The following is a 54,160-nucleotide window of genomic DNA, read 5'->3' on the forward strand; positions in this document are numbered from 1 at the left end:
GTCAGCGCACAGGCGGACTGCGCAGCGTTGAACTTCTGGGCGACTTCGTTGATGACTTCGCCATTGCGGCCGGCCATGCCGTGCCACCAGGTGATGTTGGTGGCGGCCATCGAGGCCGAGGCGGAAACGGCGAGTGCGAAACCTGCGAGGGAAAGCGGCTTGAACATGGGTTGCTCCTCTTCACCGGATTTGGTGTGAGGGGTGCACTAATGAGCGAGCGTGACGGGCGCGTTACGGTTTCGTGTCAGTTTCGTTACATTTTCCTTTTGCTCAGAACGCATCCACAAGGTGTTTGGGGAAACGCCAGGGCTGCACGGCGACGATGTCATAGCGCAGGGAGAGGCGGTGGCCGTCCGGCTGGCGGGAAAGCCAGACTTCGCTCGCCGCGCGGATGCGGTTCTGGGTGGTTGCAGTGACGGCGAAGACGGCGCTGTCGACATCGCGCCGGGCTTTCACTTCGACGCAGACGACAAGATCGCCGCGCTGCGCGATGATGTCGATCTCGCCGAGCTTGGTGCGATAGCGGATGGCGCGGATGCGATAGCCCTTTGCCATCAGGTAGAGCGCGGCAATATATTCGGAGACATGTCCGCGGCGGAAGGCTTTGAGCCGGTTCGGATCGGCCGCCCTATTCCCCATCGCCACCCTTCAGGTCGATGAGGCGCTGGTAGAGATCGCGGCGCGGCAGGCCGGTCTGGCGCGCCGCCTCGGTCGCCGCCTTGCCAGCCGACATGTCCTTCACGAGCGCCGTAAGCAGCCGGTCGACATCCGCCGCCTCGGGTGCGGCCGCCTCGCCCGGCGGGGCGATGACGAAGACGATCTCGCCCTTGACGGTGTGGCCGTCGCCATAGAAGGCGGCGAGGTCGCCGAGCGGGCCGCGGCGGAATTCCTCGAAAGTCTTGGTGAGTTCGCGGCAGACGCATGCCGCCCGTCCCTCGCCCAGCACGTCGGCTGCGGCAGCGACGGTCGCCGCAATACGGTGCGGTGATTCAAAGAAGAGCAGCGTTGCCGGCACACTTGCCAGCTCGGCGAGACGATCGCGCCGCGCTTTGTCCTTGGAGGGCAGGAATCCGGCGAAGAAAAAGGCATCGTTCGGCAGGCCGGAGCCGACGAGGGCGGCGAGCGGTGCGGAGGCGCCGGGGATCGGCACCACACGGTGCCCGGCTTCGATCGCCATGAGCGCCAGGCGATAACCGGGATCAGAGACGAGCGGCGTGCCGGCGTCGGAGACCAGTGCCACGGATTTTCCCGCTTCGAGCGCCGCGATGAGGCGTGGGCCGGCCTCGTCCGCATTGTGCTCGTGATAGGCATAGGGCCGGTTGACGATGCCGTAGCGGTCGAGCAGCACGCGGGTGATGCGGGTGTCCTCGCAGGCGAGCACATCCGCACCGGCGAGCGTTTCCAGGGCGCGCAGCGTGATGTCGGAGAGATTGCCGATGGGGGTGGCGACCAGATAGAGCGCGGGCTCCTGCGGCCGGGCGGGGATCACGGCATTGTGCAGGCGAAAGGTTTTCGCACTTGCACCCGCCCCGCTTGCCGCACCTTCATCCCGCATCGTCCGTCACCTTTCCAGCCGCTGGACGGCCGCATTTCCCCTCCTTATGGGCGAGCGCCGATGCCCTCGCAAGGTCCGGCGGTTGACTATCCTGTGTCCGGCGCCGTTAGCACTTGCAATCGTCCGCCTGTTTCTGCCATTTTGCCCGTCCACATCCATCCGGCGCCTGCCGGAATTCCAAGGCAATGCCGCGCCGGTCTCCGGCGTGCAAGCGGTCGAAAGCGATACATCCATGCGCATTACTCTCGAGCGGTCCAATCTCCTGAAGTCGCTGAACCACGTTCACCGCGTGGTCGAGCGCCGCAACACGATCCCGATCCTCTCGAACGTGCTCCTGCGCTCGGACGGCGCCAGCCTCGACATGAAGGCGACCGACCTCGACCTGGAAATCACCGAGGCGACGCCGGCGCAGGTCGAGCAGGCGGGTGCCACGACCGTTCCCGCGCATCTGCTCTACGACATCGTGCGCAAACTCTCCGACGGTTCGGAAGTGGCGCTCGCCACCAATGCCGACGGCTCCTCGATGACGGTCACCTCCGGCCGCTCGAAATTCTCGCTGCAATGCCTGCCGCAGTCCGACTTCCCGGACCTTACCGCCGGCAGCTTTTCCCACACGTTCCGCCTCAAGGCGACGGATCTCAAGATGTTGATCGATCGCACGCAGTTCGCGATCTCGACGGAAGAGACCCGCTATTACCTGAACGGCATCTTCATCCACACGATCGAGAGCAACGGCGCGCTGAAGCTGCGCGCCGTCGCCACCGACGGTCACCGCCTCGCCCGCGCCGATGTCGAAGCCCCGTCGGGCTCGGAGGGCATGCCGGGCATCATCATCCCGCGCAAGACGGTCGGCGAACTCCAGAAGCTGGTCGATAACCCGGAACTCGTCGTCACGGTGGAAGTGTCCGATGCGAAGATCCGCTTCACCATCGGCTCGATCGTGCTGACCTCGAAGCTTATCGACGGCACCTTCCCGGATTACCAGCGCGTGATCCCGACCAACAACGACAAGGAACTGAAGATCGACTGCCAGTCCTTCGCGCAGGCGGTCGACCGCGTTTCCACCATATCTTCCGAGCGCGGCCGCGCCGTGAAGCTGGCGCTTGGCGAAGGCCAGCTGACGCTCACCGTCAACAACCCGGATTCTGGCAGTGCGACGGAAGAACTGGCCGTCGGCTACGACAACGATCCGCTCGAAATCGGCTTCAACGCCAAGTACCTGCTCGACATCACCTCGCAGCTTTCCGGCACGGAAGCCGTGTTCATGCTGGCCGATCCGGGCTCGCCGACGCTGGTGCGCGATCTCGCCGGCGACGATGCGCTCTACGTGCTCATGCCGATGCGCGTGTAGGCCGCCGGCAGCATCGGGAAACCGTTCACGGAACCCGCCGGCTATCCGGCGGGTTCTTTTTTACTTGGCAACGCCGCCCCCTTTGTTTTTACGCAATTCCGGACGCAAAACCGCTACGCACCTTTGCTGGAATTGCTTTAGAAATTTGCGGGCGACGGCGCAATCAGACTTGTTTTTGACGCAAACCGCGTCACATATTCGCCATGGTCGAATGCGCGGACGGGAATGACGCCCGCCGCCGACCGGAAAGCGATACCATGAAGGGGGACGGCATGACGCTGCGTGTGAAGGTCAAGGAACGGCTCGGCAAGAAATTCGACGACGAGATTCGCTTCTTCAAGGGCTGGATGAGCAATACGCGGGCGGTCGGCTCGATCATCCCCACCTCCTCCATCACCGCGCGCCGCATGGCGAGCGTCGTCAACCCCGCCTCCGGCCTTCCCGTGCTGGAACTCGGTCCCGGCACAGGCGTCATCACCAAGGCGATCCTCGGCACCGGCCTTGCCCCGGAAAAGCTGACCTCGGTCGAATTCTCCACGGATTTCTACAATCATCTCGTCGAGCGCTTCCATGGCGTCAACTTCATCAACGGCGATGCCTTCGATCTCGACAAGACGCTCGGCGACCTGCGGGAGACGACCTTCGACAGCGTTGTTTCCGCCGTGCCGCTGCTGAATTTCCCGATGCACAAGCGCGTCTCGATGATCGAGGACCTGCTGACGCGCATTCCCGTCGGCCGCCCCGTCGTGCAGATCTCCTACGGTCCGCTCTCCCCCGTCATCGCCATGCCGGACCGCTACCAGATCAGCCATCTCGACTTCGTCGTGCGCAACATCCCGCCGGCACAGCTGTGGACCTATCGCCGCACGCACTGAGCGGCGGCGATGTTCGCGCTCTATATTACCCATCCGCAAGTGCTGATCGACCCGGCCGTGCCCGTGCCCGACTGGGGGCTTTCGGAGCGCGGCCGCGAGCGGGCCTTGCTTGCGGCTGAGGCCGGCTGGGCGCGGCAGATCGGCCGCTTCGTCGCGAGCACCGAGCGCAAGGCGATCGAAACGGCGGACATTCTTGCCGGCGGCCGCGTCCCGGTCGAGACCGACCATGCCATGGGCGAGAACGACCGCTCCACCACGGGTTTTCTGCCGCCTCCTGCCTTCGAGGCAGCCGCGGATGAATTCTTCGCCCATCCGGAGACGAGTTTTCGCGGCTGGGAGCGGGCGGTGGATGCGCAGGCGCGCATCGTTGCCGCCGTCGAGCAGGTGCTGGCCAGCCACGACCGGACCGTCCCTATCGCCTTCGTTGGCCATGGCGGGGTCGGCACGCTGCTGAAGTGCTACCTGAACGGCACGCCGATCCGTCGTGACGGCGACCAGCCGGGCGGGGGCGGCAATCTTTTCGCTTTCCGGCTTGCAGACCGCGCTGTCACATGCGACTGGACGCCAATCGAATCTTGGAAAGGGTTTTGACCATGTCCGCGCGCGACCGCCTGATCGTTGGCCTCGATGTTCCAACCATCGCGGAGGCGGAAAAGGTGGTTCGTACCCTTGGCAACACCGCCCTCTTCTACAAGATCGGCTACCAGCTGGTCTTCGCCGGCGGCCTCGAATTCGCCCGCGACCTTGCCAAGGACGGCAAGAAGGTCTTTCTCGACATGAAGCTGCTCGACATCGACAACACGGTGGCCAAGGGCGTGGAAAACATCGTCAAGATGGGCATGTCCATGCTCACCCTGCATGCCTATCCGAAGGCCATGGCCGCCGCGGTTTCCGCCGCCAGGGGATCCGACCTCTGCCTGCTCGGCGTCACCGTGCTCACCTCCATGGATGCCAAGGACGTCATCGACGCCGGCTATGAATATGATCCGCACACGCTGGTGCTGCGCCGCGCCGAACAGGCGCGCATCGCCGGCATGGGCGGGGTCGTCTGCTCGGCCGAGGAGGCAAACGCCGTGCGCAAAATCGTCGGCGCCGACATGGCGATCGTCACGCCCGGCATCCGCCCGGCGGGCGCGGAGCTCGGCGACCAGAAGCGCGTGATGACGCCGGCCGATGCGCTGAAGGCCGGCTCCAGCCACCTCGTCGTCGCCCGGCCCATCGTCAACGCCGCAGACCCGCTTGCCGCCACGAAGGCGATCCTCGCCGAGATGGACGGCGCGCTGAAAGCCTGAAACCAAGGGAGAGAGACATGCCGAAGGGCTACTGGATTGCACGGGTCGATGTGCGCGATACCGAGCGCTACAAGGACTATGTCGCCGCCGCCAAGCCGGCCTTCGAAAAATACGGCGCGAATTTCATCGCCCGCGGCGGTGCGTTCGAGCGTCTCGAAGGCGATGTTCGCGCCCGCAACGTGATCATCGAGTTCCCCTCGCTGCAAGCCGCCGTCGACTGTTACAACTCGCCGGAATACCAGATCGCCGCCGCCATCCGCCAGGAAGTGGCGGATGCGGAAATGGTGGTCGTCGAAGGCATCTGAGTTACCGCGAAAACCCCGGCAGGAGAGACGCTTCGCCGCGCTTCACCTTGCCGGCGCTTTGGGCTATGTAGGCCCTACCCACCTTTCCTACTCTTCAGGAGCTGCCCGCATGACCTTGTCCAACCTTCCGCCGCTCGTCACCGTCTTCGGCGGCTCGGGCTTCGTCGGGCGTCATGTGGTGCGCGCGCTGGCGCGCCGCGGCTACCGCATCCGCGTGGCGGTCCGCCGCCCGGACCTCGCCGGCTTCCTGCAGCCGATCGGCGGCGTCGGCCAGATCTCCTTCGTCCAGGCGAACCTGCGCTACCGCCAGTCCGTCGACCGCGCCGTCGAAGGCTCCGACCACGTCATCAACTGTGTCGGCGTGCTCTTCGAGGCCGGCCGCAACACCTTCGACGCCGTCCAGGATTTTGGTGCCCGCGCCGTGGCCGAGGCCGCCCGGGCCGCCGGTGCCAAGCTCACCCACATTTCCGCGATCGGCGCCAACGAGAAGTCGGAATCCTCCTACGGTCGCACCAAGGGCCGCGGTGAAGCGGCCGTGCTGCGCACGGTGCCGGATGCGGTCATCCTGCGCCCTTCCATCATCTTCGGGCCGGAGGACGGCTTCTTCAACAAGTTCGCCACCATGGCGCGTTATGCGCCGGTCCTGCCGCTGATCGGCGGCGGCCACACGAAGTTCCAGCCGGTCTATGTCGCCGACGTCGCCGAAGCCGTCGCCCGCTCGGTGGACGGCACGATCGAACGCGGCCGCATCTACGAACTCGGCGGCCCGGAAGTGCTGACCTTCCGCCAGTGTCTTGAGCTGATGCTGCGCGTGGTCGACCGCAAGAACCCGCTCGTGTCGCTGCCCTTCGGCATCGCCTCGCTGATCGGCTCCGTCGCCTCGCTGGTGCCCTTCATCGCGCCGCCGCTGACGTCCGACCAGGTGACGCTGCTGCGCTCCGACACCATCGTCTCCGAAGCGGCCCGCAGCGAAGGCCGCACCCTTGAGGCCATCGGCATCCAGCCGACCCTCGTCGAGGCGATCCTGCCGAGCTATCTCGTGCGCTACCGCCAGCAGGGCCAGTTCACCAAGATCGACAAGACGGCCTGACGCATCCATCGCCGCAATGAAAACCGGCCGCCGCGAGGGAAAACCCCGCGGCGGCCGGTTCTTTTTCGAAAGCGCTTTGAGCACTCTGTTGCACTTATGCAGCGGTTAAAAAAAGCTGCGTGGCATTTACCCGTGATTCAGCATGACGCGATATTGATTGTCGTCGGACCAGCGAATAAACACCGCCCCCGTCGCGTCGTACTGATGACAGTTCTGCGGCGTATTTTCAGGACTTTGAGAGGCTCCCGGCCCATGGGCAAGGCAATTGCAATCTTCTTCGGATTTTCGGCTCTGATCATCGTGGCCGGATCCTTTGCCGCGCCGGGAACGGTGTCTGCCGGCAAGCACGGCTGTTCGCCGGCCTACGGCGTCGACCCCTGCACGACCGCATCGGTCAAGTAAGCTTCGGCCGATCGAAGGACCGGCCGAAACCCACATCTTCAGCCGAAGACCAGAAGGCCGATCAGGCCAAGCGTGCCCACGACTATGCGCCAGATGGCGAACAGCGTGAAGCCGCGGCGAGAGACGAAGTCGAGCAGCTTGCGCACGACGAAGAGGCCCGCGACGAAAGCGGCCGCGAAGCCCACCCCGATCACCACGAGGTCATCCGAGGACAGCGCATCGCGGTTCTTGTAGAGATCGAGCGTGAAGGCACCGACCATGGTCGGCATGGCGAGGAAGAACGAGAACTCCGCCGCCGAGCGCTTGTCGGTGCCGAGCAGCAGGGCGCCGGCGATCGTCGCGCCCGAGCGCGAGGTGCCGGGGATCATCGCCAGGCACTGGCACAGGCCGATCTTGAAGGCGAGCGACGGCGGGTAGGTCATTGCATCCGTATAACGGGGCGTCAGCGGCAGGCGATCGACCACATAGAGGATGACGCCGCCGATAATCAGCACGATGCAGATCAGCATCGGCGTCTCGAAAAGCACCGTCTTGATGAAATCATGCGCGATGGCGCCGATGACGGCCGCCGGCAGGAAGGCCAACAGCACGCTGAGGACGAAGCGGCGCGCCTCCGGGCGCGATGGCAGATCGAAGGCGATGCGCAACAGCTTGGCCGCATAGACGGACAGGATCGCCAGGATGGCGCCGAGCTGGATGAGGACGGCAAAACTGTTGCCCGGCGACTTGAAGCCGAGGAAGTGCCCGGCAAGCAGGATATGGGCGGTGGAGGACACCGGGATGAATTCGGTCAGGCCCTCGATGAGACCGAGAATGAGGGCGCTGACAATCGATTGGTCTGCCATGAAAGTTCCTTGATGCTGGGAAAGGAAAGCATGAAAACGAAGCGGCCTTACGGCAAAAAGCCCGATTCGCTTGTGTTTGTACCACCAAATTTCTATAGGTTCGTCAAATCAGCCGTCGCCAAATCAGGTCCGCGTGAAGCGGCAGGCCCGGCATCGCCCCTTCCGCAAGACGAGTAAAAGCAGCGTTCATGCCCACACTCTATCATCACCCGATGTCTTCCGCCTCGCGCTTCGTCCGCCTGATTCTGGCCGAATACGGCTTCCAGACGGAGCTTGCCGAAGAGGCGCCGTGGGAAAACCGACGCGATTTCCTGGCCCTCAACCCGGCCGGAACGCTGCCCGTCTACGTCGACGACAGCATGCGGGCGCTCTGTGGCGCGAGCATCATTTCCGAATATCTCGACGAGACCCACGGCGTGCTGAAGCGCGATCGCCGGCTGCTCGCCGAAGACCCTTTTCAGCGCGCTGAAATCCGCCGGCTGACCGAATGGTTCCTGCAGAAGATGGAGCAGGACGTGACGCGCCCGCTGGTGCGAGAGCGTGTCTTCAAACTGCAGATGACGCCGGACCAGGGCGGTGGCCCGCCGGACAGCAAGATCCTGCGCAATTCGCGCGCCAATATTCGCCAGCACATGAAGTATCTCTCCTGGCTTGCCGGCTCGCGCACCTATCTCGCCGGCGACCGCCTCAGCTATGCCGACATCGCCGCCGCCGCGATGATCTCGGTGCTCGACTATATGGGGGAGATCAACTGGGCGGATGCACCGCAGGCCAAGGACTGGTATCAGCGGCTGAAATCCCGCCCCTCCTTCCGCCCGCTGCTGGCCGAGCGCGTGCGCGGCGTCACGCCGGTCTCGCACTACGCGGACCTGGATTTCTGAGGACGGACACATGTCGGGCGACGAGAGGATCCGGCGCCGCCTGACCGATTTCGTCAAGGCGGAGGCCGCCGCCAAGGGCTTCGATCTCTGTCGCATCACCGGCCCGGATTCCATTCCGCAGGCGCCGGCCCGGCTCGCCGATTTTCTCGCCGCCGGCTATCACGGTACCATGGAGTGGATGGCAGAGACGGAAGCCCGCCGCGCCGATCCGCGTGTGCTGTGGAGCGACGTGCGCTCCGTCATCCTCTTCGGCATGAATTACGGCCCGGAGCACGATCCGCGCGACGTGCTCGCCATGCCGGACCGGGCGGCGATCTCCGTCTATGCGCAGAACCGCGACTATCACGACATCATCAAAGGCAAGCTCAAGGAAGTGGCGACGCGGTTTGCCGCGCGCGGCGGGGCGGATGTCAAGGTCTTCGTCGATACGGCGCCGGTGATGGAAAAGCCTCTGGCCGCCGCTGCCGGGCTTGGCTGGCAGGGCAAGCACACCAACCTCGTCAGCCGCACGCACGGCTCCTGGCTCTTCCTCGGCAGTCTGTTCACCACCGCCGACCTCTTCCGCGACGAGCCGGAGCGCGACCATTGCGGCTCCTGCCGCGCCTGCCTCGACGCCTGCCCGACGGATGCCTTTCCGGCCCCCTACAAGATCGATGCGCGGCGCTGCATTTCCTACCTCACCATCGAACACAAAGGCCCGATCGAGCCCGAATTCCGCGAAAAAATCGGTAACCGCATCTATGGCTGCGACGATTGCCTGGCCGCCTGCCCCTGGAACAAGTTCGCCGCCAGCTCCTCCGAAATGAAGCTCAAGGCGCGCGAGGAGCTGAAGGCGCCGGCGATTGCCGACCTGCTGACGCTCGATGATCCCGGCTTTCGCACGCATTTCTCCGGCTCGCCCGTCAAGCGCATCGGCCGCGACCGCTTCGTGCGCAACGTGCTGATCGCCGCCGGCAATTCCGGCGACCGCGGCCTGATCGACCGATGTATCCTGCTTGCCGACGATGCCGCACCCGTGGTGCGCGGCATGGCCGCATGGGCGCTCTCCAGGCTGATGACCGCTGGCGAATTCGAAGAATTTGCGGCAGGAAGGGCGGACGACGCGGACGCGGATGTGCGCGCGGAATATGAAAGAGCGAAGGCGGACTGTCGATGACGCATCTCCTGATCCTCGGCGCCGGTTTTTCCGGCAAGGCCATCGGCGACGTTTTTCGCGATGCCGGCTTTTCCGTTTCCGGCACGACGCGCTCCTCCGAAAAAGCGGAGAGCCTGCGCGCGCTCGGGATCGAGCCTCTTCTTTATGATGGCGGTACGATCTCGGAAGCGCTTGCTGCGGACATGTCGCGCGCCACCCATGTCGTGCAGTCGATTGCGCCCGGCAAGGATGGCGATCCGCTGTTTCGCGCCGGAAGCCCCGCGCTGTCTGTCCTGATGCCGAAGCTCGAATGGGCCGGCTATCTTTCCACCGTCGGCGTCTACGGCGACCACAAGGGCGCCTGGGTGGACGAGGAGACGGTGCTGAACCCGGTATCCGCTCGTTCGGTGGAACGGGTCGAGGCGGAGAACCACTGGCTCGACTTCGGCAAGGCCTCCGGCCTGCCCGTCGCCGTGCTTCGTCTTTCCGGCATCTACGGGCCGGGACGCAATGCGCTGCGCAACATGGAAGACGGCACCGCCCGCCGCCTCATCAAGCCGGACCAGGTGTTCAATCGCATTCGTGTGGAAGACATCGGCCGCTCGGCGCTGTTCCTTGCGGAGAAGCGCCTGGGCGGTGTCTGGAACATCACCGACCACGAGCCCGGCCCGCCGCAGGACGTGGTTGCCGAGGCCGCCCGGCTGATGGGCCTGCCGGTGCCGCCGGATATTCCGTTCGAGACGGCGGAACTTTCCCCCATGGCACGGTCTTTCTACGGAGAGAACAAGCGCGTTTCGAACGCAAAGCTGCGTGCTGCCGGCTTCGAATTCCGCTTCCCGAACTACCGTCAATCGCTCGCCGACCTGTGGTCTTCCGGGCGCTGGCGGGGCTGAGGGCGGCGTGCCGGTAGCCTTGGCTTTTGCGCTTTTATACAACCATAAATTTATCTGCCCCAATTTCGCCGCCAGATTCATGCGCAGCGATTGCTAATATTGAAAGTTTTTTCCGAAAATTTGCACGAATGCCGCATGGCCATTCCAGCTTTACAGTCGATCCAGTTTAACGACTGATTCCGAAGAACTTTTCCTGTCATCTTAACGAAGATTAAAAATCCATCGCGGGCGATGGACTGTATAGCTGCGCGGGCTTTGACAGAATTGCGGCCGGTTGAGGCACGTTTTCGCCACTTTTGCTTCCTCATAGGGCAAGCATAGCAGCGGAAATTCACAACTCGCCCGGAAGGTCATCCGAACATGGTGCTCAAACTCTCCAGTGTGGCTCTTGCCTCCCTCGTCGCCGCCTCCTCCACCTTCGTTACATTCACCGATGCTCAGGCAGCCGGTTGCGGCCGCGCCTCGTGGTATGCGCTGCACTCGCGCACGGCCTCCGGTGAGCGTATGAACCCCAGCCTCATGACGGCCGCGCATCGCAGCCTGCGCTTCGGCACCAAGGTGAAGGTCACCAACGCGAACAACGGCAAGAGCGTCGTGGTGCGCATCAACGATCGTGGCCCGTTCATCCGCGGCCGCGTGCTCGATCTGTCCAAGGCCGCCGCCTCCAACATCGGCATGATCCGCTCCGGCCACGCCAAGATCTGTTACGAGGTCATCGGCTGATCAGGCGCTGGAGTCCGTCTGGTTCATTCTGAATCAGACAAACTCCAGGTTTCTTTGTTTTCGTTTGTCTTTCCGGGAAAACCGGTTCCCACTTTTCCCTGACAAACTCTAATCTCACCGCGCCGGCTTGCCCTCGGCGCGTTCCGCCGCTACCACGACGCAAAACGGAGTAAACGTATGCGATTGGGTGGGCGGCTTTCCGGAGCCATCGAGGTTCTGACGGATATCGAGACGCGGCGGCGCCCCGTCGCCGATGCGCTCAAGGACTGGGGTCTCTCCCATCGTTTCGCCGGCTCCGGCGACCGTGCCGCGATCGGCAACATCGTGTACGACGCGTTGCGCATGAAACTGTCGCACGCCTATCTGATGGAAGACGACAGCCCCACCGCCCTTGGCCACGCCGTGCTGCTGCGCCAATGGGGCCTGACGCCCGAGGCCATCGCCGCCGAACTCGACGGCGACCGGTTTGCCCCGGAGCTGCTGTCTGAAGAGAAGCTTGCCGCCTTCCGCGCCCGCAACCTCGACGAAGCCGCACCGCATGTGCAGGGCGACATCCCGGAATGGATTCAGCCCTCCTTCGAGGAAAACTTTTCCGACAAATGGCTGGACGAGGCCAAGGCGCTTGCCGGACGCCCGACGCTGGACCTGCGCGCCAACACGCTGAAGGCGGGCCGCGACAAGGTGCTGAAGGCACTGGAGCGCAACGCCGCCGTCGCCTCCCCCATCGCCCGCCAGGGCATCCGCATTCCGGCCGGCGAAGGCCCGTCGCGCCTGCCGAACGTCACCGCCGACCTCGCCTTCCAGAAGGGCTGGTTCGAGGTGCAGGACGAAGGCTCGCAGATCGTCGCTGATCTCGTGCTGCCGCAGGAGGGCGAGCAGGTGCTCGATTTCTGCGCCGGCGGTGGCGGCAAGACGCTCGCCATGGCGGCCGCAATGAACAACAAGGGCCAGGTGCACGCCTACGACACCGACCGCAAGCGCCTCGCCCCGATCATCGAGCGGCTGAAGCGTGCCGGCACCCGCAATGTCCAGGTCCACCAGGACATCACGAGCCTTACCGCCCTCACCGGCCGCTTCGACCGGGTGCTGGTTGACGCCCCCTGCACCGGCACCGGCACCTGGCGCCGGCGGCCGGACACCAAGTGGCGCCTCACCGAAAAGAACCTCGAAGAACGCCTCGGCCAGCAGCAGGAAGCGCTTGCCAATGCCAGCGCCTATGTGCGTCCCGGCGGTTCGCTGCTCTACGTCACCTGTTCGATCCTGCCGCAGGAAAACGAGAACCAGGTCCACGCTTTCTGCGAGAACAACCCGGAATTCGAGATCCTTTCGGCCGCCAAGGCCTGGCAGGATCTGTTCGGCACCGACAAGCCGCAGCCCTGGTCGACGGACAAGAAGACGGTGACGCTGACGCCCGCGTCCACCGATACGGACGGCTTCTTCTTCTGCGCCATGGGCCGCCGGGCCTGACGGCTGCGGCGTCGCACCTCTTGCGCTCTGTCAAATGTGTGGAACAGCTTGAAACCGTTCTAAACTATACACTTTGACACCAGTTTTTATTTGGTCCATGACAATAACGCCTGAATAAACCCGGGTCCGGCCTGCCTGCCGGGCCATCCGGGCGACGGTCGCCAAGGGAGGCGCACCGCCACGTCCGGTGTCGGGGGACACATCGAACAGGACACCAGGAGACGTCATGACCACTTCCTTCCTTCGCGCGGCTGCCTTTGTGCTCGCTGCCGCGACGTCGAGCCTTGCCATCGGCACCGCCCATGCGGCGGCCGATCCGGCTGCGATCGTCAAGCACTATGCTGAAATTGCCCATGCCAAATATTCCGACTCGCTGGCGGCCGCCGAGGCGCTCGACGCGGCGGTCGACGCGCTCATCGCCACGCCGAACGACGAGACGCTGAAGGCTGCGCGCGAAGCGTGGCTGAAGTCCCGCGTGCCCTACCAGCAGACGGAAGCCTACCGCTTCGGTAACCCGCTCGTCGACGACTGGGAAGGCAAGGTCAATGCCTGGCCGCTCGATGAAGGCCTGATCGACTATGTCGACCCGAGCTACGGCACGGAAAGCGACGAGAACGCGCTGTTCGTCGGCAATGTCATCGCCAATCCGAAGCTCGAAATCGGCGGCAAGACGATCGACGCCACCACGATCACCCCGGCCGTGCTGCAGGAACTGCACGAGGCGGGCGAAGTCGAGGCGAACGTCGCCACCGGCTACCACGCCATCGAATTCCTGCTGTGGGGCCAGGACCTGAACGGCACCGGCAAGGGTGCGGGCAACCGCCAGGCTTCGGACTACGACAAGGCCAATTGCACCAACGGCAATTGCGACCGCCGCGGCGCCTACCTGAAGGCCGCCTCGTCGCTGCTCGTCACCGATCTCGAAGAGATGGTCGCCGCCTGGGCGCCGGAAGGCGACGCCACGAAGAACGTGACCGCCGACCCGAAGGCGGGCATCACCGCCATGCTGACCGGCATGGGCTCGCTCTCCTACGGCGAACTTGCCGGCGAGCGCATGAAGCTCGGCCTACTGCTGCACGATCCGGAAGAAGAGCACGATTGCTTCTCCGACAACACGCACAACTCGCATTACTACGACGTCGTCGGCATCCAGACCGTCTATACGGGCGAATATACTCGTGCGGACGGCTCGAAGCTGACCGGCCCGTCGCTCTCGGAACTGGTCGCGGAAAAGGACGCCGCGCTCGACACCGAGATGAAGGGCAAGCTCGATGCGAGCCATGCGGCCTTCAAGGCGCTGGTGGACCGTGCCGAAGGCGGCGAGGCCTATGACCAGATGATCGGCGAAGGCAATGCCGAGGGCAACAAGGTGGTGCAGACCGCCGTCGACAGCCTGATCGACCAGACCAAGACGATCGAGCGCGTCATTGCGTCGCTCGATATCGGCAAGATCGAGCTTGAAGGCTCCGACAGCCTGGATAATCCTAACGCTGTCTTCCAATGATAGAAGGCGGGCCGCATCTTCGCGATAGCGGCCCGATTTCGCAATGACAGAACGCCCCGCCCGTCGCCTGCTCGCGGTTTTTGCCGCGGTCTCCGTCGTGGCGGGCGTTTTTGTTCTTGGGAAGGCCTATTCTGCCGGCCAGGGCCGGGACGACCTCTCGGCAAAGGACCGCAAGCGCGTCGCTGCCGTGACGCGGCTCACCACGGATTTTTCCGCCGCCGAACAGTACGAGGCGATGTCCGGGGGTGCTGCGACCTCGCTTGCCTCGGTCAACCTGAACAGCTTTTCGCATTTTTCGGAAAACATCAGCTTTGCCGAGGAAGAGACGTTTAAGCTCGGCAATGCGCTGTTCCAGAAACTCTGGGTGTCCTCGCCCTCCTCCACGCAGGCCTCCGATGGGCTTGGGCCGTTCTACAATGCGCGTTCCTGCCAATCCTGCCACATCAAGGACGGCCGGGGCCATCCGCCGGAGGGCGCTGATGACGCGACCTCGATGTTCCTGCGCCTGGCCCGTGCCGCGGTGACGCCGGAGGAAGAGGCGGCGCTCAAAGATTTCAGCGAGATGAGCCTGCCGGACCCGGTCTATGGCCGCCAGTTGCAGGACCTCGCCGTTCCCGGCCTGAAGGCCGAAGGCCGCATGGTGATCGACTATACCGAGGAAGCGGTGACGCTGGCCGGCGGCGAAGTCGTGATGCTGCGCCGGCCGACCTATTCCGTCGCCGATCTCGCCTATGGCGACCTCGGCAGGACGACGACGCTCTCGCCGCGCGTCACCCAGCCGATGCTCGGCCTCGGCCTCGTCCAGGCGATCCACGAGGCGGATATCCTGGCGCTTGCCGACCCGGACGATGCGGACGAGGACGGCATCAGCGGCAAGGCGGCCGTCGCGATCGACCCGAAGACCGGCAAAAAGACGCTCGGCCGCTTCGGCTGGAAGGCGCAGTCCGCCTCCGTGCGCCAGCAGAGCGCCGACGCCTTCGCCCACGATATCGGCATCTCGACGCCCGAAGTGCCACTGCACCAGGGGGACTGCATGGCCGCGGAAGCCGCCTGCCTGGAGCGCCCGAATGGCGTGCAGGCGCGGCTCGGCGATGTGGAGGCGCCGCCGCCGATCATGGACCTCGTGACCTTCTACGCGGAAAATCTTGCCGTGCCGGCGCGGCGCAAGGCGAGTTTCGCCGAGACGCTTGCGGGAAAACGCGTGTTCTACGAGACCGGCTGCACCAGCTGTCATCAACCGAAATTCGTGACGCGGCGCGATGCCGCAAACAAGGCCCATGCCTTCCAGCTTATCTGGCCCTATTCCGATTTCCTGCTGCACGACATGGGCGAAGGCCTTGCCGATGGACAGGCGGTTGGGGTTGCGACCGGCCGGGAGTGGCGCACGCCCCCGCTCTGGGGCATCGGCCTTACAAAAACCGTCAACGGCCATACGTTCTTCCTGCATGACGGGCGCGCCCGCAACCTCACCGAGGCCATCCTCTGGCACGGCGGCGAGGCAAAGGCGGCGCGCGACCGCTTCACCACGCTGGAAAAACAAGACCGCGACGCCCTTCTGACCTTCCTGGAGAGCCTCTGATGCAGACCCGGCGCCACCCCTTCCGTTTTGCCTCCCTCATTGCCGCTGGCCTGATGCTTTCGGCGAGCCCGCCGGCCTTCGCTCAGGAGAGCAGCACCCCCGTGCCGCCGGAGCTGACGGAACAGATCGTCACCGGCATCATGACGCGCGCCGTCGATGACGTCATCCGCCCCGGCTATCGCACTTTCCAGGCGTCTGCCGGCAAGCTGGCGGAGGCGACCGGCGCCTTCTGCAAGGCACCGTCCGACGCCAGCCGCAAGGCCGTCGACGACGCGTTCCGCCAAGCGGTCACCGACTGGGGGCATATCGAGATCGTGCGCATCGGCCCGGTAATCGACGACAACCGCTTCGAGCGCATCCTGTTCTACCCGGACCGCAAGGGCACCGGCCTGAAACAGGTGCAAGCGCTGCTCCAGAAGCAGGAGGAGAAGGACACCGACGCCGCGACGATGGGCGGCAAGAGCGTGGCGATCCAGGGTTTTGGCGCGATCGAATTCGCGCTCTACGGCACGGGCGCCGAAACGCTGATGGACAAGCCGGACGGCTTCCGCTGCCGCTACGCCGCCGCCGTCGCCACCCATATCGAGACGACGGCCGGCCAACTCGTGGCGGCCTGGGATGCGCCGGACGGCGTGCAGGACGACTGGAAACACCCCGGGCCGCAAAACCCCGTCTTCCGCACCGGACGGGAAGCAATCACCGCGCTGCTCGGCATTCTCGTCCATGGCGCGGAGGCGGTGCGCGACCAACGAATCGAGACCTTCTACCGCAATGGCGGCATCGCGCGGCCGAAATCGGCGGTGTTCTGGCGCTCCGGCAACACCTGGACGTCTATTTCCGCCAATATCGAAGGCCTGCAAGTTCTGTTCGACACGTCCGGCATGCGGGAGCTGGTCGATCCGAATTTCGCGTCGATCAACGAGAATATCGACTTCGTGCTGAAATCGCTCGGCCACATCGCGCCGATGGTCGATTCGGACGTGGAAAAGGCCGTCTCGACGCCTGAGGAGCAGCAGAAGATCAACTTCCTCCTCGTCAACACGCGCGACCTGATCCTGCGCCTCGACGCCGGCTATGGCGGCGCCATCGGCCTTGGCTCCGGCTTCTCCTTCTCGGACGGCGACTGATGCGGGGCGCCGGCGTCCATAGTGCGCTTCTCGACCGGCGCAGCTTCCTGCGCATGGCGGGGGCTGCCTGGGTCGCGTCACTCGGTGCCCGCCAGTCCTTTGCGCTGTCACGCACCGACGCCGTCTTCGCCTCCGGCTACCGGGATCGCGACGGCAGTTTCGGCATTGCCGTGCTTGCGGAAGACGGGTCGATCATCGACAGGACGCCGCTGCCGGCCCGAAGCCACGGCATGGCCTTTTCGCCCGCCACAGGCCATCTCGTCGCCTTCGCGCGCCGGCCCGGCACCTTCGCGCTGGTGATCGACCAAAGCGGCAAGGCCGCGCCCGTGACGATCGCCGCCGCCGAGGACCGGCATTTCTTCGGCCATGGCTGCTTCTCGCCGGATGGCCAGCTGCTCTATGCCAGCGAGAACGATTTCGACGCCAACCGCGGCGTCATCGGCCTCTACGACGCCCGCGAAAACTACCGCCGCATCGGCGAATATTCGACCTACGGTATCGGCACGCACGATCTTTCCGTCAGCGATGACGGCCGGATGCTGATCGCCGCCAATGGCGGCATCGAGACCCATCCGGATTTCGGCCGCACCAAGCTCAATCTCGACCATATGGAGCCGTCGCTGGCGCTCATCGATGCCGCGACCGGCGCGCTCATCGAGCGTCACACGCTGCCGGAAAAACTCCGCCAGCTTTCCACGCGCCATATCGACCTCGACGACAGGGGCCGCATCTGGTTCGCCTGCCAATATGAAGGCCCGCGCAACGATTTGCCGCCGCTCGTCGGCTCTTTCGGCAAGGGCGAGGACCTGCGCTTCCTCTCGCTCCCCGAGGAAACCACCATCGGGCTTGCCAACTATGTCGGCGCCATCGCCGTCAACCGCCGCGAAAACCTCGTCGGCCTGACTTCGCCGAACGGCGGGCGCTTCGTCGTGCTCGACGCGAAGACGGGTGGCGTGCTGCGCGAAGAGGCCGTCGCGGATGCCGCCGGCATCGCGGCCGCACCGCACGGGTTTGCCGTCTCCTCCTATGACGGGCGCTTTGCCGAACGCCGCGGGGACATCGCCTGGGACCAGCACATCGCCAGCCTGCGCCGATGACCGCACCCCCTGGACGGCCGCGCGCGGCGCGCTAGTTCCAGGCGCATGAACAACAAGCCCCTCGTCTATCTCGCCTTCATCATCCTCGTCCTCGGCGGCGGCCTTATTATCGGCGCCAACAACGTGCCTGGCGACTGGTATCAGTCGCTGGCAAAACCCGCGTTCAACCCGCCGAACTGGGTTTTTGCACCCGTCTGGAGCATCCTCTACGTCATCATCGGCGTGGTCGGCGCGCGCACCTGGCTGTCGCCCCTTCGCCGATCGATCGCGATGCGCCTGTGGTTTGCGCAACTCGTCTTCAACTTCGCCTGGTCGCCCGCCTTCTTCGGCCTTCAGGATCCGATGTCGGCGATGATCATCATCCTCGGCCTGCTGGTCTCCGTCGCGGGCTTCATCGTGGTCTCCTGGCGGCAGGACCGCACGGCGGCGCTGCTCTTCCTGCCCTATCTCGCCTGGGTCGCCTTCGCGACGGCGCTCAACGCGGCAATTCTCGCGCTGAACTGAAAGACGCTTGCAGTGCAGCAAGCGCCATGCAAACGTCGGCCACCCTCGTTCCAGGCCGGCGCGCCGGCAGACATGTGTGCACCATGACCGATTTCCCGCCGGCCGATTTCGCCGGCCGCATCACCCGAAGTTTTGCGCGCCAGCCCGCGATGGCGCTGATCGGCGCCGAGCTGACCCGCGTCGAGCACGGCACGGTGGAGATCGAGCTGCCCTTCGACGAGAAGCTGACGCAGCAGCACGGTTTCCTCCATGCCGGCATCATCTCCGCCGCCCTCGACGCCGCCTGCGGCTATGCCGCCTATTCGGTGATCGATGCCGATGCCTCGATCCTGACGATCGAGTTCAAAGTCAATTTGATGTCGCCGGGGCGTGGCGAGCGTTTCCTGTTCCGCGGCGAGGTCACCAAGCCGGGCTCCAACATCATCGTCGCCGACGGACGCGGCTATGCCATCTCCGACGGGCCGGCAAAGCTCATCGCCTCTATGACGGGCACGATGATGGTGGTGCGCGGCCGGCAGGACATCGCCGAATGAGCGTCACTCTCAAGACCGTCGTTAGCCACCGCATCCTCTATGTCATGGCCGTGGATGCCGAATACGGCCCGCACCTGAAAGCCCGCATCACGCCCTTCATGACCGGCGTCGGCCCCGTGGAGGCCGCCGTGCAGCTGACATTGGCGCTCAGTCATCTGGAATCCGAGGCGCAGCTGCCCGATTTCGTCGTCTCGCTCGGCTCCGCCGGATCGGCGACGCTGGAGCAAACCGGCGTTTACCAGGCGATATCGGTCTCCTACCGCGACATGGATGCCTCGCCGCTCGGCTTCACCAGGGGTGCCACGCCCTTCCTCGACCTGCCGGTGGAAGTGAAACTGCCCGTCCGCATTCCCGGCATCCCGGAAGCCCGGCTTTCGACCGGCGCCAACATCGTCTCCGGCGCCGCCTATGCCGATATCGATGCGGACATGGTGGAGATGGAGACCTTTGCCGAACTGCGCGCCTGCCAGGCTTTTGGCGTGCGGCTGATCGGGCTGCGCGGCATTTCCGACGGCAAGGCCGAGCTCACCCATATCGGCGACTGGACGGAGTACCTGCATGTGATCGACGAGAGGCTCGCCGCCGCCGTCGACATTCTGGAAGCGGCCATCGCCAGCGGCACGATCGTTCGCAACGGCTGAAAATCCGGCCGTCCCCGGTTGCGCGGCGCGAGGTTTTTCATTAAAGGCTCGCCATGACCCAGACAGCTCATCCCGACAGCGTTCTCATCATCGATTTCGGCAGCCAGGTGACCCAGCTCATCGGGCGGCGCGTGCGCGAAGCAGGCGTCTATTGCGAGATCATCCCCTTCCAGTCGGCGGAAGAAGCCTTCCACCGCATGCAGCCGAAGGCGATCATCTTCTCCGGCGGACCCGCCTCGGTTCTGGACCAGGGCAGCCCCCGCGCACCGCAGATCGCCTTCGATTCGGGCCTCCCGATCCTCGGCATCTGCTATGGCCAGCAGACGCTCGCGACCCAGCTCGGCGGCACCGTCGAGGGCGGCCACGCCCGCGAATTCGGCCGCGCAGACGTCGAGATCCTTAAAAGTAGCCCGCTGTTCGACGGTTTCTGGGAGGTCGGCCAAAAATATCCGGTCTGGATGAGCCATGGCGACCGCGTCACCGTCGCGCCCGAAGGCTTCGAGATCATCGGCACCTCGGAAAACGCCCCCTTCGCCATCTGCGTCAACGAGGCGAAGCGCTACTACACGACCATGTTCCACCCGGAAGTGGTGCACACGCCGGATGGCGCCAAGCTGCTCTCCAACTTCGTGCACAAGATTGCCGGTATCAAGGGCGACTGGTCGATGTCGGCCTACCGCGCGCGCGCCGTGGAAGCCATCCGCGAGCAGGTCGGCGACAAGCGCGTCATCTGCGCCCTGTCTGGCGGTGTCGACAGTTCCGTCGCGGCGCTCCTCATCCATGAGGCGGTCGGCGCGCAGCTCACCTGCATCCTCGTCGACCATGGCCTGATGCGCAAGAACGAGGCGGCCGACGTCGTCGCCATGTTCCGCGAGCACTACAACCTGCACCTCATCCATGTCGATGCCGTCGATCGTTTCGTCGGCGAGCTGGAAGGCGTCTCCGACCCGGAAACCAAGCGCAAGATCATCGGCCGCCTGTTCATCGAAGTGTTCGAGGACGAGGCCAAAAAACTCGGCGGCGCGGAATTCCTCGCCCAGGGCACGCTCTATCCGGATGTCATCGAAAGCGTCTCCTTCACCGGCGGCCCCTCGGTCACCATCAAGTCGCACCACAATGTCGGCGGCCTGCCCGACCGCATGAACATGAAGCTGGTGGAGCCGCTGCGTGAGCTCTTCAAGGACGAAGTGCGCGTGCTCGGCCGCGAACTCGGCCTGCCGGACTCATTCATCGGCCGCCACCCCTTCCCGGGTCCGGGCCTTGCCATCCGCTGCCCCGGCGGCATCACCCGCGACAAGCTGGAAATTCTCCGCGAGGCCGACGCGATCTATCTCGACGAGATCCGCAAGGCCGGCCTCTACGACAAGATCTGGCAGGCCTTCGCGGTACTGCTGCCGGTCCAGACCGTCGGCGTGATGGGCGACGGCCGCACCTACGAATTCGTCTGTGCGCTGCGCGCCGTCACCTCCGTCGACGGCATGACCGCCGACTTCTACCACTACGACATGAACTTCCTCGGCCGCGCCGCCACCCGCATCATCAATGAAGTCCGCGGCATCAACCGCGTCGTCTACGACGTGACGAGCAAGCCGCCCGGCACGATCGAGTGGGAATGACTGCGGCAGGCTGCGCGATACTATGACCGTTTCGCGCGGTCTTGGCCTGCCCTACGCAGATAGAGGATCTGGGCGGTCAAGCCGACGATCAGAAGCGCCAGCAGCGCGCCCTGGGCTCCGAGAAGCAGCGGCGATTTCAGGTCGGTGACCAGCGGGTGGCCGTCCGGAACGCGGCGCAGGATCTCCGTGACGGTCGGCAGCATCAGAAGAAAGACGCTCAGCGTCAGACAGATGATTTCAACATATCTGGCTGCGGGTGACGGCCGCAGAACGCGTTCGGCGCCATAACCTGCCAGCAGGAACAGGATCGTCGCAATGCCGATGCCATAGCTGACCGGCTGATGGGCAACGAGAAACACGGTCGCAGCACCGATCAGCATGGACACAAAATAGAGAGTACCCAATGCGGACCTCGGAACGATACGGCCATGCCGTGCGATCATGTAAAGGGCGGCGGGGATGGCTGGCAGGCTGCCGATCGTGTGGACCCAGCCAAGGGTGGAAATTCCGAACATGGACATGACCTTTCTCGTCAAGTGGACGATGTGAGCTTTGCGAAAGAAAACTATCTACTAGTTGATAGGTTGTTAGGGCGCGTAGGCATCCGTCGGCGAAGCTCCGGGTTAAACTGCGATGCGCTTCAGCAACGGCTTTGTTATCACGCCAAAAATTGCAGGGTCGCCATAGGCGCGCGCCGAAAGCATGGCGCCATGCACGGTGGCCATGAGCATTTCGGCGTTTTCCCTGGCGGTCCCGATCGGGGCGAAACGGCCCTCCGCCAGCCCGCGCTCCAGGACGGATGTGAGCCACTCCGAGAGCGTTCGAAAATGCCCGCGCACTTCGAGCGCGACCTCTTCGGGAAGAACCTGGATTTCACTGGCCAGCAGAGCGCAGGCGCAGAACGGGTGCGATGCATCCGCGATACATGCCTCCCAGTAGCCGACATAGGCACGAAGTTGATCGAGCGGATCGAGAACATTGCGTTCCAGTGCGGCGATCCCCGCTTCACCCTCCTCCCGGTACTGTTTGACGACGGTGCGGACGAGATCCGATTTTGCGGGAAAATGATGGTGAATGCTCGCCTTGCGAATGCCGACCACGCTGGAAATATCGGCATAACTGAAGCTGTTGTAGCCACCCTTGATAATCAGGGCGCGGGCGCAGCTGACAATGTCTTCGGCTTTGGTCGATACGTTTCCCATACCGCAAGCCTACCAACTAGTAGGCAGTTCGTCAAGATGGATGATTTCGAACTGCTTTGCTCAAAACCCAAACGATTGCTGCGCAGGTTCGGGTTGCTCGAAGGAAATGCCTTCCAGTGCCAGCATCTTCAGCTTGGAGGAGGCACCGCCGGGGGCGGAGAAGCCGCCGACCTTGCCGCCCGCGGCGAGCACGCGGTGGCAGGGGATGATGAGGGCGACGGGGTTTTTCGCCATGGCTTGGCCGACCTCGCGCGCCATTTCCGGGCCGGCGCCAAGGTCGCGGGCGATCGTGCCGTAGGTCGTCGTCTCGCCCCAGTGCACCCGGCGCGCGGCATCGTAGATCGCGCGGAAGAACGCGCTCTGGCCGTCGAGGTCGAGCGGGACCTTGGAAAAATCCGCCTGCTCGCCGGCGAAGTAGCGTTTGACGGCCGCGACCGTCTCGGCGATGGCCGGAGGCGGTTCGGCGGCTTCCGCCTCGGGCAGGTGGCGCAGCAAGAGGCGGCGGGTTGTGGCCGCATCGTCGCCGGGCAGCTGGAAGCGCACGACGCCGGCAGCGGTCCAGGCGATGCCGCAGGGGCCGCCCTCGGTGTCGAAGATCAGAAAATGGGTCTTGCCGGGCATGATCGGCTCCTCCGTTCCCGTTTTGTCACAAGATCGGGCTTTGCCCGGCCGCTTTCAACCCGTTTCTTGCCGGGACTTGCGTGATCCGCCGCCAATTCGCATAAACCGTCGCAAAATATATCAGCGAGGAAACGACGTGGAGCATTCGGAGATCATCATCGGCGGCGATACCGCGGGCATCGAATGGCGCCTGCCCGTCTTCCGCTTCAAGGGCAGCGACGCCAAGGCGCCGTCCGTCTACATCCAGGCGGCGCTGCATGCCAACGAGCTGCCGGGCACGGCGCTCGCGCACTTTCTGTTGGAGACGCTGCGCAAGGCGGAAGCCGGCGGCGCGATCCTCGGCGACATGACCGTGATCCCGCAGGCGAACCCGATCGGTCTTGCGCAGTCGCATTTTGGCGAGATGCAGGGCCGGTTCGAGCTTGGCTCGCGCACCAATTTCAATCGCGACTTTCCGCTGGTCGCGCTTGCGGAGCGCGAGACGCTGCTGGAAAATCTCGACCGCCGCAGCGCCGCCGACCGGCTGAAGCGCACACTCCTGCACACGGCACTCGGCGCGGATCTCGTGATCGACCTCCATTGCGACGACGAATCCCTGCAATATGCCTATATCGACGACGCCTTCTGGCCGGAAGCGGCCGACCTTGCCGCCGCGCTCGACATGCAGGCCGTATTTCTTTCCGACGGTGAAAGCAGCGCCTTCGAGGAAGCGGTCGGCCATGCCTTCAAGCACCAGGGCGGCGACAAGCTGAAAACCGTGCCTGGCCGTCTTGCGGTGACGGTCGAACTGCGCGGCAGGCGCGACGTCTATCCGGAGATGGCGAAGGCGGATGCGGCAGGCCTTTGGCAGTTCCTCGCCGGCCGCGGCGTCGTGTCCGATCCCGCTTACCGGGCTAAGGATTACGCCGGCCCGGCCATTTCGCTCGACAATATCGAGATGGTGCGGGCGCCCGAGCCGGGCACCGTGCTCTTCCACCGCGACATCGGCGACACGGTGAAGGCCGGCGACCTGCTGGCGACGCTGATCATGCGCCCCGGCGAGCCGGATGGTACGCTTCCCGTGAAGGCGGGCCATGATGGGCTAATCGCCACCCGCACCTCCGCGCGCTATGCGCGCCGCGGCGAGGACCTGATGAAGATCGCCTGCCACGAGGCGACCCGGAAGGATCGCAAGCCGGGCACGCTGGAGGACTGAGCGATAATCTTCCAAATGGGGTCCGTTACCCCTCGCATTCGCATCATCCGAAGCAATATATAGTGGCGGCAGAATAGGTTGCCGCCTCTGGATGGTCCGCACGCAGCATGATTGAGACGTTCTCCACCTACTGGCCGCATATCCTCGTCGCGCTCTCGATCATCCTCGGCGTGCCGGCCGCCATCCACGCCACCATGACGAAGGAAGAGGTTCGCGCGGCAATCGGCTGGGTCGGCGTCATCGTGCTGTCGCCCGTGGTGGGTGCGCTCATCTATGCCATCGGCGGGGTGAACCGCATCCGCCGCAAGACGCTGAACCTCAGCCGCGAGGGGCTGCTCGCCGCCGGCTGGCACCATATGGCGGAATACGACGTTTCGAACGAGCACATGCAGGTGACCTATGGCGGCGCGCTCGCCGCCATGCAGCGGCTCGGCGACACGGTGGGGCGCTGCAAGCTCACCTCCGGCAACCGCATCAAGCTTCTCTCGACCGGCGACGAGGCCTATGCGGCGATGCTCGCCGCCATCGACGCCGCGGAACGCTCCATCCTGCTCGAAACCTATATTTTCGACCGCGACCAGGCCGGCGAGCGCTTCGTGGCGGCGCTCTCGGCGGCGGTTAGCCGCGGCGTTGAGGTACGCGTGCTGATCGATGCGGTCGGCGCGCGCTATTCCATCCCCTCGATCGTTTCCGAGCTGCAACGCGCCAACGTGCCGACGGATGTGTTCAATGGCAATATCGTGATGGGCCTGCGCCTGCCCTATGCGAACCTGCGCACCCACCGCAAGATCATCATCGTCGACGGCAGCGTCGCCTTCACCGGCGGGCTCAACATCCGCGCCGGCTTCTGCGCCGAATTCTCCGGCGATGCGGCGGCGCTGGACACGCATTTCCGCATCACCGGCCCCATCGTCAGCGATCTCTTCCGCATCGCCTATGAAGACTGGCGCTTTTCCGGTGGCGAGGATCTCGCCGGCGAGGTCTGGCAGATCGCCGGGCCGCCGGATGCGCCGGATAGCGGCATGCTCGCCCGTGTCGTGCCCTCCGGACCGGACAAGAGCCTGGAGACCAACCACCGCATGCTGATGGGCGCCGTCTCGGTCGCCAAGAAGCATATCCGCATCATGTCGCCCTATTTCCTGCCTGACCGGGAACTGATCAGCGCGATCGTCACGGCGGCGCGGCGCGGGGTGGAGATCGACATCGTCGTGCCGTCGGCCAACAACCTGAAGCTCGTCGACCTCGCCATGACCGCGCAGTTCGACCAGATGCTGAAATATGGCTGCCGCATCTGGCGGGCATCCGGTGCCTTCAACCATTCCAAGCTGGCCGTCATCGACGATGCCTGGTCCTATATCGGCTCGTCGAACATCGATCCGCGCTCGCTGCGGCTGAATTTCGAGGTGGATATCGAGGTGATCGATGCGGAGTTCGCCGATCTTATCGGCGAGCGCATCGCCGCCGCCCTCTCGGAGGCGGTGGAGGTGAAGCTCGACGAACTCCGGGCGCGGCCCTTTGCGCAGCGCCTGGTCGAGCGCGTCACATGGCTTGGTTCGCCCTATCTGTGACGCCGAGCGAACGCTCCCAGACGACCTTCAGGTCGATATGCGCCTTGATCGGCAGGTGATCGGAGGCGACGCGGGCAAGCGGCGTGTCGTGCACCTCGACGGAGGTGACGAGATCGTGTGGGTGGCCGAGCGCCCGGTCGAGCGCCAGCACCGGAAAGCGTGACGGAAAGCTCGGCACCGCGCCGGAGGCCGGATCGAAGGTCGGCTGGAGGCGGGAGAGCGATGAGCGGCGGCCGACGCGCCATTCGTTGAGGTCGCCGACGAGCAGGGTCGGCATCTGCTCCTCTTCCGCAACCGAGGCGAGGATCGCCATGGCCTGCTGCTCGCGCGAGCGCTTCAGCAGGCCGAAATGCGCGGCGACGAGGCGGAGCTTGCCCATCGGCAAATCGAGCGTCACGACCAGCGCGCCCCGCGGCTCGACACCCGGCAGCTTCAACTGGCGGACGGCGCCAACGGCCCCCTTGCGCATCATGATCATGTTGCCGTGCCAGCCGTGGCCGGTGGAGGAGAGCGCCGTGATCGGCACCGGCACGAGGCCGCAATCGCGCTCCAGGATTTCGAGATTGAGCAGACCCGAGCGCTCGCCAAAACGCTTGTCCGCCTCCTGGATCGCGATGATATCCGCGTCGATCTCGGCGATCACGCTTGCCGTGCGTTCCGGATCGAAGCGCCGGTCGACGCCCACGCATTTGTGCACGTTGTAGGACGCGATGACGGTATCGCCGGGGCGATTGTCTTCCGGCGGCCGGTGGCCGCGACGGTTTCGGATGGCCGACAGCAGCGCGGCCGACATGAGCTTGTCGTTCAGCTTTCTGTCCACTCGTCCTTCCTTCGCGGCATAGCGCATCATATGGGCGCTTTCCCCCGGTCGGCAACCTCTGTCGCGCCAGAAGGTTCCGCAAAGAATGTCAGGGCAGCGCGCTCACCTGCATCTTCGGGCTGTCGAGCAGGATGGTCGAGCGCAGCGTCTTGATCTCGCCGATGCGTTCGAACTCGCTCCACAGCAGGCGCCGGTAATCGGCAACGTCCTTCACCGCGATCTTCAGCAGAAAATCGAAATCGCCCGCCACCGTGTGGCACTCCACCACCTCCGGCATGCGGCGCACCAGATCGATGAAGCGCTCGCCGACCTTCGGCGCGGTGCGCTCCAGCGTCACCTCCAGAAAGGCCTGGAAGCCGATGCCGGCCGCACGCGGATCGACGATCACCGTATGGCGGATGACGCCTGTCGCCTCCAGCCGCGCCAGCCGGCGCGACAGCGGTGCGGGTGACAGCCCCACCTTCTCCGCAAGCTGGTTGTTGGAGAGCCCGGCATCCTCGACGAGCAGGCGGATGATGCGCCGGTCCGTCTGGTCGAGCGCCACCTCGCCGTCCGCCTTTTTGTCCATGATCGCCCCTCGCGCAAAAACACGCATCAATCTAGCGTCAGCCTGCAATAATACAAAAGCTTCTTGCGCTTTCTCCGCAATATCATGGTCGATTTTGCCCAGGCTTTGGCCTAAACCGGACTGATCTTCACGCCACCAAGGAACCGGCCATGTTCGACGCCCTCACCCGCCAGCCCGATGATCCGTTGCTTGCCCTGATCGGTCTTTACCGGGCGGATGAACGCGCTGGCAAGGTGGATCTCGGCGTCGGCGTCTATCGCGACGAGACGGGTGCGACGCCGATCTTCCGCGCGGTGAAGGAGGCCGAGCGCCGCCTCGTCGAGACGCAGCCGACCAAGGCCTATGTCGGCCCCGAGGGCGACCCCGTCTTCCTCGACCGTCTCTGGGCGCTGACGACGGGCGAAGCCGGCCGCGGCCGCGCCACCGCCGCGCTCCAGACGCCGGGCGGCTCCGGCGCACTGCGGCTTGCCGCTGACCTGATGGCACGCATGGGCACCAAGGGCATCTGGCTCGGCCTGCCAAGTTGGCCGAACCATGCCAGCATCTTCAAGGCCGCCGGCCTCGAAGTCATCACCTATCCCTTCTTCGACATCCCGTCGCAGACCGTGCAGTTCGACCGCATGATGGAGGCGCTGACAGGCGCCGCACCCGGCGATGCCGTGCTGCTGCATGCAAGCTGCCACAACCCGACCGGCGCCGGCCTCACCGCCGAGCAGTGGCGCGCCGTCTCCGACCTCATCGCCGCGCGTGGCCTGCTGCCGCTCGTCGACATCGCCTACCAGGGTTATGGCCGCGGCCTCGACGAGGACGCCGCGGGGCTTCGCACCCTGCTGACCGCCGTGCCGGAAGCGCTCGTCGCCGTCTCCTGCTCGAAATCTTTCGGCCTCTATCGCGAGCGCACCGGCGCCATCTATGCCGCCTGCGCCAACGCCGACAGCGCACTCTCTGTGCGCACCAACCTCGCGGCCCTCGCCCGCACCAGCTATTCCATGCCGCCGGACCATGGCGCCGCCGTTGTCAGCACGATCCTCGGCGACGCGGCGCTGACGGCCGACTGGATGGAAGAGATCGAGACCATGCGGCTGCGCATCACCTCGATCCGCGAACGGCTCTCCGCCGGGCTTTCCCGCCGCTGGCAGGTGCTGACGGCGGTGCGCGAGCAGGAGGGCATGTTCTCGCTGCTGCCGCTCGAAGAGGCGGACGTGCTGAAGCTGCGCGCCGAGCACGCGATCTACATGCCGACCTCCGGCCGCATCAACATTGCCGGCCTCAAGACCGCCGAAGTCGATGCCGTCATCGAGAAATTCCTGAGCCTCTGAGGGAACCATGTCGGCCGAGACCGCGACACAGACCGAGCGCCATTCCGCCTATGAGGATGCCATCGCCATCCTCGTCGGCACGATGTTCATGGCGCTCGGCATCGTGATCTACACCAAAACCGTGCTGCTTGCCGGCAGCACGGCGGGCCTCGCGCTGCTCCTGCAATATGCCACCGGCATCGGCTTCTGGTGGCTGTTCTTCGCCATCAACCTGCCCTTCTACATCCTCGCCGTCAGAAAGCTCGGCTGGGCTTTCACGCTGCGCACCTTCGCGGCGGTCACACTGGTCTCGATCTTTACCCGGCTCACATTCGAGCTGGTCTCGTTCTCCCATCTCGATCCGCTCTATGCGGCGGTCATGGGCGGCGCGCTGTCCGGCACGGGCCTGCTCATCCTCTTTCGCCACCGCACCGGGCTTGGCGGCATCAATGTGCTGGCGATCTACCTTCAGGACCATTTCGGCATCCGCGCCGGCTATTTCCAGCTCGCGGTCGATCTCGCCATCCTCGCCGCCGCCTTCTTCGTCATCCCGCTCGATCGCCTCGCCCTCTCGGTCGTCGGCGCCGTCGTGGTGAACATGACGCTTGCGATCAATCATCGCCCCGGCCGCTATCTCGGGGTGACGTGACCGCGCCGGCGCTCTAAAAAAGCGCCATAAAGCGAATCGAGGAGAGACGCGTGACCGTCACGATCTACGGCATCAAGAACTGCGACACGATGAAGAAGGCCCGCACCTGGCTCGACGCGAAGGGCGTCGCCTACCGCTTCCACGACTACAAGGCCGAAGGCATCGACGAAGCGAGCCTCAAGCGCTGGGTCGAGGCGCTCGGCTGGGAAACCGTGCTGAACCGTGCCGGCACCACCTTCCGCGCACTGCCGGATGCCGACAAGCAGGGTCTTGACGCGAAGAAGGCGATCACGCTGATGCTCGCCCAACCCTCGATGATCAAGCGCCCGATGCTCGACCGTGACGGTGCGCTGACGGCCGGCTTCAAGCCGGACATCTACGAAACGCTGTTCTGAGCTTTACGTCCTGACGCTCAGACTGCCTCCCAGCCGTCCTTCTCGCTGGCGCGGTAGATGGCGTCGATGAGCTTCTGGTTGCTGGCGGAGCTTTCCAGCGACACCACTTCCTCCTTCTCGCCAAGCGCGGCCTTGGTGAAGGCTTCCACTTGGCACCGGTATTGGCGGGCGTCCTGGAAACGGAAGTGCTGGCTTTCGGTGTGGCTCTGGTTGGTGAGCTCGATTTCCTCCGCGCCGTAGCGGTCGGCATTGAAGGGGGATTTCACCTCGATGAAACCCTTGTCGCCGTGGAAGACCATGATCTGGCGCTGGGCGAGCTGGGTGGAGATGTAGAAGGACAGTTCGAAATCGCCGAAATCGGCGCGCACGCTGGAATAGATGTCCGTGCTGAAATCCGGGTCGCGATCGGTGCTCGCCTGCACGCGGACCGGCTCCTTGCCGGTGACGAAACGCGTGGTGATCGTCGGGTAGACGCCGATATCCGGCAGGCCGCCGCCGCCGAGCGCCGGCACGTTGCGCATGTTGCCGGGATCGCGGTTGAAATAGGTGAAGGCGCCCTGTACGTGGCGCAGCCTGCCGATCGCGCCTTCCGCCAGAAGCGAGCGCACCTTGCGCCAGACGGGGCTGTAGGTGACCATGAAGGCTTCCGAGATCAGCACCTTGTTGCGCTCGCGCGCCTCGATCAGCGAGGCGATCTCGCCGGCGTTCAGCGCGATCGGCTTTTCGCAGAGCACATGTTTGCCGGCATCCGCCGCCTTGATCGACCATTCCACATGCTGCGAGGTGGGCAGCGGGATGTAGACGGCGTCGATTACGTCGGAGGCGAGCATCTCCTCATAGGAACCGAAGGCGTGCGGCACGGAAAAGCGGTCCGCCAGGGCGCGCGCCTTGGCAAGGTCGCGGCTGGCGATGGCGGTGACGACGCAGTTTTCCGCATCCTGGATGGCCGGCACGACGAGCTCGCGACCGATCTTGGCCGTCGACAGAATTCCGAAACGCAGCATGGTTCTCTCTCCCTGGATTGCGCGCAGAGACTAGTCGCGAGGTACGTTCCTCGCAAGCACGGATGCCGGCAAAAAATCGGACGAACAGCGTGCAAAGCGCTTTGCCGAGTCCTATGTTGCCTTCGACCGTTTTCAGCACGAACCCTTTGGAGGATCACCCATGCAGCTTCGTTCCCTCGGCAAGACCGGCCTTTCGATCGCGCCCCTCGTCTTCGGCGGCAATGTTTTCGGCTGGACCGCCGACGAGAAGACTTCGTTCGATCTGCTCGACGCCTTCACCGGCGCCGGCTTCAATGCCATCGACACGGCGGATGTCTATTCGCGCTGGGTGCCGGGCAATGAAGGCGGCGAGTCCGAGGCGATCATCGGCAAGTGGCTGAAGCGCTCCGGCATCGCGCGCGACAAGGTGGTCATCATCACCAAGGTCGGCTCCGACATGGGCCAGGGCCGGCGGGACCTGAGCAAGTCGTGGATCATCGAGGCGGTCGAGAATTCGCTGAAGCGGCTCCAGACGGACCATATCGACCTCTACCTGTCGCATTGGCCGGATCCGGAAACGCCCTATGAGGAAACGCTGGAAGCCCATGCGGCCCTGGTGAAATCGGGCAAGGTGCGCGCCTTCGGCGCCTCGAACCTCGATGCCGGCCAGCTCCAGGCCTCGTTCGACGCCGCCGACAAGGCGGGCTTGCCGCCTTACGGCGCGCTCCAGCCGGAATACAATCTCTACGACCGCGCCGGCTTCGAGGGCGCGCTTGCCGACCTTTGCCAAAAGGAAGAGATCGGCGTCATTACCTATTACAGCCTCGCCTCCGGCTTCCTGACGGGCAAGTACCGCTCGGCAGAGGATACCAAGGGCAAGGCGCGCGGCGAGGGTGTCGTGCACTATCTGGATGAGAAGGGCCTTCGCATTCTCAAGGCGCTCGACAAGGTGGCCGCCGAGACCGACGCCAAGCCGGCGGAGATCGCGCTCGCCTGGCTGATGGCGAAGCCCGCCGTGACCGCGCCGATCGCCAGCGCCACCAGCCTTGCCCAGCTTGCGAGCTTGACGAAGGCGGCATCGCTGTCGCTTTCCCCGGAACAGGTGGCCGCGCTCGATGCGGCGGGAGCCTCGACATGACCGTGACGATCCGCGATGCCGTGGAACGCGACGAGGCGGCCTGGAGGAAACTCTGGGCCGGCTACCTCGCCTTTTACGACACCGAGCTTTCGGACGAGGTGACGGCCTTTACCTGGGCGCGCATCCTCGATGCGGGCTCGCGCGTGACGATGCGCGTCGCCGTGGAGGACGAGGACATGCTCGGCTTCGCCATCCACCACTATCACGATTCCACCTGGGACATCGCGCCGGAAGGTTATCTGGAAGACCTCTTCGTCGACGAGACGATCCGCGGCAAGGGCGTCGGGCGGGCGCTGATCGACGATCTCGTCAAGATCTCCAAGCGCAACGGCTGGCGCGGCATCTACTGGCACACCAACCACGACAATGCCCGCGCCCGAAAACTCTACGACACCTATGTCGAGACCGACGGCCACATCCGCTATCGCCTGAAGACCTAGCCGCGATACCGAAAGAAATCGAGAAAGGCGCGCAGCGCCGGGCGCATCTGCCGGCGCGAGGGATAGTAGATCGAGAAACCATCGAAGGCCGGGCACCAGTCTTCCAGCACCGGGATGAGCCGGCCGGCGCGGATATCCTCGTCCACCCGCTGGTCGAAGACATAGGCGAGGCCGGCGCCATCCATCGCCGCGGCGCGCATCAGCCGCTGGTCCGAGACGATCAGCGGGCCTGTGACATCCACCGTCACCAGCCGGCCGTCCTTTTCCAGTTCCCAGCGATAGAGCCGGCCGCTCGAAAACCGCCGGCGGATGCAGCGGTGCTGCATGAGGTCACGCGGCTGCATAGGCTTCGGGTGCGCCTCAAAATAGGCGGGCGCGCCGACGATGAGGCCGCGCCAGGGGCCGCTTGCCCTCACCGCGATCATGTCCGCCTCCAGGTGCTCGCCGAGCCGGAGCCCGGCGTCAAACCCCTTTTCGACGATATCCTCGAAGCGGTCGTCCGTTCTCAGTTCCAGTTCGATATCCGGATAAGCAAGCAGGAAGGCGCCGAGGCGCGGCATGACGATGTCTTCCGCGGCGATCAGCGGCATGGTGATGCGCAGCGGCCCGGCGGGGCGGCCCTGCCGGTCGGACAGCGCTTCCATGACGGAGCCAATGTCGGCAAGTGCTGGCGCCAAAGTGTCGAGCAGCAGGCGGCCCTCTTCCGTCGGCGCGACGCTGCGGGTGGTGCGGGCGATGAGGCGCACGCCGAGGCTCGCCTCCAGTGCGGAGACCGCATGGCTGACGGCAGACGGCGCGATACCGAGTTCGGCGGCGGCCTTGCGGAAACTGCGCGCCTCCGCGACGATGGCGAGCACGGCGAGTTGGGAAAGCTGGGTCCGGTTCATTGTTCCAACAAATAGAACAACCCGTTGGCTTTTGCAGCAATTTTCAGATGAAGGGCCGCGCCCTAAATTGGCCTTGTCCGGATGACGGCGAAGCGCTGCCCGGACCCCAGGAAAAGGATTTTGCCATGCATCACAGAAAACTCGGCAGCCTTGATGTTTCCGCCCTCGGCCTCGGCTGCATGGGCATGAGCCATGCCTATGGCCCGGCGCACGACGAAACGGCGGCGATCGACACGCTGCACCGCGCCGTCGATCTCGGCATCACGCTGTTCGACACGGCCGAAGTCTACGGCCCCTACAAGAACGAGATCCTCGTCGGCAAGGCGCTGAAGCCGGTGCGCGACAAGGTGGTGATCGCCACCAAGTTCGGCTTCCGCATCGATCCGTCAAAGCCATCGGCCGAAATGATCACCGGCACCGACAGCCGGCCGGAAAACGTCAAGGCCGTCGCCGAGGCCTCGCTGAAGCGGCTCGGCATCGAGGTCATCGACCTGTTCTACCAGCACCGCGTCGACCCCAACGTGCCGATCGAAGAGACGGTGGGCGCCATGGCGGAGCTGGTCAGCGCGGGCAAGGTGAAGGCGCTCGGCCTTTCGGAGGCGGGCGCCGATACGGTTCGTCGGGCGCATGCCGTGCACCCGATCGCCGCCCTCCAGAGCGAATATTCGCTGTGGACCCGGGACGTCGAGGAAAACGGCGTGCTCGACACCTGCCGGGAGCTCGGCATCGGCTTCGTGCCCTTCAGCCCGCTCGGCCGCGGTGTGCTGACCGGCGCGCTGAAGAATATCGACGGCCTTTCCGCCGACGACTTCCGCCGCTCGCTGCCGCGTTTTGCGGCGGAGAATTTCGATGCCAACCTGGCGCTGGTGGCGGCGCTTGAAGAGATGGCAACAGAAAAAGGCGTCGCACCCGCTCAGCTGGCGCTGGCCTGGGTCCTGGCGCAGGGCGATTTCATCGTGCCGATCCCCGGCGCCAGCAAGGTGCCGCACCTGGAACAGAACGCCGCTGCGGCCGATGTGGTGCTGACCACTGAAGAGGCGGCCCGCCTCGGCGACCTGCTGTCGCCGGCGAAGGTTGCCGGCGGGCGCTATTCGCAGCGCATGGCCTCGATGACCAGCCGTTAAAACAAAAAGGCCGCGGATCGCTCCGCGGCCTTTTCAAATCCGGTCTGCGGCCTGCTTACTGGCCGACCGACGACACCATGACGGCATCGCCGTTTTCGATCGAGACCCAGCGGCCGGCGTGGAACGAAGCCTGGCGCTTCAGGTAGCGATAGGGCGTCGCCGTCCAGGGCTTCACTTCGGTGTTGAGGTTGTCGAGGATGAAATCGCCCTGGGTGGTGCGCACGGTCAGCACGGCATGGCCTTCGCCGTCCGGCTTGCGCACCACGGTGATCAAGAGGTCACCGGCGGCAAAACCCTTTTCCATCAGCTTCTTGCGCTTGAGGAGAACGAAATCCTCGCAGTCGCCGGCACCGTCGGGATAGGACCAGTACTCGTCCTTGCCGTGCAGTTCCTTGTCGGTCATCGGCGTGATGTCGCGGTTGACGCTGGCATTGATCTGGCGAACCACCGACCAGCCGAACTCCGTGACCTTGGCAGGCGCCTGGTTGCGCACGCCGGCGCGGCATTCGGACTTGTAGGTCTGACAGAATTCGTAATGGCCGATCGGCTGGGACGTGACGCCGCCGGTCTGCATGGAAAGCGCCGATGCCGGTGCCGTGAAAGCCGAGGAAGAAGAAACGAGGAGCGCGAAAAACGCCGCAGCCCCAGCCTTCGCACCAATCATTCGTGCCATGAAACGTCCCCTAATCGTTAACAAAGAGTTAACGGTCAGGAGGGCATCTCGTCAATCATCAGAATTGGCGATGCAGCATTATGGTTAAAATGCGATCCCGGCAGCACGCCGAAACCTCATTCCGCCCGGGCGAAAACCTCTGCTGCCTCAAGGATTTTCGCGATATCCTGCGGCCGTGACAGGCGGTGGTCGCCATCGCGGATCATCGTTAAGACCACGTCGTCGCCGGAAAGATGCTCCATGAGGCGGACGGCATGGCTGTAAGGCACGTCCGGATCGGCCATGCCCTGCAGGATATGCACGGGGCAGCCGGTCTCGATGGCGCCGGTGAGCACGCGGTTGTCGCGGCCGTCCTCGATGAGTTTCAGCGTATAGATGTTCGGATCGGGGCCATAGGGCGTCGGCTCCTCGAACTGGCCGCGCTCGGCAAGCGCTGCGCGTTCGGCATCCGTCAGGTTCGGCTCGATCAGCTCCGAGGTGAAATCGGGTGCGGGCGCGATCAGCACGAGGCCGGCGATCGCGATCCCCTTGCGCCCGGCAAGCTCCGCCACCGTGCGCAGCGCGATCCAGCCGCCCATGGACGAGCCGACGAGCACCATGCGGCGCGTGCCGAGCACCTTGCCCGCATGGTCGATCACGGCAAGCGTCTCTTCCAGCCAGCGCGAAATGGTGCCGTCGGTGAAGGCGCCGCCGGAGGCGCCGTGGCCGGAATAGTCGAAGCGCACGCAGCCGGTGCCGAGTCTCGCGGCCAATGCGGCAAGCTCCACCGCCTTGGTGCCGGTCATGTCGGAACGGTAGCCGCCGAGCCAGACGAAATGGGCAAGCCCGTTGCCGGGGGCTTCCGGCTGCAGCGCGACCGCGATCTGCCGCGCCTCGTCGCCGGCCCCGACGGTGATGAAATCCTTGGCCCGCCCATTGCCGTTCGTCGCCGTCATACCTATCTCCCTGATCTGCACGTTCCAGCCGCGAAAAGCCGCCAGCCAGCCGGCCTTTGGCCGAGAGCTAGACCAGATTCGCGCACGCAAGGACAGGTGGTGATTTTTTCCACGCGCCGTGCTATTGACTTCGCAAGCCCGATCAACACATTGCCGAAAAACGCCGCGAGGCGGGCAAACGGCCCGATCGACGCACCAAATTTATACCCTGCTGAAACAGTTCGAGGAGAACACGACCATTCGCAGACCCTTCAAAGCGGAAGCACCCGTCAAGGACGGCCCGCGCTCCAACAAGGAAATCCGGATTCCCCGGGTTCAGCTTATCGATGCCGAAGGCACCAACCACGGCACCGTTCCGACCGATCAGGCACTCCGCATGGCGGAAGAAGCCGGCCTCGATCTGGTGGAGATTTCGCCGAACTCCGAGCCTCCTGTCGTCAAGATCCTTGACCTGGGCAAGCTGAAATACGCCAACCAGAAGAAGGCGGCCGAGGCGCGCAAAAAGCAGAAGATCGTCGAGATCAAGGAAATCAAGATGCGCCCGAACATCGACACGCATGATTATGACGTGAAGATGAAGGCGATGAACCGCTTCTTTGAAGAGGGCGACAAGGTCAAGGTGACCCTGAAGTTCCGCGGCCGCGAAATGGCCCACCAGGAACTCGGCATGAAGCTCCTGATGCAGGTCAAGGAAGACACTGTGACCATCGCCAAGGTCGAAGCCGAGCCGAAGCTCGAAGGCCGCCAGATGATGATGGTGCTCGCTCCGAAGTGAGCCCGTCTCTCGCGCGGCTTTGCTTTTATACGCAATTCCGGACGCAAAACCGCGACACACTTTTGCTGGAATTGCTTTAGCCCGCACGGATCGAAGCCGCCTTTCGGGGCGGCTTTTCCTTTTCTGCACCGGAAATGCCCGACTTCGAGGAATCCGGTTGCGCTTTTAAGGCACTTCGGTTACAAGCCGCCGTCCGAACGGTCCGGCAGGGCATGCCGTGGCCGTTCTTTACGCTGGAGCCGTGCATCGTCACGCGGCTCGAATTCAAGAAGAATGGAGTAGCAAAATGCCCAAGATGAAGACGAAATCGTCTGCCAAGAAGCGGTTCAAGATCACCGCGACCGGCAAGGTCGTAGCGGCCGCCGCCGGCAAGCGCCATGGCATGATCAAGCGTAGCAACAAGTTCATTCGCGACGCGCGCGGCACCATGGTGCTGGCCGAAGCCGATGGCAAGAAAGTCATCAAGAACTACCTGCCCAACGGTCTCTGAGACTTATCCGGCACTTTTGATACGTTTAAGGAGATCATGAAATGGCACGTGTAAAACGCGGCGTTACCTCGCACGCCAAGCACAAGAAGACGCTGAAGGCAGCCAAGGGTTTCTACGGCCGCCGCAAGAACACCATCCGCGCCGCCAAGGCCGCGGTTGACCGTTCGAAGCAGTTCGCCTACCGCGACCGCAAGGTCAACAAGCGCAATTTCCGCGCGCTCTGGATCCAGCGCATCAACGCTGCCGTCCGCGAGCATGGCCTGACCTACGGCCGCTTCATCGACGGCCTCAACAAGGCCGGCATCGAAGTGGACCGCAAGGTGCTGTCCGACATGGCAATCCATGAGACCGAAGCTTTCGGCGCGCTGGTCGCTGCCTCCAAGAAGGCTCTCGAATACCTCAAGGACGCTGGTACGAAGAACGAGTTTGAAGCCGCCGTAAACTAACCGGCGCTTCCACAACCAAAACTTCGTTTCGTTGTGAAACCCGCGCCGGGGAACCGGTGCGGGTTTTTGCTTGATGGATACCGCCACGAAGGCGCCGCCTGCCCGTGGGGGTCCTCGCCAAGTTTTTCTGGCCCACCCGATTGATCGGGCGCGTGCACATGGGTAGTGATCTGCGGCGCTTCCTCGCCGCAACCGGCTATCCGTCCGAGGGTCTCCTGGCCCCCCGCCCGGCCGACGCAAGCAAAGCAGGTAAAGATGACTGAACTCGACACTTTGGAACAGCAGCTCCTCTCCGACGTTGCCGCGGCCTCCGACGAAGCGGCGATCGAGGCCGTGCGCGTGGGCGCGCTCGGCAAGAAGGGTTCCGTCTCGGACCTCCTGAAGACGCTCGGCACCATGTCGCCGGAAGAGCGCCAGACGCGCGGTGCGGCGATCAACGCGCTGAAGACCCGCGTGACGGACGCGATCACCGAACGCAAGACGGCGCTGCGCGATGCCGCGATCGAAGCGCGCCTTGCGGCCGAGACCGTCGATGTCAGCCTGCCGGTGCGCTCCTCGCCGGCCGAGCGCGGCCGCATCCATCCGATCAGCCAGATCGTCGATGAAATCACCGCTATCTTCGGCGACATGGGCTTTTCCATCGCCGAAGGGCCTGACGTCGAGACCGACTACTATAACTTCACGGCGCTGAACTTCCCCGAGGGCCACCCGGCCCGCGAAATGCACGACACGTTCTTCTTCCCCGCGGATGAGAACGGCGAGCGCAAGGTGCTGCGCACGCACACCTCGCCCGTGCAGATCCGCACGATGGAAGCGCAGAAGCCGCCGATCCGCATCATCATTCCGGGCAAGACCTATCGCCAGGACAGCGACGCCACCCATTCGCCGATGTTCCACCAGGTTGAAGGCCTCGTGGTCGACAAAAAGGCGAATGTCGCCAACATGCGCTGGGTGCTGGAAGAGTTCTGCAAGGCCTTCTTCGAGGTCGACAGCGTCACCATGCGCTTCCGCCCGTCCTACTTCCCGTTCACCGAGCCGTCCTTCGAGGTCGATATCCAGTGCGACCGCTCGTCCGGCCCGATCGTCAAGTTCGGCGAGGGCACCGACTGGATGGAAATCCTCGGCTGCGGCATGGTGCACCCGAACGTGCTGCGCGCCGGCGGTCTCGATCCGGACGAATATCAGGGCTTTGCCTGGGGCATGGGCCTCGACCGCATCGCCATGCTGAAATACGGCATGCCGGACCTGCGCGACTTCTTCAACGCCGACGTCCGCTGGCTGAGCCACTACGGCTTCCGCCCGCTAGACATGCCGACCCTGTTCGGCGGCCTCAGCGCATAACCGGCATCAAGGAGAAATCACATGAAATTCACGCTCTCCTGGCTGAAGGACCATCTCGACACCGACGCCTCGCTGGAAGACATCTGCGCGAAGCTGACGGCGATCGGCCTCGAAGTGGAAGACGTCGATGACAAGGCGGCCTTCAAGCCCTTCGTCATCGCCAAGGTCGTCTCCGCCGAACAGCACCCCAACGCCGACAAGCTGCGCGTGCTGATGGTCGATACCGGCAAGGGCGATCCGATCCAGGTCGTCTGCGGCGCGCCCAACGCGCGCACCGGCCTCGTGGGCGCCTTCGCGGCGCCCGGCACCTATGTGCCCGGCATCGACGTGACGCTTGCCGTCGGCACCATCCGCGGTGTCGAGAGCCGCGGCATGATGTGCTCGGAGAAGGAACTGGAAATCTCCGACAACCATGACGGCATCATCGACCTGCCGGCCGATGCGCCGGTCGGCCAGAGCTATGCCGCCTATGCCGGCCTCGACGATCCGGTCATCGAGATCAACCTGACGCCGAATCGTCCGGACTGCACCAGCATTTTTGGCATCGCCCGCGATCTCGCCGCTTCCGGCCTCGGCACGCTGAAAGCGCCGAAGGCACCGTCCTTCGCCGTCGAAGGCGAAACGCCGGTCAAGGTGAAGCTCGATCTCGGCGGTGACTATCATCTCTGCCCGGGCTTTGCGCTCCGCCTCGTGCGCGGCGTCAAGAACGGCCCGAGCCCGCGCTGGATGCAGCAGCGGCTGCTGGCGATCGGCCTTCGCCCGATCAATGCGCTCGTCGACATCACCAACTACATGACCTTCGACCAGGGCCGCCCGCTGCACGTCTTCGACGCGGCCAAGGTGAAGGGCAATCTTGTCGTGCGCCGGGCGGCGGAAGGCGAGAAGGTGCTGGCGCTCGATACGCGCGAATACACGCTGAACCCGTCGAATATCGTCATCGCCGACGATAATGGCGTGGAATCGATCGGCGGCATCATGGGCGGCGAGCACTCGGGCTGCGACTCGGACACCACCGACGTGCTGATCGAATCGGCTCTCTGGGACCCGATGAACATCGCCAAGTCCGGCCGCTCGCATGGCATCATCACCGATGCGCGCTACCGCTTCGAGCGTGGCGTGGACCCGGAATATATGGTGCCAGGCCTGGAACGCGCCACCGAGCTGGTGCTGGAGTTGTGCGGTGGCACGGCGGCCAAGACCGACGTGGTCGGCTACAAGGGCTATGACGCCAAGGTCGTCGATTTCCCGTTCACGGACGTCAAGCGCCTCACCGGCCTCGACGTCTCGTCGGACGAGAGCGTCGACATCCTGACCCGCCTCGGCTTCAAGGTTTCGGGCTCGGGCGAACGCGTCTCCGTCGCGGTTCCTTCCTGGCGTCCGGATGTCGACGGCAAGGCGGACCTTGTGGAAGAGGTCATGCGCATCCACGGCGTCGACAATATCAAGCCGGCGCCGCTGGAAAGCCATGGCGCGGTGAACGGGCGCATCCTCACCACGCTGCAGATCCGCTCGCGCCTTGCCAAGCGCGCGCTCGCCTCACGCGGCATGATGGAGGCCGTCACCTGGTCGTTCATCCCGAAGGCCCATGCCGAGCTCTTCGGCGGCGGTGCGCCGTCGCTGGCGCTGTCGAACCCGATCGCTGCTGATATGTCCGACATGCGGCCTTCGCTGCTGCCGGGCCTGCTGGCGGCTGCGCAGCGCAATGCCGACAAGGGTTATGGCGACGTCGCGCTGTTCGAAGTCTCCGGCACCTACGAGAACGACAAGCCGGAAGGCCAGCGCCGCGTTGCCGGCGGCGTGCGCCGCGGCACGGCCTCGCTTGCCGGCTCTGGCCGTCTCTGGTCGAACGCCGCCAAGGGTGGCGGCAAGCCGGTCGACGTCTATGACGCCAAAGCCGATGCGCTCGCCGTGATCGAGGCCTGCGGCCTGCCGATGGGCAATGTGCAGATCGAGGCGGGTGCGCCCGCCTGGTATCATCCGGGCCGCTCCGGCACCATCAAGATGGGTCCGAAGGTCGTGCTCGGTTACTTCGGCGAGTTCCATCCGAAGGCGCTCGGCGCCCTCGACGTGTCCGGCGCGCTCGCCGGCTTCGAGATCTATGTCGATGCCATGCCGGAACCGAAGAAGAAGGCGACCCGCACCAAGCCGGCGCTCGACCTCTCGCCCTTCCAGGCCGTCAAGCGCGACTTCGCCTTCGTCGTCGACAAGACGGTGGATGCGGGCGCCATCGTGCGCGCCGCCACCGGCGCCGACCGCAAGCTGATCGCCGGCGTCACCGTCTTCGACGTCTTCGAGGGCGCCTCGCTCGGCGAAGGCAAGAAGTCGATCGCCATCGAAGTCGTCATCCAGCCGACCGACAAGACGCTGACGGACGAGGATTTCGAGGCGCTGACGGCAAAGATCGTCGGCAACGTCGTCAAGACGACGGGCGGCACGCTGCGGGCGTAATTATGTAAAGGCGGGGCGATAACAACGCCCCGCTCGGACCAATTCAAGGCCTGCCGACCTCTCCTCCGTCATCCTCGGGCTTGACCCGAGGATGACACTGTGGGTGGGGTGGGCCTTTTGCGTTTCAGGCATTGCCAATCAACACACCCGCCGCCAGCACGAGGCTGCCGCCGAGCACGACCTGCATCGCCGCGCGCAGAAACGGCGTTTCCATGTAGCGGTTCTGGATGAAGGCGATGGCCCAGAGTTCGATGAACACGACGATCACGGCGATGGTCGTCGCCAGCAGGAAATTCGGGATGAGATAGGGCAGCGCGTGGCCGAGGCCGCCGAGTGCCGTCATGATGCCGGAGGCGAGGCCGCGTTTGACGGGCGAACCGCGGCCGGAGAGCTTGCCGTCGTCATGGGCTGCCTCCGTGAAGCCCATGGAGATGCCGGCGCCGACGGAGGCGGAGAGGCCGACCAGGAACGTCTGCCAGGTATCCTGCGTGGCGAAAGCGGCGGCGAAGATCGGCGCGAGCGTCGAGACCGAGCCATCCATCAGTCCGGCAAGGCCCGGCTGTACGTAGGTCAGCACGAATTGCCGCCGCGAAGTCTGGTCCTCCTCGGCCTTCACATCCACCGGCGTGTGCTCCTCGCCGAGCCTTCGGGCGAGCGATTCATGCGACTTTTCCGCCAGCGCCAGGTCGCCGAGCAGTTTTCGCGTCGCGGCGTCCTGCGTGCGCGAAGCGGCGGTCAGGTAGAAGCGGTGGGCGGCATCCTCCATGGCCTCCGCCTGCTCGCGGATCTTTTCGACCGACATGTTGGCGATCAGCCAGTCGGGCTTTCGCTCCGGGAAGTCGCGCACATATTCGCGCCGCACCAGCGGGATGCGGTCGCCGAAGCGGGCGATATGCCGGTCGATCAGCATCTGGCGGTGATGGCTTTCTTCCTCCGCCATCTCCTCGAAGACACGGGCGGAATGCGGATAGGCGTCGCGCAGCGCATCGGCATAGGCGAGATAGATGCGGCCGTCGTCTTCCTCGGAGGAGATCGCGAGCGCCAGGATTTCCTGTTCGCTGAGCGATTCGAGGCTGCGTTTGCCGGGGCGGAGAAGGCGGGAGAACATCGGCGACTATCCAGTTTAGAATTATTCTAAATATAGGATTCCAGCCGCTGCGGTCAACCTCGACAGAGTGTCGCGGCTAACGCTAGAGTGGTGGCGACAGAGACTGCAAAGGACGCAATGTGACCGCCGCACTGAAGCCGCTTTCCGCAAGCCGCGACACATTGCTGGACCGCCTCGGCCGCCGCCTCGCAGACCGCCTGCAAAGCCAGGCGTCCGGTTACGAGCCCTACACGCCCTCCGACCCGGAAACGCTGGCGCGCACGCTGCGGCCCGGCGACGTGCTGCTGGTCGAAGGCAACCAGAAGGTCTCGGCGGCGATCAAATACCTTACGCAATCGACCTGGTCGCATGCCGCGCTCTTCGTCGGTGACGAGATCCCGCTGACGCTCGACCAGGCGGCGCTGCCCTCGATCGACCGGCCGCAGCTCATCGAGGTCAATCTCGGCGAGGGCTGCGTGGCGGTGCCGCTCACCAAATACCGCACCTACAACACGCGCATCTGCCGACCTGTCGGGCTGACCCCGGAGGATCGCAACATGCTGGTCTCCTTCATGGTCTCGCGCCTTGGCCTCAAATACGACCTGAAGAACATCACGGACATGCTGCGCTTCTTCCTGCCGGCGCCGCCCGTGCCGGTGCGCTGGCGCCGCCGCATGCTGGCTTTCGGTTCGGGCGATCCGACGCGGGCGATCTGCTCCACGCTGATCGCGGAAGCCTTCGAGCGGATCCGGTACCCGATCCTGCCGGATATCGTCCGCTCGCCGGGCCATGCGGCGGCGACCTCGACCTATTCGCGCGAAGAGATCCTGCACATCCGCCACCACTCGCTCTACACGCCGCGCGATTTCGACCTCTCGCCCTATTTCGAGGTCGTCAAGCCGACGCTGAAATACGGGTTCGACTACAAGCGGCTGGAATGGGCGCTGGATCGCGAAGGCCCCTGACCTGCCTGCGGCGATCGGCCGGATTGTATGCGGCCGGCCGGCACCCTATCTTCGGCCCATGACCGAAGATGCTCCCGACCGCCTCTCCCATTTCGCCGCCATCCGTGCCCGTGCGGAGGCGGAGATGCTGGCGATCGGTGTCACCGCCGACTTCATTCCGCTGCTGGTGGAGACGTTTTACGGCCGCGTGCGTGCGCATCCGGAGCTAGGCCCGGTCTTCGACGGCCGGCTTCAAGGCCGCTGGCCGGAGCATATGGCGAAGATGAACCGCTTCTGGTCCGCCGTCGCCTTCAAGGACGGCGGCTATGGCGGCAAGCCGGTGATGGCGCATCAGGGTGTGGCGGGCATGAACCCGCCGCTGTTCCAGACCTGGCTCGGCCTGTTTTCCGCGACGCTGGACGACATCGCGCCCTCGCCGGAGGCGAAGGCGTGGTTCATGGCGACGGCCGAGCGGATCGCGAAGAGCCTGGTGCTCTCGCTCTTCTACAACCCGGCCGACGACGACCCGGGTCTCAAGCGCGCTTAGCTCTTGAGCGGCGAAATCGCGATTTCGACGCGACGGTTCTGCGCGCGGCCCATTTCCGAGGCGTTGGAGGCGATCGGACGCTCCAGGCCGTACCCCATCGCCGACATGCGGCGCGGATCGACACCGCGCGAGGCGAGGTAGTTCGCGACCGAATTGGCGCGGCGGTTGGAGAGATCCATGTTGTAGCCGGCATTGCCGACAGAATCGGTGTGGCCGTCGACGTCGATCAGCGTCTTGTCGAACTTGCGCAGCACGATCGCCACCGAATCAAGCGTCGGATAGAACGGCGGGATCACCTGGTCCTGGTCCGTCGAGAAGGTGACGTTCGACGGCATGTTCAGAACGATGCGGTCGCCCATGCGGGTGACCGAGACGCCGGTGCCCTGCAACTGCGCGCGCAGCTCGGATTCCTGCGTGTCCATGTAATTGCCGATCGCGCCGCCGGCGAGCGCGCCGACACCGGCGCCGATCAACGCGGCATTGCGGCGCTGCACGGGGTTGTTGCCGATCAGCAGGCCGGCCACGGCGCCCACGCCGGCGCCGATCGCGGCACCGCCAGCGGTGTTCGAGACCTTCTGTTCGCCCGTATAGGGGTCAGTCGTCGTGCAGGCAGAAAGATAGACCGCGGCAACCGCGATAACAGCGCATTTCTTGTACATCTAGGCGTCCCCGAGGATTCGATGAATCTGCTTCAACCTAGCGATTGCGGCAGGAACATGAAAGAGGCGGCAGTTTTGCCTAGGCTTCACTGTTTCCGCCGGAGGTGACACCGGCACTCGCCGCGACGACCAAGGCGGTGCCGAGCATCTGGAAGGGCGTCATCGGCTGGCTGAGCACCAGGAAGCCGGCCAGCGCGCCGAGCGCCGGTTCCAGGCTCATCAGGATGCCGAAAGCGGACATCGGCATGCGGCGCAGCGCAATCATTTCCAGCGCATAGGGGAAGAGCGGCACGAGAATGGCGAGGCCGAGCATCATGCCGAGCCCTTCCGGGCTCATCGCCTCGTGCGCGCGCATGAGGCCGAAGGGTGCGGCGGCGACCGCCGCGACGATCAGCGACATGGAGAGCCCTTCCAGGCCCTTGAAAAGCTTTCCGGACTTCTTCATCAGCACGATGTAGGTGCCCCACCCGACGCCGGCGCCGCAGGCGAAGAGAACGCCGACGGGATCGCCGACCCAGCCCTCGCCGTCATGGGAGAGGAGAACGACGCCAATGAAGGCCGCGAGCGGCCAGATCAGCCGCCAGCCGCCGCCAAGCCCCCAGGTCGCGACGGCGAGCGGGCCGAGAAACTCGATCGCCACGACCAGGCCGAGCGGAATGCGGTCGATCGCGGCGAAGAAACAGAGCGTCATGGCCGCCATGGTGGTGCCGAGCGTCAGCGCGCTCTTCCACTGTTCGCGGCTGTAGGAGCGCATGGGCGGGCGCACGATGAGCGCCAGCACGGCGGCCGCCATGACCAAGCGGAGGAACGTCGTGGTCGATGGTCCGTAAGCGTCGATCGCGGTGGCGGAAAACGCCGAGCCGAACTGGATGCTCGACATGGAGGCGAGGCAGAGCAGCACCCCCGAAAAAAGCCCCGCATTGCCGGAGCCGGAAAGCTTGCCGCCCGCTACCACCTGTTGATCTGCCATGTGAGATGCTCCTCCAGGCACCCAGTCCTAGAGGAGGGTCTGCCAGCCGACAAATGGATAATCGTGACGCCTTGCTTCAGGAAAATTGATGCTAAAGTTTGTCAGGGAAAAGTGGAAACCGGTTTTCCCGAAAAGACAAACGAAAACAAAGAAACCTGGAGTCTGTCAGGTTCATAATGAACCTGACAGACTCCAGGCCTCAGCCGGTGATGCCTTTCAGCGTATTGGCGACGTTGGGGCCGATTTCCGGCACGCCGTAGCCGCCTTCCATGACGACGAGCACGGGGACGCCGCTGGCCGCGACCGCGCGTCCCATCGTGATGTAGTCCGGCGAGACGAGCTTAAAGAAGGAGATCGGGTCCTTCTCGAACGTATCGACGCCGAGCGACAGCACGATCACCTCCGCGCCGAAGGCGGCGATGCGCTTCAGCGCGTCGTGAAGGGCGGCCTCCCAGATGGAATAGGGCGTGCCGGGCGGCAGCGGGTAGTTCTGCGTGGTGCCCTCGCCGGCGCCCTTGCCGGTCTCTTCCGCATAGCCAAGGAAGTGCGGGAAGGCTTCGGCCGGATCGCCGTGCAGCGAGGCGAAGTAGACGTCGCCGCGCTCGTAGAAGATATCCTGCGTGCCGTTGCCATGGTGGAAATCGACGTCGAGCACCGCGACCTTCTTCGCGCCCTTGTCGAGGAAGCGCTGGGCGGCGACGGCGGCGTTGTTGATGAAGCAATAGCCGCCGAAACTATCGATGCCGGCATGGTGGCCGGGCGGACGGCACAGCGCGAACGCGGCCTTGTCGCCGCCGGCCACGATATCGGCCGCCGTCAGCGCGGTCTGCATGGAGGAGACGGCGGCTTCCCAGGTGCCGGGCGTGATCGCGGTTTCCGTGGCGTTGCAATAATAGCCGAGCAGGCCGTCGATCTGGGTGGGGATGCGCGGCGAGGTGCGGCGCACCGGGAAGGAGGTGGCGATCGCCTCGCCCCGGTAGCCGGCAGCCTTCCACTTTTCCCAGGCCACTTCCAGGAAGGCGAGGTAGCCAGCATCGTGGACTTTCAGCGCGGTTTCCAGCCCATGGCGTTCCGGCGCGGCAACATCGGTGAAACCGGCATCCTTGACCGCCGCCAAGATCCATTCCGCCCGGAACGGCGCCTCGAAGGGCGGCACGAGTTCGCCACCGTAAAGCTCGGTGCGAGCGTTCCTGAGCTTGTGGTCCTCGGAAAAGATAACGCGCATGAAGGGCTCCCCGTGTTCATTCGGGCGCGACGGTAGTGCATTTTCCGGGCAAGGGGAATCTCTCCCGCGGGGTAGGCCGATGCTTTCTGAACGGCGATCGCCCCCGCTTTCGCGGAGGCGATTGGAACAATGTCGGCGTGTTCAGGCGAGGGCTGCGCGCTGCTGCCGGCCGAGGCCGATCTGCTTGACGAGCAGGATATCGGCTACCGCCACGGCCACGATCGCGATGAGGCCGATGCCGGTGAACGTCAGCCCGCTGCGGGCAAAGAGCAGCACGGCGATACTGCCGATGACCCAGAGCGCATCGCCGGCGATGGCGAAGCGGACCGCGGCAGGCGACGGCCGCTCCTGCCGACCGACGACGAGGTGGAAGGCGCCCCAGACGAGGAAGAAGGCGGCGAAACCGTTGATAACGGCCGGCGTGGCGAGCGGGCCGACGAGGCTGCCGATGGGACCGGAGAGGGCAAAGAGGCCGGCGGCGGCGACGAGCGAGAAGACGCTGTCGGCGAGCATGATGGACTTCAGGAGATTGCGGTTGAGGGTGGCGAACATGGTGGGCTCCTTTCGTTTCGATGGGCTGATCCTGCCGGGAGCGCTGCGGCAAACCAATTACCTTGGAGGTAATGGAAATGATGTCGCGCCTGCTGTTTAGTGCGCGGGACAGCATGAATGGGAGACAGGCATGGAATTCGGCGAACATCTCAAGGAGTGGCGCGGCCACCGGCGCATGAGCCAACTGGAGCTCGCGACCGAGGCCGGCATCTCCTCCCGCCACCTTTCCTTCCTGGAGACCGGCCGCTCACGTCCCTCGGAGGGCATGATCCTCCGGCTCTCCGCCGTGCTCGACATTCCGGCGCGCGACCAGGGCATGCTGTTTTCCGCCGCCGGTTTTCGCCCGCGTTTCGCGACGTCGCCAGCCGCGAGCCTGTCGGCCTTCCCGCCGGCGGTGGCGGAGGCGATCGGCCTTATCCTCGGCCGGCACGATCCCTATCCGGGCGTCGTCTTCGATCACGAATACAATGTGCTGACCGCCAACCAAGCGTTCCTCGGCCTCGCCAGCATGGCGGGCATCGCGGTGTCGCCGGGCGACAATTTCCTCGACGCCTATCTCGGGCCGACGCCGCTGCGCGATATCGTCGTCAACTGGGCGCAATCGGCCGCCGACCTGGTGCACCGCATCCGCGCCGAGGCCTGGTTGCAGGGGCCGCGAAGCCCGCTCCTCAAGCGCATCGAGCGGCTGGCGGCGGCGGACGACATTCAGGCAGCACTTCAAGCCTTTCCGGAAACAGACAGGTTGCCGATCCTGCCGATCGAGATGGCGATCGGCGCGAAACGCTTCAACTGGATCACCACGCTGACCTCCTTCGGCTCCGCGCAGGATGCGCTGGTGCAGGGCGTGCTGATCGAGAGCTTCTTCCCGGCGGATGCCGAGACGCGGGCGCATTTCGAGGGATGATGTCAGCCGTTGATGACGAGCATGCCGCCGACGATGAGCACGGCGCCGAGCGCGTAGCGCAGCGTCAGCGCCTCGCCGAGAAAGAGGCTGGCGAGCAGCGGCACGAAGCAGAAGGTCAGCGCCATGAAGGAATAGCCGATCGTCAGCGGCACCGCCTTCAGCACGAAGATCCAGACGACCGTTCCGGCGCCGTAAATGGCGAGCGCCAGCAGCAGCAGCGGATTGAGCGCCAGCGCGACGAGCCCCTTTACGCCGAATTCGCCGGTCGTGCCGCTCGTCAGCTTGAACAGCACCTGCCCCGCCGCAATCAAAAGCGGCGTGCCGAGCAGGCCGGCCCAGATCGTCGGGCTGTAGCCGCCTGTCGTCACGCGTCGGGCTCCGCGCGGTCTTCCATGTAGAAAATGTCGCGGCCGATATCGACGCAGACATGGCGCGGCGGCACTGGATGCACGGCGCGCAGGAAGGAATGCGTGTAGGGGAAGAAGTTGAAATGCGGGTTGAAGCTGTAGCGGTATTCCCGCTCGCGCGGCACGACGATGATCAGCCGGCGGCGGGCGATGCGGCGCAGCTCGGCGATGGCCTGGCGGTATTCCAGCACATGTTCGATGACATGGGTGCAGACGACCGTGTCGAATTCGCCATCCGCAAAGGGCAGCTGCTCGATCATCGCGGCGACATATTCGACGCCTGTGATGCTCGCCGCATCGTCGACGACGAAATCGACGCCCGTCAACCGCTTGAGGCCGGGATTGCCCGCCTTGATGAAGTTGAGGAGCGCGCCGGTGCCGCAGCCGACATCGCAGACGCTTTCGCCGACGATGGAGGCGACGATACGGTCGATGCAGGCCTGTGAATTGTCCGTGCCGGCGTGGACGCGCGGATGTTCGCGGTAGAGATCCTCATATTCCGCGGCGGTGAGGAAGGGCGCGCGCTCGCGGAATTTCGCGAGCTTGCCGATATGCTTGCCCCAGACCAGGCTCGCCGCCTGCTTGAACAGCGCGGAATCGCGCAGGATCGGCGGCAGCACGTCCTCGATCACGAAGCGGATGCGGTTGGTGGTTTCCCTGTTCATGGTGCTGTCCCGTTCGGTCAGGCCGCAAGATGCCGCGTCGCCTTTTCCGCCCTGCGGGCGGTGCGGGCATACCGGCCGGCGGATTGGTTCATGTAATGGATGCGCAGCTGCTCGGCGCGGGCGCGGGCCAGCGAATCGAGGATCATGCCGGCGGAAAAGACGAGGAACGAGATCATCATCAGCGCCAGCGAGAAGACCCAGGTCGGCATGCGCTCGACGAGGCCCGTGCGGAAATATTCGCCCAGCACCGGCGCCATGAAGCTGAGGCTCAGGATCATGAAGAAGCCGCTGATCGCGCCGAAGAACACGAAGGGCCGCGTTTCCTTCATCAGCATGGCGAACATCCAGAGGATCTTTGCGCCATCCTTGAAGGTGGAGAGTTTCGAATGGGAACCTTCCGGCCGGCGCCCATAGTCGAGCTCCAGCTCGGCGATGGGCATGCGCAGGCGCGAGGCATGCACGGACATTTCCGTCTCGATCTCGAAGCCGCCGGACACGGCCGGGAAGCTTTTGGCGAAGCGGCGGGAGAAGGCGCGGTAGCCGGAGAAGATATCGGAGAAATCGTTGCCGAACAGCGAGCGGAACAGCGTGTTGAAGATGCGGTTGCCGAAGGCGTGGCCCTGGCGTCCGGCATCCGCATGCACGCCGCGGCGCGTGCCGACGACCATGTCGGCGCCCTCGGTGATCAGCGTGCGGATGAGTTCCGGCGCGTCGGAGGCCGCATAGGTGCCGTCGCCGTCGGCCATGATATAGATGTCCGCCTCGATGTCGGAGAACATGCGGCGCACCACATTGCCCTTGCCCTGGCGGCGCTCGCGCACGACGGTCGCGCCCGCAAGGGCTGCGCGCAGCGCGGTCGAGTCGGTGGAATTGTTGTCGTAGACATAGACGCGGGCGGAGGGCAGCGCTGCGCGGAAATTCGTCACGACATCGCCGATCGTCTGCGCCTCGTTGTAGCAGGGCAACAGCACGGCAATCTCAAGGTCTTCCAGCAAGGCTTCCGTCATGACGACGCGGTCTCCGTTGCGGGCCGCCTCATGCGTCCCACCGGTTTTACTATTTCTTGAGAAGGTTAAGGCTAGGTTTTCGCCAGAGTTGAATGGGCAGACAAAGAGGCGAAACGTGTCGAAATCCATGCCTGCAGCCCTGCCGATCGCACCGCAGGAGACGTTCGCCCCGCGCACCGGGATGACCTGGCGCGTGCTCGCCTTCTATTCCGCCATCACCATCGCCCTGCTGCTGGCCCTTTCACTGCCCTTCACCACGGATTATGTCGGCTCCGACAATGACGATGCGATGCGGCTCGTCATGGTGCGCGACCTGCTCGCCGGCCAGGGCTGGTTCGACACGACGCAATATCGCCTGGGGCTTTCGGGCGGCACGCCGATGCACTGGTCGCGCTTCATCGACCTGCCGATCGCCAACCTGATCAGCTTCTTCTCGCTTTTTGCCGGGCAGCAGCAGGCCGAGGCGCTGGCGCTTGCCGTCTGGCCGTCCATTCTGGTCGTCGCGGTGCTCTTCAGCGCGGGCGTCGCCAGCTATCGGCTGGGCGGCACGATGGCGATGCATGCGACGCTGATCCTGACCGCCATCCTCATCCTGTCGCTGAACCGCTTCCAGCCCGGCTCGATCGATCATCACAACGTGCAGATCCTGCTGGTGACCGCCATCACGGCCATGCTGCTTTCGCCCACAAGACGACCACGCGACCACGCCATCGCCGGGGTGCTGGCCGGCTTCGCCATCGCCATCGGCGTGGAAACGACACCGCTGATCGGCGCGGTCTGCCTGATCGTCGCCCTGCGCTGGGCGTGGCATGGCAGCAGCTTCCGGGATGCCGCCACCGCCTATGGCCTTGCGCTGGCGCTGACGACGACCGGCGCCTTCTTCGCGACCGTCGCACCGTCGCATTACAGCCAGGTCACCTGCGACAGCCTGTCCTACGGCTTCTATGCGCTCGCCACGCTCGGCGGGGGAACGCTTTTCCTGACGGCGTCGCTCGCCAGCGCCTGGTCGTTCCGCGGCCGGGTTTTCGCGCTCGCTGGTGCCGGCGCCGTGCTTGCCGCGGCCGTGCTGCTGATCGCGCCTGGCTGCCTGTCGAACCCGCTCGACGCGCTCGATCCGCTGCTGAAAACCTTCTGGCTCGACATGGTCATCGAGGCGCAATCGGCAATCGCGCAGTTCCGCCTCGACCCCACGTCGATCGCCGGCTTCTACGCCACCGGCGTGATCGCGATCGTCGCCTGCCTGCGCTGCGTCTATCGCCGCGAGGCGACGGAACAGCATCTCATCCTGCTCGCGCTGCTGACGGTCGCCTTCGCGATCTCCATCCTCCAGATCCGCGGCTCGATCTTCGTCTACGTGCTTGCCGCCATCCCGCTCGGCCGGATGGTTGCCAGGCTGCGTGAGGCCTCGAATGCCGCGCCGAAGAACCTGAAGCTCGGCGCCGCCTTCGCCGGCCTGACACTCGCCTCGACGCCCGCCAGCTGGGCGCTCGCCGGCGCCCTCCTGCCCGGCCAGTCCGGCGATGTGCTGCGCGCCGAACTTTCGAGCAAGCCGAAGCTGCCCGCCTGCAAGGACCAGTCCGTGCTGGCGCCGCTTGCCCACGAACCGATCGGCGTCGTCGCCGCCGTGTCGGATCTCGGCGCGCCGATCCTGCGCTTCACCGGCCACCGCGTGCTGTCCGCGCCCTACCACCGCAACCAGGGCGGCATGCTGACGGAGCTGCATATCGGCCTTTCCAACCCGCGCCAGGCGGAAGCATTTTTGCGCGGGGCCAAGGTGACGCTGCTCGCCTTTTGCCCGGGCAATTCGCAAATCAAGATGATCGCCAAGGCCGAGCCGGACGGGCTCTATGCCGGCCTGCTGAAGGGCAAGGTGCCGGACTATCTGGAACCGGTCGAGGGCGCGCAGGGGCCGGTGCTAAAGCTCTACCGGGTGAAACCCGAATAGGTCGCTTTTTGGCGCGCGACAGCTGGGGATGCCGGCTGCGGCACCCTGTCATCCGCCGCCAAACGCACTACACTTTGCCGTATGAGCTTCTTTTCCGACAGTGATTCGCCCAGCAACCTTGCCGAATATTCGGTGTCGGAACTTTCCGGCTCCATCAAGCGCACCGTCGAGCAGGCCTTCGACCAGGTGCGGGTGCGCGGCGAGATTTCCGGCTATCGCGGCCCGCATTCCTCGGGACACGCCTATTTCTCGCTGAAGGACGATCGGGCGCGCATCGACGCGGTGATCTGGAAGGGCAGCTTCTCGAAGCTGCGCTTCAAGCCGGAGGAGGGCATGGAGGTGATCGCCACCGGCAAGGTCACGACCTTCCCCGGCTCCTCGAAATACCAGATCGTCATCGAGACGCTGGAGCCCGCCGGTGCCGGCGCGCTGATGGCGCTACTGGAGGAACGCCGCCGCAAGCTCGCCGCCGAGGGGCTGTTCGATACGGAGCGCAAGAAGCCACTCCCCTTCCTGCCCAGGGTGATCGGCGTCGTCACCTCGCCGACCGGTGCCGTCATCCGCGACATCCTGCACCGCATCGCCGACCGGTTTCCGGTCCATGTCATCGTCTGGCCGGTCAAGGTGCAGGGCGAAGGATCCGGCCAGGAGGTGGCGGCGGCGATCGACGGTTTCAATGCGTTTCAGCCCGGCGGGCCGATGCCGCGGCCGGACGTGCTGATCGTCGCGCGCGGCGGCGGCAGCCTGGAGGACCTCTGGAGTTTCAACGACGAGATCGTCGTGCGCGCCGCCGCCGCCTCGAAAATCCCGCTGATCTCCGCCGTCGGCCACGAGACGGACTGGACGCTGATCGACCACGCCGCCGACCGGCGCGCGCCGACCCCGACGGGGGCCGCCGAAATGGCTGTGCCCGTCAAAGCCGACCTCGACGCGGAAATCGCCTCGCTCACGGCCCGCCTTCGCGGCGCCGTGGCCCGCCAGATGGACAATCGCCGCCAGGGAGTGCGCGCACTTGCCCGGGCGTTGCCCTCGCTCGACCAGCTGCTTGCACTCCCCCGCCGCCGTTTCGACGAGGCGGCCACCGGGCTCGGCCGCGGCTTGCAAATGAACACGGTCAACAAGCGCCGCACCTTCGAGCGCACGGCCGCGCATCTTCGGCCCGACGTGCTCTTGACCCGCATCGCCGAGCGCCGCCAACGCGTCACCGACCGCGTGCAACGCGCCGAGCGTATCATCGAGCGCCGGCTCGACCAGTTCCGTGCCCGCCTTTCCGCCTTCGACGTGTCGCTGCGCGCGACACCGGCCCGCATCGCCGCGCAGACCGGCCGGTCGCGCGACCGGCTGACGGGCCTGGCGCTGCGCGCCGAAAGCGCGCTTGCCGGCACTCTTGCCCGCCGCCACGCGTTGCTTCAGGCACAGGACCGCATGCTGCAATCGCTCTCCTATCGCAACGTGCTGAAGCGCGGTTATGCGCTGGTGCGCGACGAGGACGGGGCACCGGTCAATGCCGCGGCGGAACTGGGGCCGGGCCGGGCGATCGCCATCGAATTCGCCGACGGCACGGTCGATGCCGTCACGGGTTCGGGCGGCGGCACGCCGTCGCGCAAGAAGGGCGCGAAGGCGGAGCCGGAAAAACCGGCGCCGCGCCAGGGTTCGCTGTTCTGATGCGCATCCTGCTCGTGCTCGCCCATCCGCTGGAAGAGAGTTTTGCCGCTAGCGTCGCCGAGACGGTGCGGCGGAAACTGGTGGCAAACGGCCATACGGTCGATCTTCTCGACCTCTACCGCGAGGATTTCGATCCGCGGCTGACGCCCTCCGAACGCGCCCGCTTTTTCGA

Annotated in this window: 60 protein-coding genes (2 of these 60 cut by a window edge); 39 read left to right on the plus strand and 21 right to left on the minus strand. The window is 64.9% G+C overall.

The genetic code is table 11. The features are described from left to right. The 3 genes from AC1RWL_RS15300 to rsmI all read right to left on the minus strand — a co-directional run. Positions 1-167: the start of an extracellular solute-binding protein gene (locus tag AC1RWL_RS15300; protein WP_435266760.1), read on the minus strand. 1,132 nt of this gene lie to the left of the window's left edge; 167 of the gene's 1,299 nt are visible here — the first part of the coding sequence; the start codon lies at positions 165-167; the stop codon falls past the left edge of the window. A gap of 103 nt (positions 168-270) precedes the next feature. Then, positions 271-639 (minus strand): YraN family protein, encoded by a 369-nt coding sequence (locus AC1RWL_RS15305; RefSeq protein WP_493095183.1) that lies wholly within the window; start codon positions 637-639, stop codon positions 271-273. After that, on the minus strand, positions 629-1,555 hold the full coding sequence (gene rsmI / locus AC1RWL_RS15310) for a 16S rRNA (cytidine(1402)-2'-O)-methyltransferase (protein ID WP_493095184.1): 927 nt from the start codon (positions 1,553-1,555) through the stop codon (positions 629-631). Before rsmI ends, AC1RWL_RS15305 begins: the two co-directional genes overlap by 11 nt. Before the next feature lie 232 nt (positions 1,556-1,787). On the opposite strand from rsmI, the gene dnaN reads away from it, so the two are divergent. The 7 genes from dnaN (at position 1,788) to AC1RWL_RS15345 (ending at position 6,870) form a co-directional block, all read left to right on the plus strand. Beyond that, positions 1,788-2,906: a DNA polymerase III subunit beta gene (gene dnaN, locus AC1RWL_RS15315; RefSeq protein ID WP_256118143.1), complete on the plus strand. Its 1,119-nt coding sequence runs from the start codon at positions 1,788-1,790 to the stop codon at positions 2,904-2,906. Between the two features lie 272 nt (positions 2,907-3,178). Beyond that, complete coding sequence (pmtA, locus tag AC1RWL_RS15320; RefSeq protein WP_256118144.1) at positions 3,179-3,781, plus strand: phospholipid N-methyltransferase PmtA; 603 nt, start codon at positions 3,179-3,181, stop codon at positions 3,779-3,781. Positions 3,782-3,790: 9 nt separating this feature from the next. Continuing rightward, a complete protein-coding gene (locus AC1RWL_RS15325; RefSeq protein WP_493095185.1) occupies positions 3,791-4,372 on the plus strand; it encodes a histidine phosphatase family protein in 582 nt (193 codons plus the stop codon). Positions 4,373-4,374: 2 nt separating this feature from the next. Next, positions 4,375-5,073: an orotidine-5'-phosphate decarboxylase gene (pyrF, locus tag AC1RWL_RS15330; RefSeq protein WP_493095186.1), complete on the plus strand. Its 699-nt coding sequence runs from the start codon at positions 4,375-4,377 to the stop codon at positions 5,071-5,073. Between the two features lie 17 nt (positions 5,074-5,090). Further along, positions 5,091-5,378 (plus strand): DUF1330 domain-containing protein, encoded by a 288-nt coding sequence (locus AC1RWL_RS15335; protein WP_256118149.1) that lies wholly within the window; start codon positions 5,091-5,093, stop codon positions 5,376-5,378. 109 nt (positions 5,379-5,487) lie between these two features. Continuing rightward, the gene (locus AC1RWL_RS15340) at positions 5,488-6,468 is read left to right on the plus strand and encodes a complex I NDUFA9 subunit family protein (protein WP_493095187.1); all 981 of its coding nucleotides are present in this window, start codon (positions 5,488-5,490) and stop codon (positions 6,466-6,468) included. Positions 6,469-6,672: 204 nt separating this feature from the next. Next, on the plus strand, positions 6,673-6,870 hold the full coding sequence (locus AC1RWL_RS15345) for a hypothetical protein (RefSeq protein ID WP_493158400.1): 198 nt from the start codon (positions 6,673-6,675) through the stop codon (positions 6,868-6,870). A gap of 38 nt (positions 6,871-6,908) precedes the next feature. Here the strand turns inward: AC1RWL_RS15345 and AC1RWL_RS15350 are convergent, their stop codons facing one another. Beyond that, positions 6,909-7,715, minus strand: coding sequence for an undecaprenyl-diphosphate phosphatase (locus AC1RWL_RS15350; protein WP_493095188.1), 807 nt, complete (start codon positions 7,713-7,715; stop codon positions 6,909-6,911). A 188-nt stretch (positions 7,716-7,903) separates the two neighbouring features. On the opposite strand from AC1RWL_RS15350, the gene AC1RWL_RS15355 reads away from it, so the two are divergent. The 13 genes from AC1RWL_RS15355 to guaA all read left to right on the plus strand — a co-directional run bounded on the left by AC1RWL_RS15355 (position 7,904) and on the right by guaA (position 21,415). After that, positions 7,904-8,596, plus strand: coding sequence for a glutathione S-transferase family protein (locus AC1RWL_RS15355; RefSeq protein ID WP_493095189.1), 693 nt, complete (start codon positions 7,904-7,906; stop codon positions 8,594-8,596). Between the two features lie 10 nt (positions 8,597-8,606). After that, positions 8,607-9,752, plus strand: coding sequence for a tRNA epoxyqueuosine(34) reductase QueG (gene queG, locus AC1RWL_RS15360; RefSeq protein ID WP_493095190.1), 1,146 nt, complete (start codon positions 8,607-8,609; stop codon positions 9,750-9,752). Further along, on the plus strand, positions 9,749-10,624 hold the full coding sequence (locus AC1RWL_RS15365; RefSeq protein WP_493095191.1) for an NAD-dependent epimerase/dehydratase family protein: 876 nt from the start codon (positions 9,749-9,751) through the stop codon (positions 10,622-10,624). The genes queG and AC1RWL_RS15365 overlap by 4 nt, the downstream gene beginning before the upstream one ends. 360 nt (positions 10,625-10,984) lie before the next feature. After that, positions 10,985-11,347: a septal ring lytic transglycosylase RlpA family protein gene (locus AC1RWL_RS15370; protein ID WP_256118157.1), complete on the plus strand. Its 363-nt coding sequence runs from the start codon at positions 10,985-10,987 to the stop codon at positions 11,345-11,347. 177 nt (positions 11,348-11,524) lie between these two features. Further along, complete coding sequence (locus AC1RWL_RS15375) at positions 11,525-12,814, plus strand: RsmB/NOP family class I SAM-dependent RNA methyltransferase (protein WP_493095192.1); 1,290 nt, start codon at positions 11,525-11,527, stop codon at positions 12,812-12,814. Positions 12,815-13,040: 226 nt separating this feature from the next. Further along, a complete protein-coding gene (locus AC1RWL_RS15380) occupies positions 13,041-14,318 on the plus strand; it encodes an imelysin family protein (protein ID WP_493095193.1) in 1,278 nt (425 codons plus the stop codon). Positions 14,319-14,361: 43 nt separating this feature from the next. Next, positions 14,362-15,897: a di-heme oxidoreductase family protein gene (locus AC1RWL_RS15385; protein ID WP_493095194.1), complete on the plus strand. Its 1,536-nt coding sequence runs from the start codon at positions 14,362-14,364 to the stop codon at positions 15,895-15,897. Then, positions 15,897-17,024, plus strand: a complete 1,128-nt coding sequence (locus AC1RWL_RS15390) for an imelysin family protein (protein ID WP_493095195.1) — start codon at positions 15,897-15,899, stop codon at positions 17,022-17,024. The genes AC1RWL_RS15385 and AC1RWL_RS15390 overlap by 1 nt, the downstream gene beginning before the upstream one ends. Beyond that, positions 17,024-18,121 (plus strand): DUF1513 domain-containing protein, encoded by a 1,098-nt coding sequence (locus AC1RWL_RS15395; protein ID WP_493095196.1) that lies wholly within the window; start codon positions 17,024-17,026, stop codon positions 18,119-18,121. The genes AC1RWL_RS15390 and AC1RWL_RS15395 overlap by 1 nt, the downstream gene beginning before the upstream one ends. Before the next feature lie 45 nt (positions 18,122-18,166). Next, positions 18,167-18,625 (plus strand): TspO/MBR family protein, encoded by a 459-nt coding sequence (locus AC1RWL_RS15400; protein ID WP_493095197.1) that lies wholly within the window; start codon positions 18,167-18,169, stop codon positions 18,623-18,625. An 83-nt stretch (positions 18,626-18,708) separates the two neighbouring features. Then, positions 18,709-19,158, plus strand: a complete 450-nt coding sequence (locus tag AC1RWL_RS15405; protein ID WP_256118165.1) for a PaaI family thioesterase — start codon at positions 18,709-18,711, stop codon at positions 19,156-19,158. Beyond that, positions 19,155-19,799, plus strand: coding sequence for a 5'-methylthioadenosine/S-adenosylhomocysteine nucleosidase (locus tag AC1RWL_RS15410; RefSeq protein WP_493095198.1), 645 nt, complete (start codon positions 19,155-19,157; stop codon positions 19,797-19,799). The genes AC1RWL_RS15405 and AC1RWL_RS15410 overlap by 4 nt, the downstream gene beginning before the upstream one ends. Before the next feature lie 53 nt (positions 19,800-19,852). Continuing rightward, a complete protein-coding gene (guaA, locus tag AC1RWL_RS15415) occupies positions 19,853-21,415 on the plus strand; it encodes a glutamine-hydrolyzing GMP synthase (protein WP_256118168.1) in 1,563 nt (520 codons plus the stop codon). A 20-nt stretch (positions 21,416-21,435) separates the two neighbouring features. On the opposite strand, the gene AC1RWL_RS15420 is transcribed toward guaA, so the two are convergent. From AC1RWL_RS15420 to AC1RWL_RS15430, 3 genes are all read right to left on the minus strand, one after another. After that, entirely contained in the window at positions 21,436-21,930 is a 495-nt protein-coding gene (locus AC1RWL_RS15420; protein ID WP_493095316.1) for a hypothetical protein, read from the minus strand. 108 nt (positions 21,931-22,038) lie between these two features. Further along, entirely contained in the window at positions 22,039-22,617 is a 579-nt protein-coding gene (locus tag AC1RWL_RS15425) for a TetR/AcrR family transcriptional regulator (RefSeq protein WP_493095199.1), read from the minus strand. Between the two features lie 60 nt (positions 22,618-22,677). Then, positions 22,678-23,238, minus strand: coding sequence for a methylated-DNA--[protein]-cysteine S-methyltransferase (locus AC1RWL_RS15430; RefSeq protein ID WP_493095200.1), 561 nt, complete (start codon positions 23,236-23,238; stop codon positions 22,678-22,680). Between the two features lie 136 nt (positions 23,239-23,374). Here AC1RWL_RS15430 and AC1RWL_RS15435 point away from each other — a divergent pair, with 136 nt between their 5' ends. Together AC1RWL_RS15435 and AC1RWL_RS15440 are read left to right on the plus strand one after the other, a co-directional pair. Further along, entirely contained in the window at positions 23,375-24,433 is a 1,059-nt protein-coding gene (locus AC1RWL_RS15435) for a M14 family metallopeptidase (RefSeq protein WP_493095201.1), read from the plus strand. Positions 24,434-24,540: 107 nt separating this feature from the next. Continuing rightward, positions 24,541-26,001, plus strand: a complete 1,461-nt coding sequence (locus AC1RWL_RS15440; RefSeq protein ID WP_256118176.1) for a phospholipase D-like domain-containing protein — start codon at positions 24,541-24,543, stop codon at positions 25,999-26,001. On the opposite strand, the gene AC1RWL_RS15445 is transcribed toward AC1RWL_RS15440, so the two are convergent. Then, positions 25,973-26,794, minus strand: coding sequence for an endonuclease/exonuclease/phosphatase family protein (locus AC1RWL_RS15445; protein ID WP_256118360.1), 822 nt, complete (start codon positions 26,792-26,794; stop codon positions 25,973-25,975). The genes AC1RWL_RS15440 and AC1RWL_RS15445 overlap by 29 nt on opposite strands. Positions 26,795-26,909: 115 nt before the next feature. Then, on the minus strand, positions 26,910-27,389 hold the full coding sequence (locus AC1RWL_RS15450; protein WP_435266780.1) for an Lrp/AsnC family transcriptional regulator: 480 nt from the start codon (positions 27,387-27,389) through the stop codon (positions 26,910-26,912). 149 nt (positions 27,390-27,538) lie between these two features. On the opposite strand from AC1RWL_RS15450, the gene AC1RWL_RS15455 reads away from it, so the two are divergent. Genes AC1RWL_RS15455 through AC1RWL_RS15465 form a run of 3 tightly spaced genes read left to right on the plus strand, consistent with a single transcriptional unit; the run spans position 27,539 to position 29,731 of the window. Then, positions 27,539-28,708, plus strand: coding sequence for an amino acid aminotransferase (locus AC1RWL_RS15455; protein WP_493095202.1), 1,170 nt, complete (start codon positions 27,539-27,541; stop codon positions 28,706-28,708). Between the two features lie 7 nt (positions 28,709-28,715). Beyond that, entirely contained in the window at positions 28,716-29,336 is a 621-nt protein-coding gene (locus tag AC1RWL_RS15460; protein ID WP_493095203.1) for a YitT family protein, read from the plus strand. Between the two features lie 50 nt (positions 29,337-29,386). Further along, positions 29,387-29,731 (plus strand): ArsC family reductase, encoded by a 345-nt coding sequence (locus AC1RWL_RS15465; RefSeq protein ID WP_493095204.1) that lies wholly within the window; start codon positions 29,387-29,389, stop codon positions 29,729-29,731. 17 nt (positions 29,732-29,748) lie between these two features. Here AC1RWL_RS15465 and AC1RWL_RS15470 read toward each other — a convergent pair whose 3' ends face one another. Next, a complete protein-coding gene (locus AC1RWL_RS15470) occupies positions 29,749-30,735 on the minus strand; it encodes a Gfo/Idh/MocA family protein (RefSeq protein ID WP_493095205.1) in 987 nt (328 codons plus the stop codon). Between the two features lie 160 nt (positions 30,736-30,895). Between AC1RWL_RS15470 and AC1RWL_RS15475 the strand changes: the two genes are divergently transcribed. Both AC1RWL_RS15475 and AC1RWL_RS15480 read left to right on the plus strand, forming a co-directional pair. Beyond that, positions 30,896-31,852, plus strand: coding sequence for an aldo/keto reductase (locus AC1RWL_RS15475; RefSeq protein WP_493095206.1), 957 nt, complete (start codon positions 30,896-30,898; stop codon positions 31,850-31,852). After that, the gene (locus AC1RWL_RS15480) at positions 31,849-32,292 is read left to right on the plus strand and encodes a GNAT family N-acetyltransferase (RefSeq protein WP_493095207.1); all 444 of its coding nucleotides are present in this window, start codon (positions 31,849-31,851) and stop codon (positions 32,290-32,292) included. Before AC1RWL_RS15475 ends, AC1RWL_RS15480 begins: the two co-directional genes overlap by 4 nt. Here the strand turns inward: AC1RWL_RS15480 and AC1RWL_RS15485 are convergent. Further along, on the minus strand, positions 32,289-33,179 hold the full coding sequence (locus AC1RWL_RS15485) for a LysR family transcriptional regulator (RefSeq protein ID WP_493095208.1): 891 nt from the start codon (positions 33,177-33,179) through the stop codon (positions 32,289-32,291). The two genes, AC1RWL_RS15480 and AC1RWL_RS15485, sit on opposite strands and share 4 nt — an antisense overlap. Positions 33,180-33,304: 125 nt before the next feature. Between AC1RWL_RS15485 and AC1RWL_RS15490 the strand changes: the two genes are divergently transcribed. Then, entirely contained in the window at positions 33,305-34,303 is a 999-nt protein-coding gene (locus AC1RWL_RS15490) for an aldo/keto reductase (RefSeq protein ID WP_493095209.1), read from the plus strand. A gap of 55 nt (positions 34,304-34,358) precedes the next feature. On the opposite strand, the gene AC1RWL_RS15495 is transcribed toward AC1RWL_RS15490, so the two are convergent. Together AC1RWL_RS15495 and AC1RWL_RS15500 are read right to left on the minus strand one after the other, a co-directional pair. After that, the gene (locus AC1RWL_RS15495; protein WP_435266947.1) at positions 34,359-34,967 is read right to left on the minus strand and encodes a transglutaminase-like cysteine peptidase; all 609 of its coding nucleotides are present in this window, start codon (positions 34,965-34,967) and stop codon (positions 34,359-34,361) included. A gap of 125 nt (positions 34,968-35,092) precedes the next feature. Beyond that, positions 35,093-35,911 (minus strand): alpha/beta hydrolase, encoded by an 819-nt coding sequence (locus AC1RWL_RS15500; RefSeq protein ID WP_493095210.1) that lies wholly within the window; start codon positions 35,909-35,911, stop codon positions 35,093-35,095. A 238-nt stretch (positions 35,912-36,149) separates the two neighbouring features. On the opposite strand from AC1RWL_RS15500, the gene infC reads away from it, so the two are divergent. The 5 genes from infC (at position 36,150) to pheT (ending at position 41,411) form a co-directional block, all read left to right on the plus strand. Continuing rightward, the gene (infC, locus tag AC1RWL_RS15505) at positions 36,150-36,686 is read left to right on the plus strand and encodes a translation initiation factor IF-3 (protein WP_439615073.1); all 537 of its coding nucleotides are present in this window, start codon (positions 36,150-36,152) and stop codon (positions 36,684-36,686) included. Between the two features lie 286 nt (positions 36,687-36,972). Next, positions 36,973-37,176 carry a 50S ribosomal protein L35 gene (rpmI, locus tag AC1RWL_RS15510; protein ID WP_069060326.1) on the plus strand — a complete coding sequence of 68 codons (204 nt, stop codon included), beginning with the start codon at positions 36,973-36,975 and terminating at the stop codon, positions 37,174-37,176. 41 nt (positions 37,177-37,217) lie between these two features. Next, positions 37,218-37,622: a 50S ribosomal protein L20 gene (gene rplT, locus AC1RWL_RS15515; RefSeq protein ID WP_069060325.1), complete on the plus strand. Its 405-nt coding sequence runs from the start codon at positions 37,218-37,220 to the stop codon at positions 37,620-37,622. Between the two features lie 255 nt (positions 37,623-37,877). Then, positions 37,878-38,963 (plus strand): phenylalanine--tRNA ligase subunit alpha, encoded by a 1,086-nt coding sequence (pheS, locus tag AC1RWL_RS15520; RefSeq protein WP_439614829.1) that lies wholly within the window; start codon positions 37,878-37,880, stop codon positions 38,961-38,963. A 21-nt stretch (positions 38,964-38,984) separates the two neighbouring features. Next, positions 38,985-41,411 (plus strand): phenylalanine--tRNA ligase subunit beta, encoded by a 2,427-nt coding sequence (pheT, locus tag AC1RWL_RS15525; RefSeq protein ID WP_493095211.1) that lies wholly within the window; start codon positions 38,985-38,987, stop codon positions 41,409-41,411. A 124-nt stretch (positions 41,412-41,535) separates the two neighbouring features. Here pheT and mbfA read toward each other — a convergent pair whose 3' ends face one another. Further along, positions 41,536-42,519, minus strand: coding sequence for an iron exporter MbfA (mbfA, locus tag AC1RWL_RS15530; protein ID WP_493095212.1), 984 nt, complete (start codon positions 42,517-42,519; stop codon positions 41,536-41,538). A 119-nt stretch (positions 42,520-42,638) separates the two neighbouring features. On the opposite strand from mbfA, the gene AC1RWL_RS15535 reads away from it, so the two are divergent. Both AC1RWL_RS15535 and AC1RWL_RS15540 read left to right on the plus strand, forming a co-directional pair. Continuing rightward, positions 42,639-43,463 (plus strand): C40 family peptidase, encoded by an 825-nt coding sequence (locus AC1RWL_RS15535; RefSeq protein WP_439614827.1) that lies wholly within the window; start codon positions 42,639-42,641, stop codon positions 43,461-43,463. Between the two features lie 58 nt (positions 43,464-43,521). Further along, the gene (locus tag AC1RWL_RS15540; protein WP_439625773.1) at positions 43,522-43,989 is read left to right on the plus strand and encodes a group III truncated hemoglobin; all 468 of its coding nucleotides are present in this window, start codon (positions 43,522-43,524) and stop codon (positions 43,987-43,989) included. On the opposite strand, the gene AC1RWL_RS15545 is transcribed toward AC1RWL_RS15540, so the two are convergent. The 4 genes from AC1RWL_RS15545 to AC1RWL_RS15560 form a co-directional block, all read right to left on the minus strand. Further along, positions 43,986-44,648, minus strand: coding sequence for a YiaD family glycine zipper/OmpA-like lipoprotein (locus AC1RWL_RS15545; protein ID WP_493095213.1), 663 nt, complete (start codon positions 44,646-44,648; stop codon positions 43,986-43,988). The genes AC1RWL_RS15540 and AC1RWL_RS15545 overlap by 4 nt on opposite strands. A gap of 79 nt (positions 44,649-44,727) precedes the next feature. Further along, entirely contained in the window at positions 44,728-45,618 is an 891-nt protein-coding gene (locus AC1RWL_RS15550) for an EamA family transporter (RefSeq protein ID WP_493095215.1), read from the minus strand. Positions 45,619-45,817: 199 nt separating this feature from the next. Further along, positions 45,818-46,843 (minus strand): histone deacetylase family protein, encoded by a 1,026-nt coding sequence (locus AC1RWL_RS15555; protein WP_493095216.1) that lies wholly within the window; start codon positions 46,841-46,843, stop codon positions 45,818-45,820. Positions 46,844-46,984: 141 nt separating this feature from the next. Then, entirely contained in the window at positions 46,985-47,395 is a 411-nt protein-coding gene (locus tag AC1RWL_RS15560) for a hypothetical protein (protein ID WP_493095217.1), read from the minus strand. A gap of 130 nt (positions 47,396-47,525) precedes the next feature. Here AC1RWL_RS15560 and AC1RWL_RS15565 point away from each other — a divergent pair, with 130 nt between their 5' ends. After that, positions 47,526-48,299: a helix-turn-helix domain-containing protein gene (locus AC1RWL_RS15565; RefSeq protein WP_493095218.1), complete on the plus strand. Its 774-nt coding sequence runs from the start codon at positions 47,526-47,528 to the stop codon at positions 48,297-48,299. A gap of 2 nt (positions 48,300-48,301) precedes the next feature. Here AC1RWL_RS15565 and AC1RWL_RS15570 read toward each other — a convergent pair whose 3' ends face one another. The 3 genes from AC1RWL_RS15570 to AC1RWL_RS15580 are packed head-to-tail and all read right to left on the minus strand — an operon-like array spanning position 48,302 to position 50,378. Beyond that, positions 48,302-48,667, minus strand: a complete 366-nt coding sequence (locus AC1RWL_RS15570) for a DMT family transporter (RefSeq protein ID WP_493095219.1) — start codon at positions 48,665-48,667, stop codon at positions 48,302-48,304. Further along, the gene (locus tag AC1RWL_RS15575) at positions 48,664-49,371 is read right to left on the minus strand and encodes a class I SAM-dependent methyltransferase (protein ID WP_493095220.1); all 708 of its coding nucleotides are present in this window, start codon (positions 49,369-49,371) and stop codon (positions 48,664-48,666) included. Before AC1RWL_RS15575 ends, AC1RWL_RS15570 begins: the two co-directional genes overlap by 4 nt. Before the next feature lie 17 nt (positions 49,372-49,388). Further along, the gene (locus AC1RWL_RS15580; protein WP_493095221.1) at positions 49,389-50,378 is read right to left on the minus strand and encodes a glycosyltransferase; all 990 of its coding nucleotides are present in this window, start codon (positions 50,376-50,378) and stop codon (positions 49,389-49,391) included. Positions 50,379-50,505: 127 nt separating this feature from the next. Between AC1RWL_RS15580 and AC1RWL_RS15585 the strand changes: the two genes are divergently transcribed. The 3 genes from AC1RWL_RS15585 to AC1RWL_RS15595 all read left to right on the plus strand — a co-directional run. Continuing rightward, the gene (locus tag AC1RWL_RS15585) at positions 50,506-52,323 is read left to right on the plus strand and encodes a hypothetical protein (protein ID WP_493095317.1); all 1,818 of its coding nucleotides are present in this window, start codon (positions 50,506-50,508) and stop codon (positions 52,321-52,323) included. 81 nt (positions 52,324-52,404) lie between these two features. Continuing rightward, a complete protein-coding gene (gene xseA, locus AC1RWL_RS15590) occupies positions 52,405-53,988 on the plus strand; it encodes an exodeoxyribonuclease VII large subunit (protein ID WP_493095222.1) in 1,584 nt (527 codons plus the stop codon). After that, positions 53,988-54,160, plus strand: the beginning of a protein-coding gene (locus tag AC1RWL_RS15595) for an NAD(P)H-dependent oxidoreductase (RefSeq protein WP_439614819.1). The gene runs 418 nt beyond the window's last position; only the first 173 of its 591 coding nucleotides appear in the window; its start codon is at positions 53,988-53,990; the stop codon falls past the right edge of the window. The genes xseA and AC1RWL_RS15595 overlap by 1 nt, the downstream gene beginning before the upstream one ends.

This window comes from Shinella sp. GW821-FHT10F02 (assembly GCF_058809275.1).

Bases quoted from the DNA above. Each gene is read 5' to 3' on its own strand.
- AC1RWL_RS15395 (WP_493095196.1), top strand. From the start codon at position 17,024: ATGCGGGGCGCCGGCGTCCATAGTGCGCTTCTCGACCGGCGCAGCTTC.
- AC1RWL_RS15440 (WP_256118176.1), top strand. From the start codon at position 24,541: ATGATTGAGACGTTCTCCACCTACTGGCCGCATATCCTCGTCGCGCTC.
- AC1RWL_RS15350 (WP_493095188.1), bottom strand. From the start codon at position 7,715: ATGGCAGACCAATCGATTGTCAGCGCCCTCATTCTCGGTCTCATCGAG.
- AC1RWL_RS15370 (WP_256118157.1), top strand. From the start codon at position 10,985: ATGGTGCTCAAACTCTCCAGTGTGGCTCTTGCCTCCCTCGTCGCCGCC.
- queG (WP_493095190.1), top strand. From the start codon at position 8,607: ATGTCGGGCGACGAGAGGATCCGGCGCCGCCTGACCGATTTCGTCAAG.
- AC1RWL_RS15550 (WP_493095215.1), bottom strand. From the start codon at position 45,618: ATGGCAGATCAACAGGTGGTAGCGGGCGGCAAGCTTTCCGGCTCCGGC.
- pmtA (WP_256118144.1), top strand. From the start codon at position 3,179: ATGACGCTGCGTGTGAAGGTCAAGGAACGGCTCGGCAAGAAATTCGAC.
- AC1RWL_RS15565 (WP_493095218.1), top strand. From the start codon at position 47,526: ATGGAATTCGGCGAACATCTCAAGGAGTGGCGCGGCCACCGGCGCATG.
- AC1RWL_RS15560 (WP_493095217.1), bottom strand. From the start codon at position 47,395: ATGTTCGCCACCCTCAACCGCAATCTCCTGAAGTCCATCATGCTCGCC.
- AC1RWL_RS15385 (WP_493095194.1), top strand. From the start codon at position 14,362: ATGACAGAACGCCCCGCCCGTCGCCTGCTCGCGGTTTTTGCCGCGGTC.
- dnaN (WP_256118143.1), top strand. From the start codon at position 1,788: ATGCGCATTACTCTCGAGCGGTCCAATCTCCTGAAGTCGCTGAACCAC.
- AC1RWL_RS15545 (WP_493095213.1), bottom strand. From the start codon at position 44,648: ATGTACAAGAAATGCGCTGTTATCGCGGTTGCCGCGGTCTATCTTTCT.
- AC1RWL_RS15305 (WP_493095183.1), bottom strand. From the start codon at position 639: ATGGGGAATAGGGCGGCCGATCCGAACCGGCTCAAAGCCTTCCGCCGC.
- AC1RWL_RS15555 (WP_493095216.1), bottom strand. From the start codon at position 46,843: ATGCGCGTTATCTTTTCCGAGGACCACAAGCTCAGGAACGCTCGCACC.
- AC1RWL_RS15500 (WP_493095210.1), bottom strand. From the start codon at position 35,911: ATGACGGCGACGAACGGCAATGGGCGGGCCAAGGATTTCATCACCGTC.
- AC1RWL_RS15455 (WP_493095202.1), top strand. From the start codon at position 27,539: ATGTTCGACGCCCTCACCCGCCAGCCCGATGATCCGTTGCTTGCCCTG.
- AC1RWL_RS15425 (WP_493095199.1), bottom strand. From the start codon at position 22,617: ATGGGAAACGTATCGACCAAAGCCGAAGACATTGTCAGCTGCGCCCGC.
- AC1RWL_RS15355 (WP_493095189.1), top strand. From the start codon at position 7,904: ATGCCCACACTCTATCATCACCCGATGTCTTCCGCCTCGCGCTTCGTC.
- pheS (WP_439614829.1), top strand. From the start codon at position 37,878: ATGACTGAACTCGACACTTTGGAACAGCAGCTCCTCTCCGACGTTGCC.
- AC1RWL_RS15485 (WP_493095208.1), bottom strand. From the start codon at position 33,179: ATGAACCGGACCCAGCTTTCCCAACTCGCCGTGCTCGCCATCGTCGCG.
- AC1RWL_RS15580 (WP_493095221.1), bottom strand. From the start codon at position 50,378: ATGACGGAAGCCTTGCTGGAAGACCTTGAGATTGCCGTGCTGTTGCCC.
- AC1RWL_RS15340 (WP_493095187.1), top strand. From the start codon at position 5,488: ATGACCTTGTCCAACCTTCCGCCGCTCGTCACCGTCTTCGGCGGCTCG.
- pheT (WP_493095211.1), top strand. From the start codon at position 38,985: ATGAAATTCACGCTCTCCTGGCTGAAGGACCATCTCGACACCGACGCC.
- rpmI (WP_069060326.1), top strand. From the start codon at position 36,973: ATGCCCAAGATGAAGACGAAATCGTCTGCCAAGAAGCGGTTCAAGATC.
- AC1RWL_RS15410 (WP_493095198.1), top strand. From the start codon at position 19,155: ATGAGCGTCACTCTCAAGACCGTCGTTAGCCACCGCATCCTCTATGTC.
- mbfA (WP_493095212.1), bottom strand. From the start codon at position 42,519: ATGTTCTCCCGCCTTCTCCGCCCCGGCAAACGCAGCCTCGAATCGCTC.
- AC1RWL_RS15380 (WP_493095193.1), top strand. From the start codon at position 13,041: ATGACCACTTCCTTCCTTCGCGCGGCTGCCTTTGTGCTCGCTGCCGCG.
- AC1RWL_RS15390 (WP_493095195.1), top strand. From the start codon at position 15,897: ATGCAGACCCGGCGCCACCCCTTCCGTTTTGCCTCCCTCATTGCCGCT.
- AC1RWL_RS15405 (WP_256118165.1), top strand. From the start codon at position 18,709: ATGACCGATTTCCCGCCGGCCGATTTCGCCGGCCGCATCACCCGAAGT.
- xseA (WP_493095222.1), top strand. From the start codon at position 52,405: ATGAGCTTCTTTTCCGACAGTGATTCGCCCAGCAACCTTGCCGAATAT.
- AC1RWL_RS15365 (WP_493095191.1), top strand. From the start codon at position 9,749: ATGACGCATCTCCTGATCCTCGGCGCCGGTTTTTCCGGCAAGGCCATC.
- AC1RWL_RS15460 (WP_493095203.1), top strand. From the start codon at position 28,716: ATGTCGGCCGAGACCGCGACACAGACCGAGCGCCATTCCGCCTATGAG.
- AC1RWL_RS15490 (WP_493095209.1), top strand. From the start codon at position 33,305: ATGCATCACAGAAAACTCGGCAGCCTTGATGTTTCCGCCCTCGGCCTC.
- AC1RWL_RS15375 (WP_493095192.1), top strand. From the start codon at position 11,525: ATGCGATTGGGTGGGCGGCTTTCCGGAGCCATCGAGGTTCTGACGGAT.
- AC1RWL_RS15345 (WP_493158400.1), top strand. From the start codon at position 6,673: ATGACAGTTCTGCGGCGTATTTTCAGGACTTTGAGAGGCTCCCGGCCC.
- AC1RWL_RS15475 (WP_493095206.1), top strand. From the start codon at position 30,896: ATGCAGCTTCGTTCCCTCGGCAAGACCGGCCTTTCGATCGCGCCCCTC.
- AC1RWL_RS15480 (WP_493095207.1), top strand. From the start codon at position 31,849: ATGACCGTGACGATCCGCGATGCCGTGGAACGCGACGAGGCGGCCTGG.
- rplT (WP_069060325.1), top strand. From the start codon at position 37,218: ATGGCACGTGTAAAACGCGGCGTTACCTCGCACGCCAAGCACAAGAAG.
- AC1RWL_RS15420 (WP_493095316.1), bottom strand. From the start codon at position 21,930: ATGTTCGGAATTTCCACCCTTGGCTGGGTCCACACGATCGGCAGCCTG.
- AC1RWL_RS15575 (WP_493095220.1), bottom strand. From the start codon at position 49,371: ATGAACAGGGAAACCACCAACCGCATCCGCTTCGTGATCGAGGACGTG.
- AC1RWL_RS15470 (WP_493095205.1), bottom strand. From the start codon at position 30,735: ATGCTGCGTTTCGGAATTCTGTCGACGGCCAAGATCGGTCGCGAGCTC.
- AC1RWL_RS15495 (WP_435266947.1), bottom strand. From the start codon at position 34,967: ATGATTGGTGCGAAGGCTGGGGCTGCGGCGTTTTTCGCGCTCCTCGTT.
- AC1RWL_RS15335 (WP_256118149.1), top strand. From the start codon at position 5,091: ATGCCGAAGGGCTACTGGATTGCACGGGTCGATGTGCGCGATACCGAG.
- AC1RWL_RS15430 (WP_493095200.1), bottom strand. From the start codon at position 23,238: ATGCCCGGCAAGACCCATTTTCTGATCTTCGACACCGAGGGCGGCCCC.
- guaA (WP_256118168.1), top strand. From the start codon at position 19,853: ATGACCCAGACAGCTCATCCCGACAGCGTTCTCATCATCGATTTCGGC.
- AC1RWL_RS15450 (WP_435266780.1), bottom strand. From the start codon at position 27,389: ATGGACAAAAAGGCGGACGGCGAGGTGGCGCTCGACCAGACGGACCGG.
- AC1RWL_RS15540 (WP_439625773.1), top strand. From the start codon at position 43,522: ATGACCGAAGATGCTCCCGACCGCCTCTCCCATTTCGCCGCCATCCGT.
- AC1RWL_RS15325 (WP_493095185.1), top strand. From the start codon at position 3,791: ATGTTCGCGCTCTATATTACCCATCCGCAAGTGCTGATCGACCCGGCC.
- rsmI (WP_493095184.1), bottom strand. From the start codon at position 1,555: ATGCGGGATGAAGGTGCGGCAAGCGGGGCGGGTGCAAGTGCGAAAACC.
- AC1RWL_RS15445 (WP_256118360.1), bottom strand. From the start codon at position 26,794: ATGTCGGCCGCGCTGCTGTCGGCCATCCGAAACCGTCGCGGCCACCGG.
- AC1RWL_RS15400 (WP_493095197.1), top strand. From the start codon at position 18,167: ATGAACAACAAGCCCCTCGTCTATCTCGCCTTCATCATCCTCGTCCTC.
- pyrF (WP_493095186.1), top strand. From the start codon at position 4,375: ATGTCCGCGCGCGACCGCCTGATCGTTGGCCTCGATGTTCCAACCATC.
- AC1RWL_RS15585 (WP_493095317.1), top strand. From the start codon at position 50,506: ATGCCTGCAGCCCTGCCGATCGCACCGCAGGAGACGTTCGCCCCGCGC.